This window comes from Streptomyces sp. NPDC014764 (assembly GCF_043082785.1).
Lineage (GTDB): Bacteria > Actinomycetota > Actinomycetes > Streptomycetales > Streptomycetaceae > Streptomyces > Streptomyces althioticus.
On record NZ_JBIBXY010000007.1, the window covers coordinates 1 to 54,798 of the forward strand.

General features: G+C 72.6%; 56 protein-coding genes, 1 rRNA gene, 2 pseudogenes and 1 riboswitch (1 of these 60 only partly in view). Of the genes and pseudogenes, 34 read left to right on the forward strand and 25 right to left on the reverse strand.

Annotated features, from left to right (window positions below; genetic code table 11):
* The 11 genes from rrf to ACF1AG_RS18715 form a co-directional block, all read left to right on the forward strand.
* Positions 1–95: ribosomal RNA gene (gene rrf / locus ACF1AG_RS18665) — 5S ribosomal RNA — on the forward strand; the annotation flags it as partial.
* A 109-nt stretch (positions 96–204) separates the two neighbouring features.
* Complete coding sequence (locus ACF1AG_RS18670) at positions 205–813, forward strand: CDP-alcohol phosphatidyltransferase family protein (RefSeq protein WP_359600777.1); 609 nt, start codon at positions 205–207, stop codon at positions 811–813.
* A gap of 114 nt (positions 814–927) precedes the next feature.
* Positions 928–3,423, forward strand: a complete 2,496-nt coding sequence (locus ACF1AG_RS18675; protein ID WP_359600776.1) for a mannose-1-phosphate guanyltransferase — start codon at positions 928–930, stop codon at positions 3,421–3,423.
* Positions 3,424–3,597: 174 nt separating this feature from the next.
* Positions 3,598–4,500 (forward strand): DUF881 domain-containing protein, encoded by a 903-nt coding sequence (locus ACF1AG_RS18680; protein WP_391810181.1) that lies wholly within the window; start codon positions 3,598–3,600, stop codon positions 4,498–4,500.
* Entirely contained in the window at positions 4,497–4,829 is a 333-nt protein-coding gene (locus ACF1AG_RS18685; protein ID WP_006134295.1) for a small basic family protein, read from the forward strand. Before ACF1AG_RS18680 ends, ACF1AG_RS18685 begins: the two co-directional genes overlap by 4 nt.
* 5 nt (positions 4,830–4,834) lie before the next feature.
* Positions 4,835–5,857 carry a DUF881 domain-containing protein gene (locus ACF1AG_RS18690; RefSeq protein WP_359600774.1) on the forward strand — a complete coding sequence of 341 codons (1,023 nt, stop codon included), beginning with the start codon at positions 4,835–4,837 and terminating at the stop codon, positions 5,855–5,857.
* 61 nt (positions 5,858–5,918) lie between these two features.
* Complete coding sequence (locus tag ACF1AG_RS18695) at positions 5,919–6,845, forward strand: FHA domain-containing protein (RefSeq protein ID WP_359600773.1); 927 nt, start codon at positions 5,919–5,921, stop codon at positions 6,843–6,845.
* 40 nt (positions 6,846–6,885) lie between these two features.
* Positions 6,886–7,626 carry a MerR family transcriptional regulator gene (locus tag ACF1AG_RS18700; protein ID WP_391810061.1) on the forward strand — a complete coding sequence of 247 codons (741 nt, stop codon included), beginning with the start codon at positions 6,886–6,888 and terminating at the stop codon, positions 7,624–7,626.
* Positions 7,627–7,726: 100 nt separating this feature from the next.
* Positions 7,727–8,200, forward strand: a complete 474-nt coding sequence (locus tag ACF1AG_RS18705) for a bifunctional nuclease family protein (protein WP_004934251.1) — start codon at positions 7,727–7,729, stop codon at positions 8,198–8,200.
* 189 nt (positions 8,201–8,389) lie between these two features.
* Complete coding sequence (locus tag ACF1AG_RS18710; protein WP_359600771.1) at positions 8,390–9,073, forward strand: MerR family transcriptional regulator; 684 nt, start codon at positions 8,390–8,392, stop codon at positions 9,071–9,073.
* 65 nt (positions 9,074–9,138) lie between these two features.
* Positions 9,139–10,539 carry a DNA polymerase IV gene (locus ACF1AG_RS18715; RefSeq protein WP_391810062.1) on the forward strand — a complete coding sequence of 467 codons (1,401 nt, stop codon included), beginning with the start codon at positions 9,139–9,141 and terminating at the stop codon, positions 10,537–10,539.
* Positions 10,540–10,890: 351 nt separating this feature from the next.
* Here the strand turns inward: ACF1AG_RS18715 and ACF1AG_RS18720 are convergent, their stop codons facing one another.
* Positions 10,891–11,256 carry a PRC-barrel domain-containing protein gene (locus tag ACF1AG_RS18720; protein ID WP_387797230.1) on the reverse strand — a complete coding sequence of 122 codons (366 nt, stop codon included), beginning with the start codon at positions 11,254–11,256 and terminating at the stop codon, positions 10,891–10,893.
* Positions 11,257–11,369: 113 nt separating this feature from the next.
* Positions 11,370–11,465, forward strand: a riboswitch (glycine riboswitch).
* 174 nt (positions 11,466–11,639) lie between these two features.
* On the opposite strand from ACF1AG_RS18720, the gene gcvP reads away from it, so the two are divergent.
* Positions 11,640–14,525: an aminomethyl-transferring glycine dehydrogenase gene (gcvP, locus tag ACF1AG_RS18725; RefSeq protein WP_387797228.1), complete on the forward strand. Its 2,886-nt coding sequence runs from the start codon at positions 11,640–11,642 to the stop codon at positions 14,523–14,525.
* Positions 14,526–14,593: 68 nt separating this feature from the next.
* On the opposite strand, the gene ACF1AG_RS18730 is transcribed toward gcvP, so the two are convergent.
* The 7 genes and pseudogenes from ACF1AG_RS18730 to ACF1AG_RS18760 all read right to left on the reverse strand — a co-directional run bounded on the left by ACF1AG_RS18730 (position 14,594) and on the right by ACF1AG_RS18760 (position 19,328).
* Positions 14,594–15,652, reverse strand: a complete 1,059-nt coding sequence (locus ACF1AG_RS18730) for an ABC transporter ATP-binding protein (protein WP_359600767.1) — start codon at positions 15,650–15,652, stop codon at positions 14,594–14,596.
* A gap of 3 nt (positions 15,653–15,655) precedes the next feature.
* The gene (gene modB, locus ACF1AG_RS18735; RefSeq protein WP_391810063.1) at positions 15,656–16,489 is read right to left on the reverse strand and encodes a molybdate ABC transporter permease subunit; all 834 of its coding nucleotides are present in this window, start codon (positions 16,487–16,489) and stop codon (positions 15,656–15,658) included.
* Positions 16,486–17,244 carry a molybdate ABC transporter substrate-binding protein gene (modA, locus tag ACF1AG_RS18740; protein ID WP_359600765.1) on the reverse strand — a complete coding sequence of 253 codons (759 nt, stop codon included), beginning with the start codon at positions 17,242–17,244 and terminating at the stop codon, positions 16,486–16,488. Before modA ends, modB begins: the two co-directional genes overlap by 4 nt.
* Positions 17,245–17,405: 161 nt before the next feature.
* Positions 17,406–17,801 carry a helix-turn-helix transcriptional regulator gene (locus ACF1AG_RS18745; protein WP_359600764.1) on the reverse strand — a complete coding sequence of 132 codons (396 nt, stop codon included), beginning with the start codon at positions 17,799–17,801 and terminating at the stop codon, positions 17,406–17,408.
* A gap of 42 nt (positions 17,802–17,843) precedes the next feature.
* A pseudogene (locus ACF1AG_RS18750) lies at positions 17,844–18,059 on the reverse strand (substrate-binding domain-containing protein); the annotation flags it as partial.
* Between the two features lie 154 nt (positions 18,060–18,213).
* Positions 18,214–18,414, reverse strand: a complete 201-nt coding sequence (locus ACF1AG_RS18755; protein ID WP_359600763.1) for a DUF5999 family protein — start codon at positions 18,412–18,414, stop codon at positions 18,214–18,216.
* 329 nt (positions 18,415–18,743) lie between these two features.
* A complete protein-coding gene (locus ACF1AG_RS18760; protein WP_359600762.1) occupies positions 18,744–19,328 on the reverse strand; it encodes a hypothetical protein in 585 nt (194 codons plus the stop codon).
* 565 nt (positions 19,329–19,893) lie between these two features.
* Here ACF1AG_RS18760 and ACF1AG_RS18765 point away from each other — a divergent pair.
* Both ACF1AG_RS18765 and ACF1AG_RS18770 read left to right on the forward strand, forming a co-directional pair.
* Positions 19,894–21,414, forward strand: a complete 1,521-nt coding sequence (locus tag ACF1AG_RS18765; RefSeq protein ID WP_391810064.1) for a glutamate--cysteine ligase — start codon at positions 19,894–19,896, stop codon at positions 21,412–21,414.
* A 99-nt stretch (positions 21,415–21,513) separates the two neighbouring features.
* On the forward strand, positions 21,514–22,317 hold the full coding sequence (locus ACF1AG_RS18770; RefSeq protein ID WP_359600780.1) for a type II CAAX endopeptidase family protein: 804 nt from the start codon (positions 21,514–21,516) through the stop codon (positions 22,315–22,317).
* 53 nt (positions 22,318–22,370) lie between these two features.
* Here the strand turns inward: ACF1AG_RS18770 and ACF1AG_RS18775 are convergent, their stop codons facing one another.
* Positions 22,371–23,180 carry a PhzF family phenazine biosynthesis protein gene (locus ACF1AG_RS18775; RefSeq protein ID WP_359600760.1) on the reverse strand — a complete coding sequence of 270 codons (810 nt, stop codon included), beginning with the start codon at positions 23,178–23,180 and terminating at the stop codon, positions 22,371–22,373.
* 186 nt (positions 23,181–23,366) lie between these two features.
* Here ACF1AG_RS18775 and ACF1AG_RS18780 point away from each other — a divergent pair, with 186 nt between their 5' ends.
* The 4 genes from ACF1AG_RS18780 (at position 23,367) to ACF1AG_RS18795 (ending at position 27,071) form a co-directional block, all read left to right on the forward strand.
* On the forward strand, positions 23,367–24,014 hold the full coding sequence (locus ACF1AG_RS18780) for a PadR family transcriptional regulator (RefSeq protein ID WP_359600759.1): 648 nt from the start codon (positions 23,367–23,369) through the stop codon (positions 24,012–24,014).
* Between the two features lie 187 nt (positions 24,015–24,201).
* Entirely contained in the window at positions 24,202–24,735 is a 534-nt protein-coding gene (locus ACF1AG_RS18785) for a Clp protease N-terminal domain-containing protein (protein WP_359600758.1), read from the forward strand.
* A 165-nt stretch (positions 24,736–24,900) separates the two neighbouring features.
* Entirely contained in the window at positions 24,901–25,884 is a 984-nt protein-coding gene (locus tag ACF1AG_RS18790) for a DMT family transporter (RefSeq protein WP_391810065.1), read from the forward strand.
* 224 nt (positions 25,885–26,108) lie between these two features.
* Positions 26,109–27,071: a DMT family transporter gene (locus ACF1AG_RS18795; RefSeq protein WP_387797220.1), complete on the forward strand. Its 963-nt coding sequence runs from the start codon at positions 26,109–26,111 to the stop codon at positions 27,069–27,071.
* Between the two features lie 249 nt (positions 27,072–27,320).
* Here ACF1AG_RS18795 and ACF1AG_RS18800 read toward each other — a convergent pair whose 3' ends face one another.
* Both ACF1AG_RS18800 and ACF1AG_RS18805 read right to left on the reverse strand, forming a co-directional pair.
* A complete protein-coding gene (locus tag ACF1AG_RS18800; RefSeq protein WP_359600755.1) occupies positions 27,321–27,956 on the reverse strand; it encodes an FMN-binding negative transcriptional regulator in 636 nt (211 codons plus the stop codon).
* The gene (locus ACF1AG_RS18805; RefSeq protein ID WP_359600754.1) at positions 27,956–28,642 is read right to left on the reverse strand and encodes a pyridoxamine 5'-phosphate oxidase family protein; all 687 of its coding nucleotides are present in this window, start codon (positions 28,640–28,642) and stop codon (positions 27,956–27,958) included. The genes ACF1AG_RS18800 and ACF1AG_RS18805 overlap by 1 nt, the downstream gene beginning before the upstream one ends.
* 35 nt (positions 28,643–28,677) lie before the next feature.
* Between ACF1AG_RS18805 and ACF1AG_RS18810 the strand changes: the two genes are divergently transcribed.
* Positions 28,678–30,015 carry an aminotransferase class I/II-fold pyridoxal phosphate-dependent enzyme gene (locus tag ACF1AG_RS18810; protein WP_391810066.1) on the forward strand — a complete coding sequence of 446 codons (1,338 nt, stop codon included), beginning with the start codon at positions 28,678–28,680 and terminating at the stop codon, positions 30,013–30,015.
* 97 nt (positions 30,016–30,112) lie between these two features.
* Here the strand turns inward: ACF1AG_RS18810 and ACF1AG_RS18815 are convergent, their stop codons facing one another.
* The gene (locus ACF1AG_RS18815) at positions 30,113–31,069 is read right to left on the reverse strand and encodes a DMT family transporter (protein WP_359600752.1); all 957 of its coding nucleotides are present in this window, start codon (positions 31,067–31,069) and stop codon (positions 30,113–30,115) included.
* A gap of 75 nt (positions 31,070–31,144) precedes the next feature.
* Between ACF1AG_RS18815 and ACF1AG_RS18820 the strand changes: the two genes are divergently transcribed.
* The gene (locus ACF1AG_RS18820) at positions 31,145–32,119 is read left to right on the forward strand and encodes a LysR family transcriptional regulator (RefSeq protein WP_359600751.1); all 975 of its coding nucleotides are present in this window, start codon (positions 31,145–31,147) and stop codon (positions 32,117–32,119) included.
* On the opposite strand, the gene ACF1AG_RS18825 is transcribed toward ACF1AG_RS18820, so the two are convergent.
* On the reverse strand, positions 32,094–32,564 hold the full coding sequence (locus ACF1AG_RS18825) for a pyridoxamine 5'-phosphate oxidase family protein (protein WP_359600750.1): 471 nt from the start codon (positions 32,562–32,564) through the stop codon (positions 32,094–32,096). The genes ACF1AG_RS18820 and ACF1AG_RS18825 overlap by 26 nt on opposite strands.
* 71 nt (positions 32,565–32,635) lie before the next feature.
* Complete coding sequence (locus ACF1AG_RS18830) at positions 32,636–33,130, reverse strand: Rieske (2Fe-2S) protein (protein ID WP_359600749.1); 495 nt, start codon at positions 33,128–33,130, stop codon at positions 32,636–32,638.
* Between the two features lie 201 nt (positions 33,131–33,331).
* Between ACF1AG_RS18830 and ACF1AG_RS18835 the strand changes: the two genes are divergently transcribed.
* On the forward strand, positions 33,332–34,093 hold the full coding sequence (locus tag ACF1AG_RS18835; protein WP_391810067.1) for a HipA family kinase: 762 nt from the start codon (positions 33,332–33,334) through the stop codon (positions 34,091–34,093).
* Positions 34,090–34,473: a DUF3037 domain-containing protein gene (locus ACF1AG_RS18840; RefSeq protein WP_359752987.1), complete on the forward strand. Its 384-nt coding sequence runs from the start codon at positions 34,090–34,092 to the stop codon at positions 34,471–34,473. The genes ACF1AG_RS18835 and ACF1AG_RS18840 overlap by 4 nt, the downstream gene beginning before the upstream one ends.
* Before the next feature lie 158 nt (positions 34,474–34,631).
* Here ACF1AG_RS18840 and ACF1AG_RS18845 read toward each other — a convergent pair whose 3' ends face one another.
* Positions 34,632–35,186, reverse strand: a complete 555-nt coding sequence (locus ACF1AG_RS18845; protein ID WP_391810068.1) for an excalibur calcium-binding protein — start codon at positions 35,184–35,186, stop codon at positions 34,632–34,634.
* 274 nt (positions 35,187–35,460) lie between these two features.
* On the opposite strand from ACF1AG_RS18845, the gene fabG reads away from it, so the two are divergent.
* From fabG to ACF1AG_RS18870, 5 genes are all read left to right on the forward strand, one after another.
* A complete protein-coding gene (gene fabG, locus ACF1AG_RS18850; RefSeq protein WP_037638458.1) occupies positions 35,461–36,222 on the forward strand; it encodes a 3-oxoacyl-ACP reductase FabG in 762 nt (253 codons plus the stop codon).
* Between the two features lie 11 nt (positions 36,223–36,233).
* Entirely contained in the window at positions 36,234–36,992 is a 759-nt protein-coding gene (locus tag ACF1AG_RS18855; protein WP_359600745.1) for an SDR family oxidoreductase, read from the forward strand.
* Between the two features lie 259 nt (positions 36,993–37,251).
* Entirely contained in the window at positions 37,252–38,838 is a 1,587-nt protein-coding gene (locus ACF1AG_RS18860; protein WP_359600744.1) for an ABC transporter substrate-binding protein, read from the forward strand.
* 91 nt (positions 38,839–38,929) lie between these two features.
* The gene (gene ung, locus ACF1AG_RS18865) at positions 38,930–39,613 is read left to right on the forward strand and encodes a uracil-DNA glycosylase (protein ID WP_359600779.1); all 684 of its coding nucleotides are present in this window, start codon (positions 38,930–38,932) and stop codon (positions 39,611–39,613) included.
* Positions 39,614–39,757: 144 nt separating this feature from the next.
* Positions 39,758–40,267, forward strand: a complete 510-nt coding sequence (locus ACF1AG_RS18870) for a hypothetical protein (RefSeq protein ID WP_391810069.1) — start codon at positions 39,758–39,760, stop codon at positions 40,265–40,267.
* 178 nt (positions 40,268–40,445) lie between these two features.
* Here ACF1AG_RS18870 and ACF1AG_RS18875 read toward each other — a convergent pair whose 3' ends face one another.
* The 4 genes from ACF1AG_RS18875 to ACF1AG_RS18890 all read right to left on the reverse strand — a co-directional run bounded on the left by ACF1AG_RS18875 (position 40,446) and on the right by ACF1AG_RS18890 (position 42,702).
* Positions 40,446–40,916, reverse strand: a complete 471-nt coding sequence (locus ACF1AG_RS18875) for a hypothetical protein (protein WP_387797251.1) — start codon at positions 40,914–40,916, stop codon at positions 40,446–40,448.
* A gap of 146 nt (positions 40,917–41,062) precedes the next feature.
* The gene (locus tag ACF1AG_RS18880) at positions 41,063–41,575 is read right to left on the reverse strand and encodes a DinB family protein (protein WP_359600742.1); all 513 of its coding nucleotides are present in this window, start codon (positions 41,573–41,575) and stop codon (positions 41,063–41,065) included.
* An 88-nt stretch (positions 41,576–41,663) separates the two neighbouring features.
* Positions 41,664–42,032, reverse strand: coding sequence for a VOC family protein (locus ACF1AG_RS18885; RefSeq protein WP_391810070.1), 369 nt, complete (start codon positions 42,030–42,032; stop codon positions 41,664–41,666).
* Positions 42,033–42,096: 64 nt separating this feature from the next.
* Positions 42,097–42,702, reverse strand: a complete 606-nt coding sequence (locus tag ACF1AG_RS18890; protein WP_391810071.1) for a TetR/AcrR family transcriptional regulator — start codon at positions 42,700–42,702, stop codon at positions 42,097–42,099.
* Positions 42,703–42,790: 88 nt separating this feature from the next.
* Between ACF1AG_RS18890 and ACF1AG_RS18895 the strand changes: the two are divergent.
* Both ACF1AG_RS18895 and ACF1AG_RS18900 read left to right on the forward strand, forming a co-directional pair.
* Positions 42,791–44,073, forward strand: a pseudogene (locus ACF1AG_RS18895) (FAD-dependent oxidoreductase).
* Positions 44,070–44,975: a Gfo/Idh/MocA family oxidoreductase gene (locus ACF1AG_RS18900; RefSeq protein ID WP_359600738.1), complete on the forward strand. Its 906-nt coding sequence runs from the start codon at positions 44,070–44,072 to the stop codon at positions 44,973–44,975. The pseudogene ACF1AG_RS18895 and the gene ACF1AG_RS18900 overlap by 4 nt, the downstream one beginning before the upstream one ends.
* On the opposite strand, the gene lnt is transcribed toward ACF1AG_RS18900, so the two are convergent.
* Both lnt and ACF1AG_RS18910 read right to left on the reverse strand, forming a co-directional pair.
* Entirely contained in the window at positions 44,899–46,467 is a 1,569-nt protein-coding gene (gene lnt, locus ACF1AG_RS18905; protein WP_359600737.1) for an apolipoprotein N-acyltransferase, read from the reverse strand. The two genes, ACF1AG_RS18900 and lnt, sit on opposite strands and share 77 nt — an antisense overlap.
* Before the next feature lie 60 nt (positions 46,468–46,527).
* Positions 46,528–47,010, reverse strand: a complete 483-nt coding sequence (locus ACF1AG_RS18910; RefSeq protein ID WP_359600736.1) for a nuclear transport factor 2 family protein — start codon at positions 47,008–47,010, stop codon at positions 46,528–46,530.
* A gap of 141 nt (positions 47,011–47,151) precedes the next feature.
* Here ACF1AG_RS18910 and ACF1AG_RS18915 point away from each other — a divergent pair, with 141 nt between their 5' ends.
* Complete coding sequence (locus ACF1AG_RS18915; protein ID WP_359600735.1) at positions 47,152–47,892, forward strand: SDR family oxidoreductase; 741 nt, start codon at positions 47,152–47,154, stop codon at positions 47,890–47,892.
* A 26-nt stretch (positions 47,893–47,918) separates the two neighbouring features.
* On the opposite strand, the gene ACF1AG_RS18920 is transcribed toward ACF1AG_RS18915, so the two are convergent.
* The 3 genes from ACF1AG_RS18920 to ACF1AG_RS18930 all read right to left on the reverse strand — a co-directional run bounded on the left by ACF1AG_RS18920 (position 47,919) and on the right by ACF1AG_RS18930 (position 49,779).
* On the reverse strand, positions 47,919–48,098 hold the full coding sequence (locus ACF1AG_RS18920) for a hypothetical protein (protein ID WP_063823437.1): 180 nt from the start codon (positions 48,096–48,098) through the stop codon (positions 47,919–47,921).
* Between the two features lie 170 nt (positions 48,099–48,268).
* Positions 48,269–49,144 (reverse strand): undecaprenyl-diphosphate phosphatase, encoded by an 876-nt coding sequence (locus ACF1AG_RS18925; RefSeq protein WP_359600734.1) that lies wholly within the window; start codon positions 49,142–49,144, stop codon positions 48,269–48,271.
* 164 nt (positions 49,145–49,308) lie between these two features.
* The gene (locus ACF1AG_RS18930; RefSeq protein WP_359745046.1) at positions 49,309–49,779 is read right to left on the reverse strand and encodes a helix-turn-helix domain-containing protein; all 471 of its coding nucleotides are present in this window, start codon (positions 49,777–49,779) and stop codon (positions 49,309–49,311) included.
* Positions 49,780–49,920: 141 nt separating this feature from the next.
* Here ACF1AG_RS18930 and ACF1AG_RS18935 point away from each other — a divergent pair, with 141 nt between their 5' ends.
* Positions 49,921–51,090: a thiolase family protein gene (locus ACF1AG_RS18935; RefSeq protein ID WP_391810072.1), complete on the forward strand. Its 1,170-nt coding sequence runs from the start codon at positions 49,921–49,923 to the stop codon at positions 51,088–51,090.
* Positions 51,091–51,106: 16 nt separating this feature from the next.
* On the opposite strand, the gene ACF1AG_RS18940 is transcribed toward ACF1AG_RS18935, so the two are convergent.
* Positions 51,107–51,895 (reverse strand): TVP38/TMEM64 family protein, encoded by a 789-nt coding sequence (locus tag ACF1AG_RS18940; RefSeq protein ID WP_359600731.1) that lies wholly within the window; start codon positions 51,893–51,895, stop codon positions 51,107–51,109.
* Positions 51,896–51,944: 49 nt separating this feature from the next.
* On the opposite strand from ACF1AG_RS18940, the gene ACF1AG_RS18945 reads away from it, so the two are divergent.
* From ACF1AG_RS18945 to ACF1AG_RS18955, 3 genes are all read left to right on the forward strand, one after another.
* A complete protein-coding gene (locus tag ACF1AG_RS18945) occupies positions 51,945–52,673 on the forward strand; it encodes a DNA alkylation repair protein (RefSeq protein ID WP_391810073.1) in 729 nt (242 codons plus the stop codon).
* A 325-nt stretch (positions 52,674–52,998) separates the two neighbouring features.
* Positions 52,999–54,168 carry an elongation factor Tu gene (tuf, locus tag ACF1AG_RS18950; protein ID WP_391810074.1) on the forward strand — a complete coding sequence of 390 codons (1,170 nt, stop codon included), beginning with the start codon at positions 52,999–53,001 and terminating at the stop codon, positions 54,166–54,168.
* A gap of 52 nt (positions 54,169–54,220) precedes the next feature.
* Positions 54,221–54,798 carry the 5' portion of a fused MFS/spermidine synthase gene (locus tag ACF1AG_RS18955; RefSeq protein WP_359600728.1) on the forward strand. 268 nt of this gene lie beyond the right edge of the window, so the window shows 578 of its 846 coding nt (coding positions 1–578); it begins with the start codon at positions 54,221–54,223; its stop codon lies beyond the right edge, outside the window.

The window sequence follows — 54,798 nt, forward strand, 5'->3', positions numbered from 1 at the left end:
AAACGCCCGGTTACATTCCGAACCCGGAAGCTAAGCCTTACAGCGCCGATGGTACTGCAGGGGGGACCCTGTGGGAGAGTAGGACGCCGCCGAACTCCTATTACAGCTCCGGCTCTTGGGCTCCCCGCCCGAGAGCCGGAGCTTTTTCGCGTTGCGGTAGGGTCGGGGAGCATCGTAGAAACGTTTCCCACAGGAGGATCCCGGGTGGAGGTCCAGGAGACACGGGTCCAGACAGACCGTGTCCTCACCATCCCGAACGTGCTCAGCATGGCGCGGCTCGTCGGCGTACCCCTGTTTCTCTGGCTGATCCTGAGGCCGGAGTTCGGCGGGCCGAAGAGCGACGGCTGGGCGCTCCTGGTGCTGGCCTTCAGCGGCGTCAGCGACTACCTGGACGGCAAGCTCGCCCGTCGGTGGAACCAGATCAGCAGCCTCGGCCGGCTGCTCGATCCCGCGGCCGACCGGCTGTACATTCTCTCGACCCTGGTCGGACTCACCTGGCGGGAGATCCTGCCGCTCTGGCTGACCCTCGTCCTGCTGGCCCGGGAACTCGTCCTCCTGCTCATGGTGGGCATTCTGCGGCGCCACGGCTACCCGCCGCCGCAGGTGAACTTCCTGGGGAAGGCTGCGACCTTCAACTTGATGTATGCCTTCCCGTTGCTCCTGCTCAGTGACGGTAGTGGTTGGATCTCGTCACTCGCTGCAATTTTCGGCTGGGCGTTCGCCGGATGGGGTACAACCCTCTATTGGTGGGCAGGAGTGCTCTATGTGGTCCAGGTCCGCCGCTTGATCCGTGCGGACGCCATGGCCGATTGACTCGCTTCCTCACGCGCAACGTGGCGCGCGATGTCCCACGCTGAATATGTGTGCGGCACTCCTGGCGGGTGAAGTCGGCCAGACCGTCGTCTCTTCGAGGAGGACGCTTCCGACATGAAGGCCGTCGTGATGGCCGGGGGCGAAGGCACCCGTCTTCGCCCCATGACCTCAAGCATGCCCAAGCCGCTCCTGCCGGTGGCCAACCGGCCGATCATGGAGCACGTTCTGCGGCTGCTCAAAAGGCACGGACTCAACGAAACCGTTGTGACCGTCCAGTTCCTTGCCTCGCTGGTCAAGAACTACTTCGGTGACGGCGAGGAGCTCGGAATGGAGCTCACGTATGCGAATGAGGAGAAGCCACTCGGTACCGCCGGGAGTGTCAAGAACGCCGAGGAGGCACTGAAGGACGATGCCTTTCTCGTCATCTCCGGCGATGCCCTCACGGACTTCGACCTCACCGAGCTGATCAATTTCCACAAGGAAAAGGGCGCACTGGTCACGGTCTGCCTGACCCGCGTGCCCAACCCGCTGGAATTCGGCATCACCATCGTCGACGACGAGGGGAAGGTCGAGCGCTTCCTCGAGAAGCCGACGTGGGGCCAGGTCTTCTCCGACACGGTGAACACCGGCATCTACGTGATGGAGCCCGAGGTGTTCGACTACGTCGAGCCCGACGTGCCCGTCGACTGGTCCGGTGACGTCTTCCCGCAGCTGATGAAGGAAGGCAAGCCGATCTACGGCTATGTCGCCGAGGGCTACTGGGAGGACGTCGGCACCCACGAGAGCTACGTCAAGGCGCAGGCCGACGTCCTCGAAGGCAAGGTCGACGTCGACATCGACGGGTTCGAGATGGCGCCCGGCGTGTGGGTCGCCGAGGGCGCCGAGGTGCACCCCGACGCCGTGCTCCGCGGACCGCTGTACATCGGCGACTACGCGAAGGTCGAAGCCGGCGCGGAGCTCCGCGAGCACACGGTCGTCGGGTCCAACGTCGTCGTCAAGAGCGGTGCCTTCCTGCACAAGGCCGTCGTGCACGACAACGTGTACATCGGCCAGCACAGCAACCTGCGCGGGTGCGTCGTCGGCAAGAACACCGACATCATGCGTGCCGCGCGCATCGAGGACGGCGCCGTCATCGGCGACGAGTGCCTGATCGGTGAAGAATCGATCGTTCAGGGCAATGTGCGGGTCTACCCGTTCAAGACCATCGAGGCGGGCGCCTTCGTCAACACCTCGGTCATCTGGGAGTCCCGCGGCCAGGCGCACCTCTTCGGCGCGCGCGGCGTCTCCGGCATCCTGAACGTCGAGATCACGCCCGAGCTCGCCGTCCGCCTCGCCGGCGCCTACGCGACGACCCTGAAGAAGGGCTCGACCGTCACCACGGCCCGCGACCACTCCCGAGGGGCCCGAGCCCTCAAGCGCGCGGTCATCTCCGCGCTCCAGGCCAGCGCCATCGACGTACGCGACCTGGAGAACGTGCCCCTGCCCGTGGCACGGCAGCAGACCGCGCGGGGCAGCGCCGGCGGCATCATGATCCGGACCACGCCCGGTGTGCCCGACTCCGTCGACATCATGTTCTTCGACGGGCAGGGCGCCGACCTGTCACAGGGCAGCCAGCGCAAGCTGGACCGTGTGTTCGCGCGGCAGGAGTACCGGCGTGCCTTCCCCGGCGAGATCGGTGACCTGCACTTCCCGGCGAGCGTCTTCGACTCCTACACCGGGTCGCTGCTGCGGAACGTCGACATCACCGGCATCGCCGAGTCCGGTCTGAAGGTCGTCGTCGACGCGTCCAACGGCAGCGCCGGCCTGGTGCTGCCCAGCCTGCTCGGCAAGCTGGGCGTCGACTCGCTGACCATCAACCCCGGTCTGGACGAGTCCCGGCCCACCGAGACGGCCGACATGCGCCGGGCCGGCCTGGTGCGGCTCGGGGAGATCGTGGCGTCCTCCGGCGCCGCCTTCGGCGTCCGCTTCGACCCCGTAGGCGAGCGGCTGTCGCTGGTCGACGAGAAGGGGCGGATCATCGAGGACGACCGGGCGCTGCTCGTCATGCTCGACCTGGTCGCCTCCGAGCGGCGCAGCGGCCGTGTCGCCCTGCCGGTGACCACCACCCGCATCGCCGAGCAGGTGGCGGCGTACCACGGCACGCAGGTCGAGTGGACGACCACCTCGCCCGACGACCTCACCCGCGTCGGCGGTGAGGAAGGGACGATCTTCGGCGGCGACGGCAAGGGCGGCTTCATCGTCCCCGAGTTCAGCAGCGTCTACGACGGCACCGCCGCGTTCGTCCGGCTCATCGGACTGGTCGCGCGCACCCAGCTCACGCTGAGCCAGATCGACGCCCGTATCCCGCGGGCGCACGTCCTCAAGCGGGACCTGGCGACCCCCTGGGCCGTCAAGGGCCTGGTCATGCGCCGGGTCGTCGAGGCGGCCGGGGACCGCTACGTGGACACCACCGACGGCGTGCGCGTGGTGGAGGCCGACGGCCGCTGGGTGATGGTGCTGCCCGACCCGGCCGAGGCCGTCACCCACCTGTGGGCCGAGGGCCCCGACGACGCCTCCGCGCAGGCGCTGCTCGACGAGTGGTCGGCGGTCGTGGACAGCGCCGGCAAGTGACCCTCCCGCAGTAGACACGACGACCGGCGGCGGGGGGGGGGGGGCCCCCCCCCCCCCCCCCCCCCCCCCCCCCCCCCCCCCCCCCCGGGGGGGGGGCCCCCCCCCCCCCCCCCCCGGGCCCCCCCCCCCCCCCCCGCCGGGGTCGTTCGGAGGTCGGGGGTGCGGCGTGGGACTATGTGCGGCATGCCGCAGCAACCCCCCGTTCGGAGCACACCCGCGCGGCCCGCGCGCCCGGACGCGTCCATGTCGTTGATCACCAACGTGATGGACCACAGTCTCGACGACGGCTACGCGGAGGCCGCCGCCCGGAAGCGGAGCGATGGGACCGGCGGCCTGCCGAGGACCCTGCGGGCGAAACTCGGTCTGGCGGCGGGGCTCGTTCTCGCCGCGTGCGTGGTCACCGTCGGCGCGGCCCAGGCCCGGGTCGCCGCTCCGGTCGTCGCCAAGGAGCGCGAGGAGCTCATCGACCGTATCGACGAGGAGACCGCGGCCGCCGACCGGCTCGAGAAGAGCGTCGACGAACTGCGGGAGGAAGTCGGCGCGCGGCAGCGCGAGGCGCTGCGGGACAGCGGCGGCGACCGGTCGACGCTCCTGGGCATCCTCTCGGGCGCGACGCCCGTCCACGGACCGGGCGTACGGCTCGTGGTGAACGACGCCGAGGACACCGCCTCCGGCGGCGACGGCGACGCCCGTTCCTCGTCCGGTTTCGCCGACACCGGCCGGGTCCGCGACCGTGATCTCCAGCGGGTGGTCAACGGGCTGTGGGAGTCCGGCGCGGAGGCCGTCTCGATCAACGGGCGGCGGCTGACCGCCCTGTCGGCGATCAGGGCCGCGGGAGACGCGATACTGGTCGACAACAAGCCGCTGGTGCCGCCGTACACGGTGCTGGCGGTGGGGGACGGCCAAGAACTGGGGGACCGGTTCCAGGACAGCGCCGACGGGGTGTACCTGCACGTCCTGCAGGAGAACTACGGCATCCGGACGGCCCTGTCCGTGGAGGACGACGTCCGGCTGCCCGCCGCACCGAGTGTGACCGTACGAACCGCACAGCCGATAACCGAGAAGGGCACATCGTGATCGCCGTACTGGGCCTCATTGTGGGAGTGGTGGCCGGCCTGTTGGTCCGGCCCGAGGTGCCGGCGGTCGTCGAGCCCTACCTGCCGATCGCCGTCGTCGCCGCTCTGGACGCCGTGTTCGGCGGTCTGCGGGCCATGCTCGACGGGATCTTCGACGACAAGGTCTTCGTGGTGTCGTTCCTGTCGAACGTCGTCGTGGCCGCGCTGATCGTGTTCCTCGGCGACAAGCTCGGCGTGGGGGCGCAGCTGTCCACGGGTGTGGTCGTCGTCCTCGGCATCCGCATCTTCTCCAACGCGGCGGCGATCCGCCGCCATGTGTTCCGGGCGTGAGGCCGATGAGCGAGCGCGAACAGCCCGAGACGACGCGCCCGGCGGTCACTCCGCCACGGTCCGCCCCCGACACGCCCGCATCCACTCCCGACACGCCCGCGCCCGAGGCCGTGCCGCCGCACGGGCTGCGCCGGGAGCTGCCCGCGGAGGTGCCCCCGGCCGCCCCGCAGGCCGCGTCCGAGAAGGCCGGCGCGAGCGAGCCACCCCGCCGGACGCCCACGCCCCCCGCGTCCCGGCAGCCCCGGGCGCCGCAGACGCCGCAGGCCTCAGGGACGTCCGCCGCCGACGAGCCGGGCGAGCCCGAGCTGACCGGACGGAGGCGGCTCGTCAACGGGCTGTGGCCGCCCCGCGTGACCCGCGCGCAACTGATCGTCGCCCTGCTGCTGTTCGGCCTCGGATTCGGCCTCGCCGTCCAGGTCGCCTCCACCAGCGACACCGACAGCGCGCTGCGCGGCGCGCGCCAGGAAGATCTTGTGCGCATCCTCGATGAACTCGACGACCGGACCGAGCGTCTTGAAGACGAGAAGCAGGGTCTCGAGAAGCAGCGGGAGGAGCTGGAGAACAGCTCCGACCAGGCCGAGGAGGCGCGCAGGCAGACGATCGAGAAGGAACGGCAACTCGGCGTCCTCGCGGGCACCGTGGCCGCGCAGGGGCCCGGCATCGAGATGACCATCGAGGACACGAAGGGGACGGTCGAGTCGGACATGCTGCTCGACGCCGTCCAGGAGCTGCGTGCCGCGGGCGCGGAGGCGATCCAGGTGAACGGGGTGCGGGTGGTGGCCGGCACGTATCTGTCGGACGCGGACGGCGGAGTCTCCGTGGACGGGAACAAGATCAAGTCCCCGTATCGTTTCAAGGTCATCGGCAAGCCGCAGGACCTGGAGCCGGCGCTCAACATCCCCGGAGGCGTGGTGCAGACGCTCGAGAAGGAACAGGCCACCGTTACCGTGGAGCGGTCGGACAAGATCGTTGTGGACGCCTTGCGAGCGCCGAAGCGGCCTGACTACGCTCGGTCGTCCTCCCAGTGAACCGGCGGTGCATGGGGGTTGTCCGGCCAGGGCATGAGGTTGCGGGGGGTCGGCGCACCGAATGGGTGGTGCGTGGTGGAAACTGTCTGGCGGAGGCGGACGTTGTGAAGATGTCCGGGTCGGCCAATGTGTTCAGTCAGGGTTCGTCCTGCCCCACGGGCGGGTCTGTTTCGGTCAAGGGGAATCGCCCGTGAAGTTGTTTGGGAAGTTGTTCGGCAAGAGCGCGCGGCGAGAGGACGGCGACAGCGCGACCGCTCGTCACCGCGCACAGCCCGGTGCGGATGATCAGCGTCCGCTGTTCCGGGACGAGACGGGCGGGGCCTCCGTTGACCCTGCGCGGTCGGGCGGCATAGGTTCTGGACAGCCGTCGAGCCCAGGTGCGGGCGGAGGTCACTCCGGTCCGTACGCGTCCCACGCCCCCGGCGGGCAGCCGCGGCAGGAGGATCCGTCCATGTCGGCCCTGGTGTGTTCGAGGTGCGGCAACCGCAACGCGGAGAACAGCCGCTTCTGTTCCAACTGCGGTGCGCCGCTGAAGCCGGGCGTCACCCCGGAGCGCCCCTCCGAGACGACGTCCACGATCTCCATCTCCGGCCTCGAGGCCTACGACTCCGAGGCCACCGGCCAGCACCAGGTGCCGGCGCTCTCGCCGGAGGCGCAGGCCGCCGTCGACGCGCTGCCGCTGGGCTCCGCCCTGCTGGTGGTGCGCCGCGGGCCGAACTCGGGAAGCCGCTTCCTGCTGGACGGCGACCTGACCACGGCCGGGCGTCACCCGCAGAGCGACATCTTCCTCGACGACGTGACGGTCTCCCGGCGCCATGTCGAGTTCCGCCGCAACCCGGACGGCTCGTTCACGGTCGCCGACGTCGGCAGCCTGAACGGCACCTACGTCAACCGCGAGCGGATCGACCAGGTCGCCCTGTCCAACGGCGACGAGGTCCAGATCGGCAAGTACCGACTGGTCTTCTACGCGAGCCAGCAGAACTACTGACGGCCCCCGGCAGCGGTCCCGGGGGCTCCAGGAAGGGGCGATGGTGCACACACCGAGCGGCGGCGCCGGCAGCGGCGCCGCCGTCACGGACACCGGACTGCTGAGCATCGGCGCGGTGCTGAACGTGCTGCGCGAGGAGTTCCCCGAGGTAACCATCTCCAAGATCCGCTTCCTGGAGTCGGAAGGGCTCGTCGAGCCGCGCCGCACCCCGTCGGGGTACCGGAAGTTCAGCGCCGAGGACGTCGACCGCCTCGGGCATGTGCTGCGCATGCAGCGCGACCACTACCTGCCGCTCAAGGTGATCCGGGAGCACCTCGAGACCATGGAGCGGGGCGAGGCCCTGCCCCTGCCGGCGCTGAGCCGTCCGGGTGACGGCGAGGATCCTGCCGACTGCGCGCCGGAGGCGACCACCGCAGCCCGTGTCGGGCGCTGCCAGCTGCTCGCCGCCGCCGGCGTCGACGAGCAGCAGCTCGCCGAGTGGGAGTCGTACGGACTGCTCGTCCCGGTCGGGGACGGGGTGTACGACGCGGAGGCGCTCACCGTCGCCGGGCTCCTCACCGAACTCGGCCGGTTCGGGATCGAGCCCCGCCATCTGCGGGCCATGAAGGCGGCCGCCGAGCGTGAGGCCGGACTGGTGGAACAGGTCGTCGCGCCGCTGCGCCGCCACCGCAACCCGCAGACCAGGGCGCACGCCGAGGACCGCACCAGGGAACTGGCCGGCCTCACCGTGAAGCTGCACGCGGCGCTGGTGCGGTCGGCGCTCGGCGTGCGGCTGCCCTGAGGGCCTCGGAACCTCCGGGGAACAGCACAGCGGGGCCGGATCGGCCACCCGATCCCGGCCCGACTACCCAAACGTCCCGGGCACGGCCTAGGGTTGCTGTGTGAACGAGCTCGATGTCGTAGGTGTCCGGGTCGAAATGCCCTCCAACCAACCGATCGTGCTGTTGCGTGAAGTGGGCGGCGACCGCTACCTCCCCATCTGGATCGGCCCAGGGGAGGCGACGGCCATCGCCTTCGCCCAGCAGGGCATGGCGCCCGCACGGCCGCTGACCCACGACCTGTTCAAGGACGTGCTGGAGGCCGTGGGACAGGAGCTCACGGAAGTGCGCATCACCGACCTGCGGGAAGGCGTGTTCTACGCCGAGCTGGTCTTCGCCAGCGGTGTCGAGGTGAGCGCCCGTCCGTCCGACGCCATAGCACTCGCCCTGCGCACGGGAACGCCGATCTACGGAAGCGACACGGTGCTGGACGACGCCGGCATCGCGATTCCGGACGAGCAGGAGGACGAGGTGGAGAAGTTCCGCGAGTTCCTCGACCAGATCTCGCCCGAGGACTTCGGGACCAGCAACCAGTGAGCCGTTTCCTCCCGGGTCCTGCGTCGCTCGCGGCCCGCGCCGAGGACATTCGGCTAGCCTTTCCCCGCGACGGGGCACGGGAAACCACTCTCAGGGTGATTATCACTCGGCGTGCCGAGTGTGGCGATCGTTGACGCACCCTTGGTGACTGCCTACCGTCGAGGAGGCAGGTCAAGGACGGAGGTCGGCGTGAGAAGCAGCGGCGACGGTACGGCTGGGGGTGCCCCCGGACGCGTTTTCGGGGCGGGCGGGCCGTATCCTCCCCAGGGCTCTCCGGTCCGCTCGGGCGGGGGGCATCCCGCGCGCGGCGGTGCGATCGATCCCGCTCCGCAGCGACCGACGGCTGTGCCGGGCGGTGGAGGGGCGGTGGCCATGGCGTCCGAGGAGATCGGCTACCGGGGGCCCACGGCCTGCGCCGCGGCCGGCATCACCTACCGCCAGCTCGACTACTGGGCGCGCACGGGACTGGTCGAGCCGAGCGTGCGGCCGGCCCACGGATCCGGGACGCAGCGGCTGTACAGCTTCCGCGACGTCGTGGTGCTGAAGATCGTCAAGCGGTTCCTGGACACGGGTGTGTCCCTGCAGAACATCCGCACCGCCGTCCAGCATCTGCGCGAGCGCGGCTTCGACGACCTCGAGCGCATGACGCTGATGAGCGACGGCGCCACGGTCTACGAGTGCACGTCGCCCGACGAGGTCCACGCCCTGCTCCAGGGCGGCCAGGGCGTCTTCGGCATCGCCGTGGGCGTGGTGTGGCGGGACGTCGAGAGCGCCCTGTCGCAGTTGCACGGCGAGCGGGTGGACACGGGGGAGACACTCATCGGCCACAACCCGATGGACGAGCTGGCCCGGCGCAGGAACCGCGCGGTCTGAGCCCGCGCGGTGCGGGTCCCGGCCCGACGAGGACGTTGTCAGTGGCGTAGGGCAGCATCGGAGATGTGAGATCCGCTCCCACGATCCTGCATCTCGACATGGATGCCTTCTACGCCTCGGTGGAGCAGGCGTCCAAGCCGAGTCTGCGCGGCAAGGCCGTGATCGTGGGCGGACTGGGCCCCCGCGGTGTGGTCGCCACCGCCTCCTACGAGGCGCGCGTCCACGGCGTTCACTCCGCGATGCCCATGTCGCAGGCCCGGCGGCTCGCGCCGAACGCCGCGTATCTGGTGCCCCGATTCGCGCTGTACCGCTCGATCAGTGACCAGGTGATGGCGCTGCTGCGCGCCCTGTCGCCCCTGGTGGAGCCGCTCAGCCTCGACGAGGCGTTCGTCGACCTGGAGGCCGGGGACACAGCGTGGGACGAGCGGTCGGCGCGGCTGGTCGGCACGAAGCTGCGCGCGGACATCCGCGCGGTCACCGGACTGACCGGATCCGTGGGGCTCGCCGCCTCCAAGATGCTGGCGAAGATCGCGTCGGAGCAGGCGAAGCCGGACGGGTTGGTCGTCATCGAGCCCGGCACCGAGCGGGAGATGCTCGCACCGATGTCCGTTCGGACCCTCCCGGGTGTCGGGCCCGCCACCGGCGACCATCTGCGGCGGGCGGGCATCCACACGGTCGGCGAGATCGCGGAGGCGGGCGAGGACGAACTGGTGCGGCTGCTGGGCAAGGCCCACGGTCACGCGCTGTACGCGATGGCGCTGGCCCGTGACGACCGGCCCGTCGTCGCCGAGCGCGAGACGAAGTCGGTGTCCGTCGAGGACACGTACGACGTGGACATCCACGACCGGGTGCGGGTCGGCCTGGAGGTGCAGCGGCTCGCCGACCGCTGCGTGCGCCGGCTGCGGGGCGCGGGGCTGTCCGGACGCACGATCGTGCTGAAGGTACGGCGGTACGACTTCACCACGCTGACCCGGTCCGAGACGCTGCGCGGCCCGACCGACGACCCGGCCGTCGTCCGGGAGGCGGCGGCGCGACTGCTGGACTCGGTGGACACCACCGGCGGCGTACGGCTGCTCGGCGTCGGCGTGAGCGGGCTGGCCGACTACACGCAGGAGGATCTCTTCGCCCAGGCGGCGGGCGGTGCGGGGGAGGAGGTCGCCGAGGAGGAGGAGTCCGGGCCCGCGCCCGAGCCGCTCCCGGAGGTCCCGGTGGAGCGACGCTGGTCCGCGGGCCACGACGTCCGGCACACCGAGTACGGGCACGGGTGGGTGCAGGGCAGCGGCCTCGGCCGGGTGACGGTCCGCTTCGAGACACCCGGCTCGGCGCCGGGCCGGGTGAAGACGTTCCGCGTCGACGACCCGGCGTTGGAGGCAGCGGACCCGCTGCCGCTCGTGGAGGCGCCCCCGGACCTGCCCGAACCGATGCGCCCGCCGCAGGCGCCTCCGCCTCGCCCCTTGGAGGCGTGACGGCGCGGGCGGGGCCGGCGCCGGGTACGCGTTGACGCTGCGGGGCGCCGGCGCGTCCCTGTTCACCGCGTGCGGGACGGGCCAGGACGGCGCACCGCAGGCTGCGTCCTGGCGGTCCACCGTGAGACACGGTCGCCTGACGGTGCTGCGCTGCTCCGGCGAAGGGCTGCGGGCCGGTCCTGGGCTTCCGTACGAGCGTCGTGCCCGGGCCGGGCGGTGCAGCCGTGCCCCGGCCGGGCGGTGCAGCCGGGGCTGTGGGGCGGACGACGTCCCCCGGGCCGGGCGGTGCAGCCGGGGCGCGGAGCGGTGGGGCGGAAGGTCGTGACGGACCGCCGTCCTGGGTGGCGTCGGCTACTCCTGGCCCGCCAGCTTGCCGAAGTCGTGGTCCGGGAGTGGGGGAGGGGCGCCCACGTCCAGGCCGTAGTGGTGGTACAGCTGGAGCTCCTGCTCCGGGGAGAGATGGCGGCCGACGCCGAAGTCCGGCGCCTCCTTGATGAGGGACCGTTCGAACGGCACGTGCAGGGCCCCGTCGATCAGCTCGCTGGGTTCCAGGGGCACGAAGGCGTCCCGGCTGAACAGGCCGGTGCGTATCGCCGCCCACTCCGGCACGCCGGTGGCGTCGTCGAGGTAGACCTCGTCGATCGTGCCGATGCGGGTGCCGTTGCGGTCGTACGCCTTGCGGCCGATAAGGTGGCGCGGGTCGATGTCGGTCTGCACGGGCCCTCCACTCGTAGCAAACTCATCCGATAGCACTACAGAAAGGCACAATCGGCGGAACGGCCACTCGAAGGCCGGGGCCCGGACCTCGCTGGTACGCTGGCAACGGCCGCTGACCCCGTGCGGGAGAGTCCTCCAGGCACCACCGGAGGCGCCGAAGGAGCAAATCCTCCCCGGAATCTCTCAGGCACACGTACCGCACGGACGAGGTCACTCTGGAAAGCAGGGCGGGTGTCGACGGCTTCCGCTCTCACCGACGGTGAAAACCGGACCGCCAGCGGCGTCCCGGTGAAACTCTCAGGTTGAGATGACAGAGGGGGAGGCCGTCCGGGCACCTGCGCCGTGGTGCCCCTCGAAGGTCGTCGGACCAGGAGGCCTCCTCAATGACTGCCCCGCGTACCCCGCTCTCCGAGCTCGAACAGGGAATTCCCTTCGAGCAGCGCCACATCGGGCCCGACCACGAGGCGCGGGCGAAGATGCTGGCCCAGGTGGGCTACGGCTCGCTCGACGAGCTGACCGCCGCAGCCGTGCCCGACGTCATCAAGAACGCCGACGCGCTGGAGCTGCCCGGCGCCCGCAGCGAGGCCGAGGTGCTCGCCGAGCTGCGCGGCCTCGCCGACCGCAACCAGGTCCTCGGCTCCATGATCGGCCTGGGCTACTACGGCACGTTCACCCCGCCGGTCATCCTGCGCAACGTCATGGAGAACCCCGCCTGGTACACGGCCTACACGCCGTACCAGCCGGAGATCTCGCAGGGGCGGCTCGAGGCGCTGCTGAACTTCCAGACGATGGTCGCCGAGCTGACCGGCCTGCCGACGTCCGGCGCCTCGCTGCTGGACGAGGGCACCGCCGCCGCCGAGGCGATGGCGCTGTCCCGGCGCATGGGCAAGAACAAGAAGGGCCTGTTCCTGGTCGACGCGGACGCCCTTCCGCAGACCATCGCCGTCATCGAGACCCGCGCCGAGCCGACCGGCGTCGAGGTCGTCGTCGCCGACCTGACGCACGGCATCCCCGCCGAACTCGACGGCCGTGAGATCAACGGCGTCCTGATCCAGTACCCGGGCGCCTCCGGTGCCGTACGGGACGTCAAGCCGGTCATCGACCAGGCGCACGAGCGCGGTGCGCTCGTCACCGTCGCCGCCGATCTGCTGGCCCTCACCCTCCTGAAGTCGCCCGGCGAGCTGGGTGCGGACATCGCGGTGGGCACCACGCAGCGCTTCGGCGTCCCCATGGGCTTCGGGGGACCGCACGCCGGTTACATGGCCGTCCAGGACAAGATGGCACGCAGCCTGCCGGGCCGCCTCGTCGGCGTCTCCGTCGACGCCGACGGCAACAAGGCGTACCGCCTCGCCCTGCAGACCCGTGAGCAGCACATCCGCCGCGAGAAGGCCACCAGCAACATCTGCACCGCGCAGGTGCTGCTCGCCGTCATGGCCGGTATGTACGCCGTCTACCACGGTCCCGAGGGCCTGCGGACCATCGCCCGGCGCACCCACCGCTACGCCGCGATCCTCGCCGAGGGGCTGCGCGCGGGCGGCGCCGAGGTGGTGCACGGCTCCTACTTCGACACGCTCACCGTGCGGGTCGCCGGCCGGGCCGCCGAGGTCGTCGCCGCCGCCCGTGACAACGGCGTCAACCTGCGCCTCGTCGACGCCGACACCGTCTCCGTCGCCTGCGACGAGACCACCACCCGCGACCAGGTCACCGCCGTGTGGCGCGCCTTCGGCGCCGAGGGCGACGTCGAGGCCCTGGACGCCGCCGCGTCCGACGCCCTGCCGGACGCGCTGCTGCGCACCGACGACTACCTCACCCACCCGGTCTTCCACCAGCACCGCTCCGAGACGGCCATGCTGCGCTACCTGCGCCGCCTCGCCGACCGCGACTACGCGCTGGACCGCGGCATGATCCCGCTGGGCTCCTGCACCATGAAGCTCAACGCGACCACCGAGATGGAGCCGGTCACCTGGCCCGAGTTCGGCCAGCTGCACCCGTTCGTCCCGGCCGAGCAGGCCGGGGGCTACCTCACGCTCATCCGCGAGCTGGAGGAACGTCTCGCCGAGGTCACCGGCTACGACAAGGTCTCCCTGCAGCCCAACGCCGGCTCCCAGGGCGAGCTGGCCGGTCTGCTCGCCGTCCGCGGCTACCACCGCGCCAACGGCGACGAGCAGCGCACCGTCTGCCTCATCCCGTCCTCCGCGCACGGCACCAACGCCGCGTCCGCCGTGATGGCCGGCATGAAGGTCGTCGTCGTCAAGACCGCCGAGAACGGCGAGGTCGACGTCGAGGACCTGCGCGCCAAGATCGAGCAGCACCGCGACGAGCTGGCCGTGCTGATGATCACCTACCCGTCGACGCACGGCGTCTTCGAGGAGCACGTCGCCGACATCTGTGCCCAGGTGCACGAGGCCGGCGGCCAGGTGTACGTCGACGGCGCCAACCTCAACGCCCTGGTCGGCCTGGCCAAGCCCGGCCACTTCGGCGGCGACGTCTCGCACCTGAACCTGCACAAGACGTTCTGCATCCCGCACGGCGGCGGCGGCCCCGGCGTCGGCCCGGTCGGCGTCCGCGCCCACCTCGCCCCGTACCTGCCGAACCACCCGCTGCAGCCGGAGGCCGGACCGGAGACGGGCGTCGGACCCATCTCGGCCGCCCCCTGGGGCTCGGCGGGCATCCTGCCCATCTCCTGGGCGTACGTCCGCCTCATGGGCGGCGAGGGCCTGAAGCGCGCCACGCAGGTGGCTGTGCTGAGTGCCAACTACATCGCCAAGCGCCTCGAACCGCACTACCCGGTGCTCTACACCGGCCCCGGCGGGCTGGTCGCGCACGAGTGCATCATCGACCTGCGCCCGCTCACCAAGGCGACCGGCGTGACCGTCGACGACGTGGCCAAGCGCCTCATCGACTACGGCTTCCACGCGCCGACGATGTCCTTCCCGGTGGCCGGCACGCTGATGATCGAGCCCACCGAGTCCGAGGACCTCATCGAGCTCGACCGGTTCTGCGAGGCGATGATCGCCATCCGCGCCGAGATCGAGAAGGTCGGCTCCGGCCAGTGGCCCGCCGACGACAACCCGCTGCGCAACGCCCCGCACACGGCGTCCGTGCTCGGCGGGGAGTGGGAGCACGCCTACACCCGCCAGGAGGCCGTGTTCCCGGGCGAGGTGAACGCCGCCGACAAGTACTGGCCGCCGGTGCGCCGCATCGACCAGGCCTACGGCGACCGCAACCTGGTCTGCTCCTGCCCGCCGCTGGACGCGTACGAGGACTGACCCACGCGGAAGTGAGGGGCCCCGCCCGGGCGATCCGGGCGGGGCCCCTCCGCGTGCCCGGGCGTGCGTCAGGCGGGGTAGGCGTGCGTCTGTGCGGCCTTCGCCGCCGCCCAGACCGGTGCGCCCGGGTGCAGGCCCAGTTCGGCCACGGCGACGGCGGTGAGGTCGGCGGCCAGGGACAGTTCACCGGTCAGCTCCACGCGGATCTGGTCGCCGTGGCTCTCCAGCCCCGCCACCTCGCAGCGCCACAGGTTCCGCGCGCTGGCGCCGGTCGGCCGGTCCCGGTACAGGGTGACCGCGCCGGGCGGGAACGCGACGAACGCGGGCCCCGACAGCTCCTCCGTGGTGCTCACCTCGGGCCCCGCGTCGAGCCGTACGGTGTGGCCGTCCGCCCGGCCGCGGTACAGGTTCAGGCCTACGAGCTGGGCGACGTAGTCGGTGCGCGGGTGGCGGGCGATGTCGGCGGGGGCGCCCTCCTGCACCACGCGGCCGTGCTCCACGACGACCAGCCGGTCGGCCAGCACCATCGCGTCCAGCGGGTCGTGCGTCACCAGGACCGCGACGGCCTCGAAGTCGGCCAGGTGGCGGCGCAGTTGTGCCCGGACCTCGAGGCGGGTGCGGGCGTCGAGGGCGGCGAGGGGCTCGTCCAGGAGCAGCAGGCGCGGGTCGGTGGCCAGGGCGCGGGCGAGCGCCACGCGCTGGGCCTGGCCGCCGGAGAGCCGCTCGGGCTTGACGCCCATGTGCTCGGCCAGCCCCATCCGCTCCAGCCACGCGGCGGCCCGATTACGGGCCTCGCTCTTGCCGGCGCCGCGGCAGCGTGGGCCGAACGCCACGTTGTCGAGGGCGCTGAGGTGCGGGAAGAGCAGGTAGTCCTGGAAGACGACGCCCACCGGACGCGACTCGGGCGGGGTGCGGGCGAGATCCGTGCCGTCGAGGCGCAGACGGCCGTCGGTGAGGGGCGCGAGTCCTGCCAGGGCCCGCAGCGCGGTGGACTTGCCCGCTCCGTTCGGGCCGAGCAGGGCGACCACGTCACCGGGCGCGGCCGTCAGCGCGATGTCGAGGCGGAAGGATCCGCGTTCGACGACGAGGTGGGCGTCCAGGCCCTGGGGTTCCGGATGTCTCGTCATGGGTCAGACGGCCCTCGTCCAGCGGTCGCGCAGTCCCGCCAGCACGGCCACGGACACCGCGAGCAGCACGAGGCTGAGGGCGATCGCGGCGGCCGGGTCGTTCTGCAGGGCGAGGTAGACCGCGAGCGGCATGGTCTGGGTGCGGCCCGGGAAGTTCCCGGCGAAGGTGATCGTCGCGCCGAACTCGCCGAGCGCGCGGGCCCAGGCCAGCACGGCCCCCGCCGCGACGCCCGGGGCGATCAGCGGCAGGGTGACCCGGCGGAACGCGGTGAAGCGGGACGCGCCCAGGGTGGCCGCGGCCTCCTCGAACCGCGGGTCGGCGGCCCGCAGCGTGCCCTCGACGCTGATCACCAGGAACGGCAGCGCGACGAAGGTCTCCGCGAGGACGACACCGGCGGTGGTGAACGGCAGGGTGACGCCGAACCACTCGTCCAGCCAGCGGCCCACGACGCCGTTGCGGCCCAGCGCCAGCAGCAGGGCGACACCTCCGACCACCGGCGGCAGCACCAGCGGCAGGGTCACCAGGGCGCGTATCAGGCTTCGCCCGGGGAAGTCGGTGCGGGCCAGCAGCCAGGCCAGCGGCACCCCGACGACCAGGCTCAGCGCGGTCGCGATGGTCGCGCAGACCAGCGACAGGCGTAGCGCGTCCCACACGGCGGGGCTGGTCAGCTGTTCGGGCAGGTCGCGCCAGGGCGCCCGGACGACGAGGGCCAGCAGCGGCACCAGGAGGAACGCCAGACCGATCAGGGCGGGCGCGAGGAGGGCGAGCGGGACACCACGGCCGACGGCGCGGGGCCGGCGGGCCTTGCGGAGGGTGTTGTGGGCGGTGCTGGTCACGGCGCGAGGAAACCGGCCTTCCCGAGCACCTTCCGGCCTTCCGGTGACGTCACGAACGCGACGAAGGCGTCCGCAGCCGGTGCGTCGGGGGCGTTCTCGAGCCGGGCGATCGGGTAGTCGTTGACGGCCTCAGCGGCCTCCGGGAAGTCCACGCCGTCCACTGTGTCACCGGCCGCCCTCACATCCGTGCGGTACACGACGGCGGCGTCCGCCTCGTCGAGCCGCACCTTGGTCAGGGCGCTCTTCACGTCCTGCTCGAAGGAGGCGGGTGCGACGTCCACCCCGGCCGCCGCGAGGGCCTTGCGGGCGGCTGCGCCGCAGGGCACGGTCTCGTCGCAGAGCACGACCTTCAGGCCGGGGGCGGTCAGGTCCTTCAGGGAGCCGATGCCGTGCGGGTTGCCGGGAGCGGTGGCGATGACGAGACGGTTGCGCGCGAAGGTGACCGGCGCGTCCGACGTGAGCTTCTCATCCGTCACGCGCGCCATCGTGGAGGGGCTGGCGGCGGCGAAGACGTCGGCGGGGGCGCCGCCCACGATGCCGGCGGCCAGTGAGTCGCTGCCGTTGAAGTTGAAGGTCACCTCGGTGCCCGGGTGCTTCTCCTCGAAGCGCTCGCCCAGCTCCGTGAAGCTCTCCTTCAGCGAGGCGGCGGCGAACACGGTCACGGAGCCGCTGTCGCCGCTGCCCGGCGAGGAACAGGCACCGAGTCCCAGGGAGGCGAGGATTACGAGGGCGGCCATGCGGGCGGAACGGATCATCCGGTGCACTCCCTCGCGGCGGCGGGCATCCGCGGGGGGACTCTCACCCCGCGCGTTGCTCCATCATGACGCATCTGCGAGGCAAAGGGCACCTGTCGCTTCGTATGAGCGGTGGTGTGATGCCTTGTAGGCCTGCATGTGCGGTTCGATGAAGGATGCGCTCAGGTGCGGTCGATATGGACGTTTGTCGACTTCACCCGGGCCGTGGCCTCCACTCCGACCTCCAGGCCCAGTTCCTCGACCGCCTCCCGCGTGAGCAGCGAGACCAGACGGTGGGGGCCTGCCTGGATCTCCACCTGGGCGGCGACGTCGCCGAGCTTGATCGCCGTGACGATGCCGGGGAACGCGTTGCGGGCCGAGGTGTACGGGGTGTCCTCCTCGGGCGTGGCCGACCTGGCCAGCTCGACGGAGAACGCCGCCAGGTCACGGCCGTCGACCACCCGGCGTCCGGCGTCGTCGCGGCGGGTGGTGAGGCGTCCCGCGTCCGCCCAGCGGCGTGCGGTGTCCGGGCTGACGCCGAGCAGCCGCGCTGCCTGGCCGATCGTGTAGGACTGCATGCCGGTCACGATAGGGCGCGACGCCCGCCGTGGACGTAGCGGCTACGACGCGTGCGGTGCGGTGCTCGCCCGCACGGCCAGACCGGTGCCGGTCGAGGCGGGGCGAGTCCGGCTGTTCCCCGCGGTCGAGCCGGAGCACCGTACGGACGGCGGAGGCTCCCCTGTCGGCGAGGGCAGACGGGCCGTGGTGAGCGGCGGGGTCGACCGGCGCACCTTCGGGAGGTCGTCGAAGCCGATGACGCCCATGTCCTGCGGCGCCGCGGGCCTCGCGCGGCGGCCGTCTTCGTGCCCTTGCGCCGGGCCGCGGTGGGCGAGGAGCCGTGCAGGCGTGTGCGGGCCGGGGCGCGGAGGCGTCGTCCCGCGGTCCGGTCCCTTGTGATTCCCCGGGCGGCGCCGTCCCGCCCGGCTGTGCTCAGGCGGACGTCAGTGTGACGTCCCGGGACCGCTGCGGGGCGACGACGCTGCCGTCGGGCAGGAGTTCACCGGTGTCCTCGAAGAGCACGACACCGTTGCACAGCAGGCTCCAGCCCTGCTCCGGGTGGTGCGCCACGAGACGGGCGGATTCCCGGTCGGTGGAGTCGGCTGAGGGGCACGGTGGCTGGTGCTGGCACATGGGTGGGTTCTCTCGCTCTGTGATGACCTGTGTGTGGACTGTCGTGTCAGTTGCGCGGCGTGAATCGTCGTTCATGGCCGCCCCCGTGGTGATGAGTCGGTCGGGATCCAGTGTTGCCCCGCGGACGAGGATCCGCAGGCATTTCGCGGCACCGTTCCTCACAGGTTCATGACGCGTCACCCACGCGGACGGTTCATCCCAACTGCACTGTCCTTTCGGGTGGTTCGCAGTGGCCGGACGGGACTAGTCCGCACATGAGTACGCCCTGTCACCCGGCACACACGCACCCCGCCGCCCGGGTGGGGCGACGGGGTGCGGAAGCGGGCGGGTCAGGCGGGTGAGCCGAGCAGCCGGGTGGGCGTGACGCGGTGGGTGAGCACCGGGAGCAGTTCGGTGACCTGGTGCGGCCGGTGGGCGGCGATCCCGGGCGGGGCGGGCGCGAGCGGCACCAGCAGGTCGGTGGCTGCCGGGCCGCCGGCTGCGCCGTCCGCCTCGGTGTCGCCGTGCAGCCAGAGCGCCAGCATGTACAGGCCGGGCACGGACAGCAGGCGGGGCTGGTAGGGCTGCGTCATCGTCTCCGCCTGGCGCAGGGCCAGCTCGGTGGACGCGATGTACGGGCCCTCGAAGAAGCGGGAGAAGGCCCAGCCGTCGGCGGTGAGCACCGTGTCGGCGGCCGCCACGGCGCGGTCGCCGGTGCGGATCAGGAAGCGCCATCCGGCGAGCGTCGTCGAGGTGTCGCCGTCGGCGGTGACCCGGTCGAGGACGTGCACGGGCAGCGGGAGTTCGGCCGAGGCGGGCCCTTGTGCGCGGAGCAGGGAGGGAGTTCGGGCGTCGCGCACGGCGGTCGGAGACGAGAGCGCGGTCAGGACGGAACGCAGTGCGGGCGCGGGAGCCGGGGGTACGTGCAGCGGCATGGTGGGTCGCCTCTCATTCGAAGGCACAGTGGCGCGAGGGCGGGGCGTGGCGGTGCGGACGGCGCTGTCAGCTCGCGAAGGTCAGAGAGGCAGGGGCCCGGAGGGTCTGAGCGGGAGACGGGGGTGAGGAGAGCCGCACGCCGTCTCACGGCTGGATCACTCGACCGTGGGCGCCAACCTGGTTCTGCCTTGTGAAGGGAGTTTATACGACACGGGTTGAGACTATGTTTCGTCTAGCTCTCCCCGGCGGCCCCGGCAAGGGTATTTCCGGTCGGCGATATGCGAAAAAGATGACGATTCCCCAAAGGGCTCACCGCACTGACCTCGGGCAATGACTGCCGAGCGGTCGGCCCATTCCGGTCGGCGCTTTTCACGGGTTCGCAACGGCGCCGTGATACGCGTTCCCGCGTATTGCCCCGTGAATGTGCCACTGGACACCTCGACCAGAGTAGCGGGCGCCACACGGATCCGGGACGTTATCGATCGCATCCGCGGGGCATCCTCCCTTGTGGACCGGGACCCCGGCGGCCGATCTTCGGTACGCCATCCGAGGAGGGACGCTTCGATGGGGGAAAAGGTCGTGGCAGGTCAGTTCGACCTGTCCGATCGCCAGCGCTACCGCGAGAAGCTCCGCAGGTGCCTGACAGGCCTGGAGCGACTCCTGGCGGAGAAGCGGTTCGACCGCCCCAGGAACCTGATGGGGCTGGAGATCGAGCTGAATCTCGCGGGCGCCGACGGCATGCCGAAAATGTTGAATGCGCAAGTCCTCGAACGCATCGCGAGCCGGGACTTCCAAACGGAACTCGCGATGTTCAATCTGGAAGTGAACATCGCCCCCCACCGGCTGGGCGGGAGGGTTTTCGACCGGCTAGACGAGGAACTGCGCACCTCGCTCTCCTACGCCGACCGCAAGGCCCAGGAGGTGGACGCGGGGATCGTGATGATCGGCATCCTGCCGACCCTCGACCGCGACGACCTCGTCTCCTCCAACCTCTCCGCCGTCGACCGCTACGCGCTGCTCAACGATCAGATCGTCGCCGCGCGCGGCGAGGACTTCACCCTGGACATCGACGGCGTGGAGCACCTCAGGTGCACCTCGAAGTCGATCGCCCCGGAGGCGGCGTGCACCTCGGTGCAGCTGCACCTCCAGGTCACGCCGGAACGCTTCCCCGACGTGTGGAACGCCGCCCAGGCGGTCGCCGCCGCGCAGATCGCGGTCGGCGCCAACTCGCCGTTCCTGTTCGGCCGCGAGCTGTGGCGCGAGTCCCGGCCGCCGCTGTTCCAGCAGTCCACCGACACCCGCCCGCCCGAGCTGCAGGCACAGGGCGTGCGGCCGCGCACCTGGTTCGGGGAGCGCTGGGTGACCTCGGCGTTCGACCTCTTCGAGGAGAACCTGCGCTACTTCCCGGCCCTGCTGCCCATCTGCGACGAGGAGGACCCGCTCGAGGTGCTGGACCGCGGGGGCGTCCCCGCGCTCTCCGAACTCGTCCTGCACAACGGCACCGTCTACCGCTGGAACCGCCCCGTCTACGACATCGCCGACGGCGTGCCCCACCTGCGGGTGGAGAACCGGGTGCTGCCCGCCGGGCCCACGGTGACCGACGTGATCGCGAACGCGGCCTTCTACTACGGACTCGTCCGCGCCCTCGCCGAGGACAGCCGCCCGGTGTGGAGCCGGCTGCCGTTCGAGGCCGCCGCCGCCAACTTCGACGCCGCCTGCAAGGACGGCATCGACGCCCGCTTCACCTGGCCCCGGCGCGGACGCCTCGGCGGCTTGGGCGAGGTGGACGCGGTCACCCTCGTACGGGAGGAGCTGCTGCCGCTCGCCGGGGCCGGGCTGGACGCCTGGGGGATCGCGCCCGCCGACCGGGACCGGTACCTCGGGGTGATCGAGGAGCGCTGCCGGCGCCGGGTGAACGGCGCGTCCTGGCAGGCCGCGACCTTCCACCGGGCGCTGGACGCCGGACTGGGCCGGGAGGAGGCACTGGCGGCCACCACCCGCCGCTACCGCGAGCTGACCAAGCGGGGCGAGCCCGTGCACACCTGGCCGGTCGGGCTGCCGGAGCCGGTGCCGACGACGGCCTGACCGGACCCGGCAGGGACTGACCGGCGCCCCGGGCCCGCGGCCCGCCGCACAGGTACTGCATTCATACTGATCGGACCGATCGGTGATGTGGAGGCAGGTGTGCAGGCGGAGGCGGCGGGCCCGGGGGCCGAGGCGTATCCGGAGCGGACCCTCTCGCGGAGGACGCTGCGCGACGAGACACTGCTCGTTCTCGCGCTGTCGCTCGGCGCGAGCGGAGTGTCCGCGCTGATCAGCTTCATCGGCTCGGTCACCAGGCCGGGCGGACTGAAGGACCAGGCGGCCACCCTCAACGCCTCGGCCGCGCCGGGCCGCCCCTGGCTGGACCTGGCCTGGCAGCTGTTCGGCATCACCACCGCCCTGGTGCCGGTGGCCCTGGTCGCGCACCTGCTGCTGCGCGAGGGCGCCGGACTGCGCACCCTCGGCTTCGACCGCGCCCGGCCCTGGTCCGACCTCGGCCGCGGCGCCGCGATCGCGGCGGTCATCGGCAGCAGCGGCATCGCCTTCTACCTCGCCGTGCGCGCGCTCGGCTTCAACCTCACCGTGGTGCCGGAGGCACTGCCCGAGGTGTGGTGGAAGTACCCCGTGCTGATCCTGTCGGCCGCACAGAACTCGATCCTCGAAGAGGTCGTCGTCGTCGGCTACCTGCTGCGCCGGCTCGACCAGCTCGGCTGGTCGCCCACCGCCTCGATGGCGGGCAGCGCGGTGCTGCGCGGGTCGTACCACCTGTACCAGGGCATCGGCGGCTTCATCGGCAACATGGTCATGGGCGTGGTCTTCGTGTACCTGTACCGCCGCTGGGGGCGCGTCGGACCGCTGGTGGCCGCGCACACGCTGCTCGACATCGGCGCGTTCGTCGGGTACGCGCTGCTGGCGGGCAAGGTCGGCTGGCTGCCGACGGCGTGAGACGAAAGGGGGGTGTCCGGTGATCCGTACGCCCCCCTTCGGTGTGGCGGGGTTCAGACCAGCAGCTCGCCCTCGACGACCGTCACCGCGCGGCCGCCCAGCAGGGTGCGGGCGCCGCGCACCTCGGTGCGGACGAGCCCGGAGCGGGGCGAGGCCTGGAGGCCGGTGAGGGTGGCGCCGCCGAGGCGCTGCGACCAGTGCGGCGCCAGCGCGGTGTGAGCGCTGCCGGTGACGGCGTCCTCGTCGATGCCGACGTTCGGGAAGAAGCACCGTGAGACGAAGTCGTACCCGTCCGCCGGATCCTCCGCGCGGGCGGTGGCGATGATGCCGCGCTCCGAGTGCGTCGTCAGGGCCTTGTGGTCGGGGCGCAGGGAGCGCACGGTCCGCTCGTCGGCCAGCTCGACCAGCAGGTCGCCGACGTGGGGGCCGGTGTCGAACGCCGCCAGGACGGGTGCGCCGAGCGCCTCCGAGACTCCCTCGGGCACGTCGACGGCGGTGAGCGGGGCCGTGGGGAAGTCCAGGGTGACGGTGCCGTCCTCCGCGGTTTCCGCGACCAGCACGCCGCTGCGGGTGGCGAACCGCACCGGGCCCTTGTGGGCGCCGGTGGTGTGCAGGACGTGCGCGGTGGCGAGCGTGGCGTGGCCGCACATGGCCACCTCGGTGACGGGTGTGAACCAGCGCAGCGCCCAGTCGGCCTCGCCGCCCTCGGGCAGCGGGTGGGCGAAGGCCGTCTCGGCGTGGTTGATCTCCAGGGCGACGTTCTGCAGCCAGGAGTCCTCCGGGAAGGCATCGAGCAGCATCACTCCGGCGGGGTTGCCGGTGAAGGGACGGTCGGTGAAGGCGTCGACGATTCGGATCCGCATGCCCCGACGGTAGAGGGCGGGCAACCGCGAGGGCTCGGGCCACTTCGAAGGAGGCGGCCTCGTCCCGGTGGCGGTCGGCCGTGCCGTCGAGGATGCGGACGTCCGGGGGAGGGTCTTGTCGTGCGATCGGTTCCGATATATCGTTGAAGCATCGCAATAGATCAACGATGGAATGGAGTGGTTGCCATGGGTGGCTACGGTCATGAGCACGGACACGGTCATGGGCACGGGTACGGCGGTCCGCGGGGCGGCGGACGGGGCGACTTCGAGCGCCTGCGTGCCGCCTTCGGCCCTTTCGGCCCCGGTGGTCCGGGAGGACCCGGCGGTCCCTGGGGTCCCGGCTTCGGTCACGGCGGCCCCTGGGGCGGCCGAGGGCGCGGCGGACCCAGGGGGAGGGCGCGGCGTGGTGACGTCCGCGCGTCGATCCTGGCCCTGCTGAAGGACCGCCCGATGCACGGCTACGAGATGATCCAGGAGATCGCCGAACGCAGCGGCGGGGCGTGGAAGCCCAGCCCCGGCTCGGTCTACCCCACCCTCCAACTGCTGGAGGACGAGGGCCTGATCGTCAGCGAGTCCGAGGGCGGCAAGAAGCTGTTCTCCCTCACCGAGGCCGGCCGCACGGCCGCCGAGGACGGACCCGAGGCCCCTTGGGAGGAGGCCTCGCGCGGGGTCGACTGGGAGGCGCTGACCGAGATCCGGCAGGCCGGGTTCGGCCTGATGGAGGCCTTCGGGCAGGTCTGGAAGACGGGGAGCAAGGAGCAGCGGGAGAAGGCCCTCGCGGTCATCAACGAAGCCCGTAAGAAGCTGTATCTCATCCTCGCGGACGAGCACTGAGCCGGCCGCCGGCGGTCGGTGGGGGACTGAGGGGCGTGCGCCGTGTGGCGTGCGCCCCTTGGGCGTGTGCGCCCTGATCTCGTCCCCAAGGAGGAGATTTCGCCACGCGATCTCCACTCTCCGCGGGACGCCGAGATGCGTCCCGCCGCCGATGTGCCGGGCCGCCCGGACTGATGGGGTGGGCGATGTGCGATCCCGTATCCCCCGGCAGCAGGCCCAGTGGCCCCGGGCGCAGGCCGCCCGTGGCGCGGACGACGACGCCGGGCTGGGCGCGGAACTGGCCGAGGTCGTGACCGGCGCCCGGCGCAGGGTGCTCCGGGGCGGCGACCGGCACATCGACACCGCCCATCTGCTGCACTCCCTGCTCGAGTCCGACCCCGAGGTGCGGGCCGCGTTCGGCGAGGGGGCCACGGTGGCGCGGCTGCTCGGGTATCTGGTGCAGCGGAGCATCGGGTACGGGCTGAGGTGGCAGGGGAGCGTCGAGGACTCGGGCGGGCCGCCGGTCGTGGAGGGGGCGACCGGGTTCTCGCCGCTGGCGGCGGTGTGCGTGGAGCGGGCTCGGGAGCGGGCTGCTCGGCGGGGGGACGGGATGGTTCGGGGGACGGATCTGCTGGCGGCGCTGGTCGCGGAGCCGCGGGCCCGGGCTGTCGAGGTGGTGCGGCGGGCCGGGGTGGAGCCGGGGGAGGTAGTGCGGGGGGTGGATGCGAGGGCCGGGGGGTGAGCGGGGTGCGGCGGCAGGGTCTTCTTCGCTTCCTCCGCCCCTCCCCTTCCCGTCCCTCGTGGGCTTCGCCCCCGGACCCCCTTCCGCACAGTTCCCCGCGCACCTCTGGGGCGTTTTCCGTCAGGTGTCTTGAGGGGTGACGGTGCTGTCACGGGATGGCATCATGTGGCGGTGTTCAAGACTCACCCCAGGGGCATCGGGCTCACCCTCGCTCTGGTGTCCGCCGTGGCCTTCGGCGGGTCCGGTGTGGCGGCCAAGCCGTTGATCGAGGCCGGGCTCGACCCGCTGCACGTCGTGTGGCTGCGGGTGGCGGGCGCCGCGCTCGTCATGCTGCCGCTCGCCGTACGCCACCGCGCGCTGCTCAGACGGCGGCCCGCACTGCTCGCCGGGTTCGGGCTCTTCGCCGTGGCCGGCGTGCAGGCCTGCTATTTCGCCGCCATCTCGCGCATCCCCGTCGGCGTCGCCCTGCTCGTCGAGTACCTGGCGCCCGCCCTCGTCCTCGGCTATGTGCGGTTCGTGCAGCGGCGGCCGGTGACGCGTGCCGCCGCCGTCGGAGTGGTGCTCGCCGTGGGCGGTCTCGCCTGCGTCGTCGAGGTGTGGGCGGGGCTCGGCTTCGACGCCCTGGGGCTCGCCCTCGCGCTCGGCGCCGCCTGCTGCCAGGTCGGCTACTTCGTCCTGTCCGACCAGGGCAGCGACAGCGAGGAGTCCCCCGACCCGCTCGGCGTCATCGCGTACGGGCTGTTGATCGGCGCCGCGGTGCTCACCGTGGTCGCGCGGCCCTGGTCCATGGACTGGTCCGTGCTCACCGGCACCGCCGCGATGGACGGCACGCCCGTCGCCGCTTTCCTGCTCCTGGGGTGGATCGTCCTCGTCGCCACGGTCGCCGCGTACGTCACCGGCGTGCTGTCGGTGCGCCGGCTCTCCCCGCAGGTGGCGGGTGTCGTCGCCTGCCTGGAGGCGGTCATCGCCACCGTCCTCGCCTGGGTGCTGCTCGGCGAGCATCTGTCGGCGCCGCAGGTCGTCGGCGGCGTGATCGTCCTCGCCGGGGCCCTCATCGCCCAGTCCTCCGCCCCGGCGAAGACACCCGGGGGACCCGTCGCGAGCGGCGGCCCCGAACGGGAGTTGTCCACCCCCGGGACCACCGGATAGGCTACTGATCATGCATACGCGCGCACGTGTTCTTCCGCCGCCGGCCGCCTGAGGCGGGCCCTACGGCGCATACGCCCGGCAGCGTGCCGGGCGCCGCGGTGCTGCCCGCAGACGAAGTCCGTGGACCCCGGTCCCTCGGCCCGATCAGGGCCTGAGCCGGGCTCCCTTCCGAACTTCCGCGCCCACGCCCACGCGTGGTGCGCGCCTCTGCGGAGAGAGAACACGTGTCGAACAACGTCTCCGGCCTGCCCGTAGGGCGTGGCCTGATCTACCTCGTCGTCGCCGGTGCCGCCTGGGGCACCGCGGGCGCCGCGGCCTCGCTGGTGTACCGCACCAGTGACATGGGGCCGGTCGCCCTGTCCTTCTGGCGGTGCGCCGCCGGACTGGCCGTCCTGTACGCGGCGCGCCTGCTGTTCGGGCGCTCCCGCGCCTCCGCCGCACCGGCACCGCTGCGCCGCCGGGTCGCGCGGGCGACGGCCACCGGCGTCGGACTCGCGGTGTTCCAGACGGCCTACTTCGCCGCCGTGTCGGCGACCGGCCTGGCCGTGGCCACCGTCGTCACCCTGGGCGCCGGTCCCGTACTGATCGCCGTCGGGGCACGGCTCACCATGGGCGAGCGACTGGGACGCGGCGGGCTCGCGTCCGTCGCGGGCGCGCTCACCGGGCTCCTGGTGCTCGTTCTCGGCGGCGGGAACGCGACGGTCGACCCGGTGGGCGTCCTGCTCGCCCTGGTGTCCGCCGCCGGTTACTCGGCGATGACCCTGCTCACCCGGTGGTGGGGGCGCGACGGCGGCGCCGACTCCTCCGGCGCGACCGTCGGGGCGTTCGCCGTCACCAGCCTGGTGCTCCTGCCGTTCGCCGCGGTGGAAGGGCTGATGCCGCACACCGACGCGCCCGGCACTCTGCTGCTCCTGCTCGCCTACGTCGCCACCGTGCCGACCGCGCTGGCCTACGGCCTCTACTTCGCTGGAGCCGCGGTCGTACGGTCGGCGACCGTGTCCGTGATCATGCTGCTCGAACCGGTCAGCGCGGCGGTGCTGGCCGTCGCCCTGCTCGGTGAACGCCTCACGGCGGCCACGCTGGTCGGCACCCTGCTGATGCTGGGCTCGGTGGCGGGCCTGGCGGCGGGAGAGGCCCGGGACGCGCGGGCCGCCCGCAGGGCGCGGGAGGAGGCCGTTCCGGCGTGAGGTGAGGGAGTTCTCCGCCGGTTGGCGGGGTATCCCTGGGCACCGGCCGGGCCGGTGCCCAGGGGCCGCCGGGTGGAGCCTGGACGGGACTGCGCACGGTCTCCGTGGTCCGGGCGGTGGCGGCCGGTTGTGAGGAAGCCTTCACGACCGGGCGTGGCCCGGACCGTGGCGGCCGGTTGCGAGAAGCCGTGCTGAAGCACCCGCGCCGCACCCCCGCCTCCGTCCGGACGTAACGCCTCCGCACCCCTCTCAACCGGCCGTCGGACCCACCCTCAGGACGTGTCCCCGGGCGGCCGTGTCCCGCGCCTGGCCTCGGTCCTCCAGACCGGCCGCGATGCGGTCGCGGACCGCCTGGGATCGTTTGCCCGCGTACTTGAACTTGGCCCGGACCTCGGTCACTTCCAGGCGCAGGCCGCGGATGCCGGACAGCAGCCTGCCGTACGGGGCCTCGCCGGCCGCGGCCCGTGCGGAGCCGCCCTCCGGCTGGAAGTGGCCGACCTGGCGGTTCAGCAGGGCCGCCTTCTCGGCCGGGTCGTCCACGAGGTGGGCGCGGCAGCGGAGCTGGACCGCCGCGTACAGGCTCGTCGGGACGCCGTGTTCGGGTGGGGTGCCCGGCTCCGCCTGCCAGGGCCCGGGGACGAACGCGTAGTCGTCGACCACGCTCAGCAGGACGTCCGGGGCGGACTCGATCGCGGGCCAGAGCGGGTTGGGGCGGGCCAGGTGGGCGACCGCCTCGCCGCGTTCGGGGTCGTGGACGAAGTGAAGGGGCTGGACGAACGGCGGTTCGCCTGGACGGCCGTTGACCGCGAGCTGGCCGAAGTCGTGGGTGGCCAGCCACTGCTGCCATGTGTCGTCGCGGGGTGCGTCCCACGGGTGGATCAGCATCAGAGCACCGTCAGGTAGCCGGGAACCTCCGTGCCGGGGGCCAGGTCCGGGGACGGTTCGGGGGTCCCGTAGGCGGTGCGGACCGGGAGCACGCCCGCCCAGTGCGGCAGGGACAAGTCCTCGGGCTCGTCGTTGACACCGCCCGTGCGCGCCTTGGCGGAGACCTCGTCCAGGCGGATGCGGAGTACGGCCGTGGCGGCCAGTTCCTTCTTGTCGGCCGGGCGGGAGTCGGCGGAGCGGCCCGGCACGACGTGGTCGACGAGGGCGTCGAGCGCCTGCCGCTTCTCCTCCGGGTCGGTCACGTCGTGCGCCGTGCCGTGCACCACCACGGAGCGGTAGTTGATCGAGTGGTGGAAGGCGGAGCGGGCCAGCACCAGGCCGTCGACGTGGGTGACCGTGAGGCACACCGGGAGCCCCTGGTCGGACCGTCCGGCCGTGCGCAGCGGACGGGAGCCGGTGGAGCCGTGGACGTAGAGGACCTCGCCGACGCGGCCGTAGAGCGTGGGCAGGACGACCGGGGCGCCGTCCCGGACGAAGCCGAGGTGGCAGACGTAGCCCTCGTCGAGTATCGCGTGCACCAGATCCTTGTCGTACGACGCGCGCTGGGGGGCGCGGGTGGGGACGGTGCGCTCGGTGGGCGTGTAGGCGGTGTCGGGTCGCTGCTGCGGTCGCTGGGGCCCCTGCATGGCCAACTCCATTGCACTAGTGCATAATGTGGTTTGTGCTAGGAGAGTATCGGATCAGTGGGCGGCGCGCAGCGGAGATTTCCGCGAGCATCGAGCGGGCGGTGGGGGAAGGCGCCCTGCAGCCGGGCGAACTTCTGCCTCCCATGCGGGAGTTGGCCGAGCAGCTCGGAGTGAATCCGAACACCGTGGCCGCCGCGTACCGGACCCTGCGCGAGCGCGGGGTCATCGAGACGGCGGGTCGGCGGGGCAGCCGGGTGCGGCCCAAGCCGGCCACCACCGCGCGCGAGATGATCCGCGTGGAGGTCCCGCCGGGCGTGCGCGACCTGTCCGACGGCAACCCGGACCCCACGCTGCTGCCCCCGCTGGCCGGGGCGTTCGCCGCGGCCACGGCCCAGGGCGACAAGGAGCCGGTGCTGTACGGGCACGCGCCGGTGGATCCCGGGCTTGAGCGGCTCGCACGGGCCGGACTCCATGCCGACGGGGTGCCCGAGGGGCCGGTCGCCGTCACCTCGGGAGCCCTCGACGCGGTGGAGCGGGTGCTCGCCGCCCATCTGCGTCCGGGGGACGCGGTGGCGGTGGAGGATCCGGGCTGGGGGAGTCTGCTGGACCTGGTGCCGGCGCTCGGTCTGCGGACCGTGCCGGTGGCCCTCGACGACGAAGGGCCCCTCCCCGACGACGTGCGCAGGGCGCTGGAGGGCGGGGCGCGGGCACTGATCGTCACCGACCGCGCCCAGAACCCGACCGGCGCCGCGCTGACCGCCGGGCGGGCGGAGGCGCTGCGGGCGGTGCTCGCCGACCACCCCGAGACGCTCGTGATCGAGGACGACCACGGTCACCACATCGTCGACCTGCCGCTGCACCCCCTCGCGGGAGTCACCCACCGCTGGGCCTTCTCCCGCTCGGCGGCCAAGGCGTACGGGCCCGACCTGCGTCTCGCGATCCTCACCGGGGACGCCCTCACGCTCGACCGGGTGCGCGGGCGCCAGCGGCTCGGGCCCGGCTGGGTCAGCCTGACCCTCCAGCGCGCGGTGGCGCGGCTGTGGGCCGACGACGCGGTGGACCCGGCGGGCGTGGCGGCGCGGTACGGGGAACGCCGGGACGCGCTGGCCGCGGCGCTGCGCCGACGCGGGATCGTGGCGCGGGGGCGCAGCGGCATGAACCTGTGGGTGCCGGTCCCCGACGAGACCGGGGCGGTCGCCCGGCTGTTGCACGCCGGCTGGGCCGTGGCCCCCGGAGCACGCTTCCGGCTGAACACGCCCCCGGGTATCCGCGTCACCGTCTCCACCCTCACGGACGCGGAGATCGGACCACTGTCCGAGGCGATCGCGGCAGCGGTGCGGCCGGGGGAGGGGGACCGCCGGACGTACGCGTGAGGGGCGCTGCGCGTGCGGGGCGCGTGCGGTGTCACGGCGAAGGGGGGGGCGTGCGGGGCGCGTGCGGTGTCAGGGCGAAGGGGGGCGCGTACCGGTGTCACCCCGTCCGCTTCGGCTTCACCTGTGTCAGTGCCGCCCCCGCCAGCACCACAGCCGCCCCGACCGGCGTCGACCACGTCAGTGTTTCGCCCAGCAGCAGGATGCCCGCCGCGGCGGCGATCACCGGGACGAAGTAGGTGACCATCTGGCCGGTCGTCGGCCCGACCTCGGCGACGATGCCGTACTGGACGAGGACCGCCAGGCCCGTGCCCAGCGTGCCCAGCGCGGCGATCGCGAGCAGCGGGCCGACCGCCAGACTCGACGGCACCGAGGTGAACAGCGGGGTCACCACCGCCAGTTGCACCGTCGCGAGCAGCAACTGCCCGCCCGTCAGGGACAGGTGCGACGCGCTGCTGCCGGCGAGAGTGCGGCGGACGTAGATCCAGCCGACGGGGTAGCTCAGCGAGGCGAGCAGGGCCAGGGCCGTACCGCGCGCATCCAGGCCGTTGAAGCCCTGCCATGCCCCCAGCACGGTCAGCACGCCGAGGAAGCCGAGGCCCAGGCCTGCCACCCGCACCCGGGTCGGCCGGTCCTCGCGGAGCGCCACCAGGGACAGCGCCATGCCCCACAGCGGCGAGGTGGCGTTGCAGATGCCGGCCAGGGTGGACGGGATGGTCAGCTCCGCGAAGGCGAACAGCGAGAACGGCAGCGCGTTGAGCAGGAAACCGGCGACCGCCAGGTGCATCCAGGTGCGGGCGCCGCGCGGCAGCCCTTCCCGCCGTACCGCCATGGCCACCGCCAGCACGGCCGTGCCGAACGCCAATCGGCCTAGGGTGACCTGGAAGGGGGCGTAGCCCTGGGTGCCGACCTTGATGAGGAGGAAGCTGAAGCCCCAGATCAGGGAGAGGGCGGCGAAGCGCAGCCGCCAGTCGAGGCGCGGTCGGGCGGGCGCGGGGGCGGAGCCTTCGGGGCCGGGCGCGGTGACGGGGGCGGTGGACGCGGTGACGCTGGTCATGCCGGTAACGATGGAGCAGACTCACCTTGTAGCACAATCGAGAAATCGCACGTGGTATCTCGTAGCATCGCTTACATGTTGAATCTGGAGCGCCTGCGGACCCTCGACGCCCTCGCCCGGCACGGCTCGGTCAGCGGTGCGGCGGAAGGGCTGCACATCACCACCTCGGCCGTCTCGCAGCAGATGGCCAAGCTGGAGCGCGAGGTGGGGCAGCGGCTCCTCGCCAAGCACGGGCGCGGGGTGCGGCTCACGGACGCCGGCCGGCTGCTCGCCGAGCACGCCGCGCGCATCCTGTCCCAGGTGGAGCTGGCCCAGGCCGACCTGGAGGCGCAGCGCGGGCAGGTCGCCGGTGAGCTGCGGATCTCCGCGTTCCCGACAGCCGCGCGCGGACTGTTCCCGGCCGCGCTCGCCGGCCTGAGGGAACGCCATCCGGCACTGCGGGTGCGGTCGAGGGAGATGGAGCCCGAGAACGGCATCCGGGGCGTGGTGCGCGGCGACCTCGACCTCGCGGTGGTGCTCGACTGGTACAACAAGCCGATGCCGCTGCCCGACGGGCTGGTCAAGGCGCTGCTGCTGGACGACCCGGCCGACGTGGCCCTGCCTGCCTTCCATCCGCTCGCCGGGCGCGAGGAGATCGACCTCGAGGAGCTGGCCGAGGACGAGTGGATCACCTGGGGCGAGGGCGAGTTCTGCCACGAGTGGCTGATGTTCACCCTGCGGTCCAAGGGTGTCGAGCCGATCGTCGCTCACCGCGCGGCCGAGAGTCACACCCAGCTCAACCTGGTCGCCGCGGGGCTCGGGGTGTGCGTCGCGCCGCTGCTGGGACGCGACCCGCTGCCCCGCGGTGTGGTGACCGTGCCGCTGCGGCAGCGCGTCCGGCGGCACGTGTTCGTCGTCTGGCGGGCCGACGCGGACCGCCGCCCGTCGATCCGGGCGGCGGTACGGGCGCTGCGGGCGGCGGGGGAGCGGGTCGGGGGCGCACCGACGGGCGACGCTCCCGAGCCCGGGGTTCCCGCTGAGGGCGTCAGGACAGCTGCGCCAGCTTCCTGAAGTCCCACGACACGACCTTCTCCGGGGTCAGCCGCAGCCACGCGTGCCGTCCGTCGTGCGGCATCTCGTCCAGGCCGAAGTTCTTCCGGGCGAACAGCGTCTCCGGTACGTCCAGTTCCGCCCGCAGCTCGCCGGTGCGGGGGATCTCACCCACGAACTCCGCCCGCCCGGACAGCTCCGCGCCGCGCAACTCGTCGTACTCCTCGCCCGTGTCGACCACGATCGCCACCCGGGGGTCGCGCCGCAGGTCCGCGAAGCGCCTGCTGCGCACCACCGAGTACAGCCACATGGAGACGCCGTCCCACACGAACCACAGGGTGCTCACGTGCGGCATGCCGTCGGCGGACACCGTGGCGACCCGGCAGGTCCGCTGTTCGGCGAGGAAGTCGTCCAGCTCCCCGGGCGTCATCATGATCTTGCGACCCCGGCGCTGCGTGGCGGTCATACGGCCCCTTCTGCTGTCGTGCTGTGCGTGTGCGGTGCACGGATCACCCCATCGTGCACGGGTCCGGCTGTTCAGGCGAGGGTGATGGAGTCACCGTCGACGGTGATCTGCACCTCGGGCAGCGGCTTGGTCGCCGGGCCGCTGTTCACACTGCCGTCGGTGACGGAGAAGTTGCTGTTGTGGCAGGGGCAGTTGATGAGCCCGTCGGAGACGCTCTTCACCGCGCAGCCCTGGTGGGTGCAGGTGGCGGAGTACGCCTTGAACTCGCCCGCCGACGGCTGCACGACCACCACCTTCTGGTCGGCGAACACCTTGCCGCCGCCCTCGGGGATGTCGGAGGTCGAGGCGAACGGCGTGCCGCCGGCGGCGTCGCCTCCCGAACTGCCGTCCGAGCCGCCGCCGTTCGCGGTGTCGTCCGCCGCGCCGCCGGACTCGGCCGGAGCGGCCGGCGCGTCGTCGTCGGAGCCTCCGCACGCGGTCAGCGCCACCGCGAGGCCGGCCGCCCCCGCGGCCGCCACCACCGTGCGGCGGGCGGGTCCCGATGCGGGCTGGAACGATACGGTCATGCCGGTGTGTCCCTTCCGGGGATGAAGCGTGATCTGGAAACAGGTACGGTCGGCGGGCCCACGCCGTTCATGCAGTGCCGAGAGCTTGGCCTGCGCGCGGTCGGAGGGGCGTAAGCCACAGCTGTCGGTAGCCTGTCGCCGACCGGCGGCGCGCCACCGGGCCGCCTCCGACGTGCGGCGACACGCCAGTAGCCTGGGGCGATGCTCAAGGAAGTCATCGCGACCCGATTCATCGCGCCGCTGCGCGAGGGCGGCTCGCTCCCCGGACTGATCGAGGCGGACGACCTCGGCACCTACGTGCTGAAGTTCACCGGCGCCGGACAGGGCCGCAAGACGCTCGTCGCCGAGGTCGTCTGCGGGGAACTGGCCCGCCGGCTGGGACTGCGGGTGCCGCGCCTGGTCACCGTCGAGCTCGACCCGGTGCTCGGGCTCGGCGAACCCGACCCGGAGGTGCAGCAGTTGCTGAAGTCCAGCGGCGGCACCAACCTCGGGACGGACTTCCTCTCCGGCGCGCTCGGCTTCGACCCGCTCGCCTTCGAGGTGAGCTCCGAGGAGGCCGGGCGGATCGTCTGGTTCGACGCGCTGGTCAACAACGTGGACCGCTCCTGGCGCAATCCCAACATGCTGCGCCGCCGCGACGAGCTGTGGCTCATCGACCACGGCGCGACCATGATCTGGCACCACAACTGGCCCGGCGCCGAGGCCTCCGCCGCCCGCCCCTACGACGCGTCCGACCACGCGCTGCGAGGCGCCGCGCCGGACGTCGCCGCGGCGGCGGACCTCGCCCCGCGCATCACCGAGGAGCTGCTGGCCGAGGTCACCGCCCAGATCCCGGACGTGTGGCTGGCCGGCGAACCCGGCTTCGACAGCCCCGACGACCTCCGGCGCGCCTACGCCCGCCCGCTGCTCGCCCGCGCCGCCGGCATCCACGACCGCATCGAGGGACTCGAGGGGGACCGGTGAGCGACCTGCACGTCTACGAGTACGCGCTGCTGCACGTCGTGCCGCGCATCGAACGCGGCGAACGCATCAACGCGGGGGTGCTGGTGTACTGCCGGCCCCTCTCCTACGTCGGGGCCCGCACCCACCTCGACGAGGCCCGGCTGCTCGCCCTCGACCCTGCCGCCGACCTCCCCGGCGTACGGGCCGCGCTGCGGGCCGTCGAGGGCGTCTGCGCCGGCGGCGAGGCGGCGGGCCAGGCGGCCCACGACGACCCCGGCCGTCGCTTCCGCTGGCTGATCGCCCCCCGCTCGACGATCGTCCAGCCGGGCCCGGTCCACACCGGTCTGACGACGGACCCGGGGGCGGAAACGGAACGTTTGCTGGACCTGCTGGTCCGGTAGGCCGGTGATCCGGCGGCGTGAGACGGGCATGGGGCCGTGGCGGAGCCTGTGGGCCGGCCCACGGTGACCGGGGGCGCGAGGCCCGGTCGGCTTCGCGCCGCGTTTCTTGCTCTGCCCGGGGAGCCGAGTTGTCGTCGGTGGTGACGTCCGGGTGCGCGTCAGGGGCGGCGGCGGTGGAGGACGTACCCCGTGGCCAGCAGCGCGCCGCCGACGAACGTCGCGCCGATGCCGAGGTCCCAGTTCGTCGGGCCGTCGGGCGAGGTGCCGCCCAGCCCGCCCTGGACGCCGCGGGTCGGGGCGGGGGCTGCGGAGGTGCGTGTCGGGGACACCGTCGCGGTGGGCGTGGGCGTGGGCGTGGGCGTCGCGGTCCGGGTCGGGGTGGCCGTCCGCGTCGGGGTGGGCGTGGGCTGGGTGGGGGACGCCGTGGGCGTGCGGCTCGGGGCCGGCGTCGGCGGGCGGGAGGTCGGGGCCGGGCGGAACGTGGAGGAGGTCAGGCCGCGGCGGGGGAGCGCCTCGCAGGCGATGCCGTCGTCCGGGCCGGGGTCCTCGTCGAGCCGGTGCGGGTCACTGCGGTCCATCTCGAAGAAGGTCTGCGCGTCCTCCTGGTAGGTGAAGTCGCTGCAGTCCAGGTCCTGGGCGTGGGCGATGTCGGCCATCGGCACGATCGCGGCGAGCGCGATCAGTGTGCCTATGGCACCGGTGCGACGGCGCATCGGGCGCCTCCTTTACGGACGCGGGAGCTCGCGCTTCGACGCTAGGTTCCGCCCGCGCCGACGGCGCGCAGCGCTGGGCCGATCGGGTGCCGGGGAAGGGGACGGGACGCCGGAAGGGCCTGCCCGGCCACGGGGAATGGATCACACACGCGCGGTGCGCCGTTGACACCGGGTGCCAGGGCTTCTAGCGTCACGTCTGCTGAAGGTACTAAGCGGTCGCTCACCGATTCGAGACGGCCGCAGGAACCGCATCCAAGGGCGAGGAGAAGCAGCAATGTCCACCACTGAGCAGCGGGTCGCGGTCGTCACCGGCGCCGCGCGCGGCATCGGCGCCGCCACCGCCGTACGACTGGCCGCCGAGGGTCGCGCGGTCGCCGTGCTGGACCTCGACGAGGCCGCCTGCAAGGACACCGTCGAGAAGATCACCGCCGCCGGTGGCAAGGCGATCGCGGTCGGCTGCGACGTCTCCGACGAGGCGCAGGTCGAAGCGGCCGTCGCCCGTGTCGCCGAGGAGCTCGGCGCGCCGACGATCCTGGTCAACAACGCGGGCGTCCTGCGTGACAACCTGCTGTTCAAGATGAGCGTCTCCGACTGGGACACCGTCATGAACGTGCACCTGCGCGGCGCCTTCCTGATGTCGAAGGCCTGCCAGAAGCACATGGTGGACGCCGGCTTCGGCCGCATCGTCAACCTGTCGTCCTCCTCCGCGCTCGGCAACCGCGGCCAGGTCAACTACTCGGCAGCCAAGGCCGGTCTGCAGGGCTTCACCAAGACCCTGGCCAAGGAGCTCGGCAAGTTCGGCGTCACCGCCAACGCCGTCGCCCCCGGCTTCATCGCCACCGAGATGACGAAGGCCACGGCCGACCGCGTCGGCATGGGCTTCGAGGACTTCAAGGCGGCCGCCGCCACCCAGATCCCCGTCGCCCGCGTCGGCGAGCCCGAGGACATCGCCAACGCCATCGCCTTCTTCACCGCTGACGCGGCAGGCTTCGTCTCCGGCCAGGTGCTGTACGTGGCCGGCGGACCGCTCGACTAAAGGACCCGGACATGACGACAGTGGAACCCACCGGCAAGGTCGCCCTGATCACGGGCGCCAGCCGCGGCATCGGCTACGGCGTCGCGGAGGCGCTGGTCGCGCGCGGTGACCGGGTCTGCATCACCGGACGCAACGAGGACGCCCTCAAGGCGGCCGTGGAGCAGCTCGGCGCCGACCGGGCCGTCTACGTGGCCGGCAAGGCGCACGACGAGGCCCACCAGGCGCTCGCCGTCGAGCGCGTGATGGAGGCCTTCGGCCGGGTCGACCACCTGGTCAACAACGCGGGCACCAACCCGGTGTTCGGGCCGATCGCCGACCTCGACCTGAACGTGGCGCGCAAGGTCTTCGAGACCAACGTGATCTCGGCGCTGGGCTTCGCGCAGAAGACCTGGCACGCCTGGCAGAAGGACAACGGCGGCGCGATCGTGAACATCGCCTCCGTCGCCGGCATCGCGCCCTCGCCCTTCATCGCCGCGTACGGCGTCAGCAAGGCCGCACTGATCAACCTCACCCAGCAGCTGGCCCACGAGTTCGCGCCCAAGGTGCGGGTCAACGCCATCGCCCCGGCGGTGGTGAAGACCAAGTTCGCGCAGGCGCTCTACGAGGGTCGCGAGGAGGAGGCCGCCGCGTCCTACCCGCTGGGCCGGCTCGGCGTGCCGTCCGACATCGGCGGCGCGGCCGCGTTCCTCACCTCGGACCAGTCCGAGTGGGTCACCGGCCAGACCCTCGTCGTCGACGGCGGCATCTTCCTCAACGCCGGCGTCGGCTGATCCGTACAACCGGATCCGCGGGCCCGGATCCGCGGGCCCGGATCCACGCACCACGCGTGCCCACCTGTCACCACCGCCCCGTCCGACACGGACGCCGTTGACGAAAACGGCGTCCGTGTCGGCGATTTGGGCACGAAACGCGCGTGACAACGTAGTCATCCGCCAGTTGATCTCAAGGGTCCTTCCGAGGAGGGTCAGCCGGTGTGTCACTGCGGTATCGTTCGCCGACCCTTGGTATGGCAGATCGAGGAGCGTGCGCGTGTTCAACCGGAATCGATGCCTGCGGCGGGTGGCGGCCATCGCGTCCATATCGTCCCTGGTGACCGGATGTGGCGTCCTGGCGTCCGACAGCCCGGAGGACGAGGGCCCCATCGTCGTGGGAACCACCAGCTCGCCGAGCACGCTGGATCCTGCCGCGTCCTGGGACAGCTCCTGGGAGCTGTTCCGCAACATCTACCAGACGCTGCTGAGTTACCCGATCGGCGCGACGACCCCCCAGCCGGACGCGGCGGAGAAGTGCGAGTTCTCCGACACCTCGAACCAGGTGTTCCGCTGCGAGCTGCGCGAGGGACTCACCTTCTCCGACGGCGGAAAACTGGACGCGAAGGCGGTCAAGCACTCGATCGACCGCGTCCGCCAGATCAACGTCAACGGCGGTCCGGCCGGTCTGCTGGGCAGCCTCGAGCGGGTCCAGGCGCCGAACGAGCGCGAGGTGGTCTTCTACCTCAACAAGCCCGACGCCACGTTCCCGTTCGTGCTCGCGACCCCCGCGATGTCGATCGTCGCCCCCGACTCCTACCCCGCGGGCGGGCTCCGCGAGGAGAAGAGCGTCGTGGGATCGGGCCCGTACACCCTCGAGGCGTACGAGGAGGGCAAGGAAGCCCGGCTGGTCCGCAACGAGAACTACAAGGGGTACGCCGAGCGGAAGAACAACGCGGTCACCATCCGCTACTACCAGGACTCCGGTGAGATGGTCGGGGCGCTGCGCGACAAGCGCATCGACCTCACCTACCGCGGTCTGGCCGCGGGCGACATCGTCGAGCTTCAGGGCAGGACCTCCAAGGAGGAGGAGATCCAGCTCATCGACGGCACCGGCACCGACATCAACTATCTGGTCTTCAACCCGAAGGATCCGTGGGCCGGAAAGAAGGCCGTGCGCCAGGCCATCGCGCAGCTCGTCGACCGCGCCGCGATCGCGCACAAGGTCTACAAGGACACCGTCGACCCGCTGTACTCGATGGTCCCGAAGGGCCTGACCGGCCACACCACCGGCTTCTTCGACGACTTCGGCGAGCCCGACGCCGGCAAGGCCCGCGAGATCCTCCGCGACGCCGGCATCACCGAGCGGGTGCCGCTCACCCTCTGGTACACCTCGGACCGCTACGGCTCCGAGACCGCCCTGGAGTTCAAGGAGCTGGAGCGGCAGCTGGAGGCCTCCGAGCTGTTCGACGTCACACTGAAGAGCCGCCCCTGGAAGACCTACGTCGAGGGCTACCAGAAGGGCGAGTACCCGGTGTTCGGCCGTGGCTGGTTCCCGGACTTCCCGGACGCGGACAACTTCATCGCCCCGTTCGTCGGCGAGCAGAACGCGCTCGGCACGCCGTACGAGGCCAAGAAGATCGTCAACGATCTGCTGCCCAGCTCCCGTCGCGAGAGCGACCGGGGCAACGTGGTGAAGCAGTTCGAGGAGGCCCAGCAGATTCTCGTGAACGACGCGCGGCTGCTCCCGCTGTGGCAGGGCCGGCAGTACGTCGCGGCGAGCCGGGAGATCTCGGGCGCCGAGCGCGCCCTCGACCCCTCCACGATCATGATGATGTGGCAGCTCTCCCGGAAGACCAGCTGGTAGAACGCCCCGGCAGCCGGCCGCGAGGCCGGCTGTCAGTGGTCGCCGGTAGGTTCGGAGAACCGGAAACGACCACGTGAGCAAGGGAATCGACGTGACCGACATCGCCATGCTGCCCGAGTCCTGGCGCGGGGTTCTGGGCGACGAGCTGCAGCAGCCCTACTTCAAGGAGCTGACCGAGTTCGTCGAGGAGGAGCGGGCGCGCGGTCCCGTCTACCCGCCCCGCGAGGAGGTCTTCGCGGCCCTGGAGGCCACGCCGTACGACGAGGTGAAGGTCCTGGTGCTCGGCCAGGACCCGTACCACGGGGAGGGCCAGGGGCACGGGCTGTGCTTCTCGGTCCGGCCCGGTGTGAAGACCCCGCCGTCCCTGCGGAACATCTACAAGGAGCTGCACGCCGACCTGGGCACGCCCGTCCCGGACAACGGCTATCTGATGCCGTGGGCCCGGCAGGGCGTGCTGCTGCTCAACGCGGTGCTCACGGTCCGCGCGGGCGAGGCCAACTCGCACAAGGGGCGCGGCTGGGAGCTGTTCACGGACGCGGTGATCCGCGCGGTGGCCGACCGGCCCGACCCGGCGGTCTTCGTGCTGTGGGGCAACTACGCGCAGAAGAAGCTGCCGCTGATCGACGAGAGCCGGCACGTGGTGGTGAAGGGGGCGCACCCCTCGCCGCTGTCCGCGAAGAAGTTCTTCGGCTCCCGGCCGTTCTCGCAGATCAACGACGCGGTGGCGGCGCAGGGGCACCAGCCGATCGACTGGACCATCCCCGACCTGGGCTGATCCGTCCGCGTCCCCGCCCGGCCGGGTGCGGCAGGCGCCGCGCGCCGCCGTCGCCCCCGGCACGTCGCAGTGCGGCCTGTCCGGAATCGTCCCCGTCTGCGGCTAGCGTCGGGAGCGACAGCGGGCGACGGTGCGGAGGACGCGGTGACGGAGCGACAGGAGCAGGCGGCGCCGGACGCCCTGCTCACCCGGATCGGCCAGGTCGTGATGCTGCACCACGCGGGGGACCGGGAGGAGGCCCGGCACCGCTTCCTCGGCCTGTGGGCGGAGATCGGAGAGGACGGCGACCCGCTGCACCGATGCACGCTCGCCCACTACCTTGCCGACACCCAGGACGATCCCGAGGACGAACTGGCCTGGGACCTGCGGGCGTTGACGGCGGCCGAGGAGGCCGGCGGGAGCCCGGCGCACGGCGGCGCCCCGGCGGTGCGCGCCCTGTACCCGTCGCTGCAGCTGAATCTGGCCGCCGACTACGTCCGTCTCGGCCGCCCCGACGCGGCCCGCGCCCATCTGGACCGGGCGCGGGGCGCCTCCCGCGCCCTCGCCGACGACCGCTACGGCGAGGGCGTACGGGCCGCCATCCGCCGGCTGGAGGCACGGCTGGGGGAGGAAGGGACGCCGCCCGGAGGGCAGGGGCCTCCCCGGCAGAGGTGAGAGCGGGGTCTGCTCAGCGGCCGTGGGTGTCCTGGCAGAGGTGAGAGCGGGGTCCGCTCAACGGTCGTGGGTGTCCCCGGAAGCCCCGGGCAGCGGCCGTGGGTATCCCCGGCGGAGGTGAGACCTGGGCCCGGGCAGCGGACGTGGGTCCTCCGGCAGAGGTGAGACCTGGGCCTGCTCAGCGGCCGTAGGTGTCCCGGCAGATGCGTGCCTGTGGGCTGTCCGCCGGCCAGCCGCCGTACTCCCTGCCCAGCGCGCAGACGTCCGAGCCGCCGGAGGTGCCCCCGGGCAGGGACCCGCCGCCGCCCGGGAGCTGGGCGGGCGGGCGTGGGGCAGGGGTGCGCCGGGTGGGCTGCGGCCGTTCGGGGCGGGGCCGCTGAGTGCGCGGCGCCTGTCCGTTGCGCGCGTCGGGGGGCACGTCCTTCTTCGGGGGCTGGGCCTTCGGGTTGGCCCGGCCGGACGGGGACGCCTCGGGGGAGTCGGCCGGAACCCGCCGCAGGGCCTCGCGCGCGGGCGCCTGCACGACCGGCGACGCGTCGCGCCCCGCCGCGTCGTGCCCGGCCCCCGGCGGCGGCGCGGTCGCCGGGCCCGGTGCGAGGGGACGCTGGACCGTCACACAGCCCGAGAGGGCGGCGACCGCCACGGTCACCAGAAGCGTTGCTGTGGTCGTCGTTCGCTGCACCCCCGCCACTTTGCTGGCTGCGCCCGCCGGGCGGTGGTGGGACAGGCACGGCAGTCCCCCGCGTGGGTGATGTCCACCCACCTTCGAGGGCCCCGTCGGCGTGGCGGGTGACGTCACTCGCCGGTGGCGCCGTCGATCGCCTCCCGGATCAGGTCCGCGTGACCGTTGTGCCGGGCGTACTCCTCGATCATGTGCGTGTAGATCCAGCGCAGGGAGCACGGCTCGGAGTGCGAGTGATGGCGGCCCTGCGAGCGCTCGTCGAGGGAGTGGCCGGACGCGTTGCGCCGGGCGGCCTCGATCTCCGCCTGCCAGGTCTCGTAGGCGTCCTTCCAGGTGTCCGCCTCGCCCAGGTGGAACTCCCCGTCCGGGTCGGCCTCCCCGAAGTAGATCGGCCCGGCGTCCTCACCGGCGAACACCCGCCGGAACCACGACCGCTCCACCTCCGCCATGTGCCGCACCAGCCCCATCAGCGACAACTCCGACGGCGCCACGGACGCGGTCCGCAACTGCCCGTCGGTCAGCCCTTCGCACTTCCGAGCGAGCGTCGCCCGGTGGTACTCGAGCCACCCTTCGAGCATGGTCCGTTCGTCGGCGTTCTGGCCGGGTTCACTGCGCTGGGTCGTCATTCCGGCATCCTTTCCCGCCAACGGGGGGTCACACCAGGGGTTTTCAGGCGTCGGCGGGCCGGAGGGCGGTGCGGCTCCGGCGTCACGGTCAGGTGTCGCCGTCGGTGCGCACGAAGAGGCAGAACGGGTGGCCCACCGGGTCGTACAGGACCCGCACGTCGTCCTGGGGCTGGAAGTCCGCCTCGGTCGCCCCCAGCGCGACGGCGCGCTCGACCGCCGAGGTCAGATCGTCGACCTCGATGTCCAGGTGCATCATCATCTGCTGCTGGGACGGAGTGGACGGCCATCGCGGAGGCGAGAAGAGCGGTTCCGTCTGGAACGACAGTCCCGCACCGCCGTCGGACGGGGCGAGCTCGACCCACTCCGGCGCGTCACTCCGCCTCGGCCACCCGAGCAGGCTCTCGTAGAAGTCCGCCAGTTGTCGGGCGTCCGGCGCGTCGAGCGTGCAGGCGGCCAACGTGAATCGCGGTGAGGGCTTCATAGGGGGCTGGTGCCCGGTTCCGCCGCCCTGAGACCGGCCTTCACTCCGCCGGCCGCGCCCCCAGCATCCCCTCGATGATCTCCCGCAGGTCCGCCCGGATGTCCGGGACCGTCGGGATCTCGGCGTGGTACGAGCCCGCCACGCAGGAGAAGAGGAGGCCGTCGGCCCAGGCGATCAGGGCGAGGGCGTGGCGGTCGGGGGACGGGGAGCCCAGAGCGGTGACCAGGGCCGTGAGGAGGGTGCGGAAGCGGGCGCCGGCCGCGTCGAAGTGGGCGCGGAGTTCGGGGCGGCGGGTGGCCTCCAGGGCGAGTTCGTAGCGCGCCAGGGTGAGGTCGCGGTTCCGGGTCAGGGCGCGGTGGGTCGTCAGGGCCAGGGCGTCCAGGAGGGCGTCGGTGCCCTCGCGCGGGTCGGGAAGATCCTGGAGGGCGAGGACCCGCTCCTCGCGGTCGGCGAGGCGGCGTACCGCCAGTTCCAGCAAGGCCTGCCTCGTGCGCGCCACGTTGGACGTGGAGCCCTGGGGGAGCCCGGCCCTCTCGTCCACCGCCCGGTGTGTCAGACCCCGCATGCCCCGCTCGGCGAGCAGGGCGAGTGCGGTGTCGGCGACGAGGTCGGCGCGGGCGGCGGTGGTGACGGGGCGAGCGGACATGCGGCCAACCTACTCGGTTCACTACGGCTGTAGTACGGTGGAGGGGACTGGCACTACAGATGTAGTTGCCCAACCTCGGGAGGAAGCCATGGCAGCGGCCGAGCGGGCGATCGTGATCGGCGGGGGCATCGGCGGGCTGGCGGCGGCGGCCGCCCTGCACCTGCGCGGGGCGCGGGTCACGGTGCTGGAGCGCGCCCCGTCACTGGAGCCGGTGGGCGCGGCCATCTCGCTGTCCCCCAACGCCCTCCGCGCCTGGACGTCATCGGCCTGGGCGACGACGTCCGCGCCCTGTCCGCCTGGCAGGGCGACGGCGGGCTGCGGACGCCGAGCGGCCGGTGGCTGGCCCGTACCGAGGCGGCCGCCGCGGCCGAACGCTTCGGCGGCCCGCTCGTCCTGCTGCACCGCGCCACCCTCGTCGACCACCTGGCAGGACGGCTACCGTCCGGCGTCGTCCGCACCGGAACCCCCGCCCGCCTGACCGACCCCGGCGTCCCGGGCGACCCCCGCAGGCCGGCCCGTGTGGAGACGTCCGACGGGGAACTGGAGGCCGACCTGGTGGTGGCCGCCGACGGCATCCGCTCCGCCGTACGCGGCACCCTCTTCCCCGGCCGTCCCGGCACCGTCTACAGCGGTTTCACCACCTGGCGCGTGGTCACAGCGCTGCCCGGCCCCGCGTTCCCCTCGCACGAGACCTGGGGCCGGGGCGCCATCTGGGGCACCCATCCGCTCAAGGACGGCCGGGTGTACGCCTACGCCGCCGCCGTCGCACCCGCGGGGGAGAAGGCCCCCGACGACGAACGGGCCGAACTGCTGCGCCGCTACGGCGACTGGCACAGCCCGATCCCCGAGGTGTTGGCCGCCGTCCGCCCCGAGGACGTCCTGCGGCACGACGTCCACCACATCGCCGAGCCGCTTCCCGCCTTCCACAAGGGCCGCGTGGCCCTCGTCGGCGACGCCGCGCACGCCATGCCGCCCACCCTCGGCCAGGGCGGCAACCAGGCGGTCGAGGACGCGATCACCCTCGCCTTCCCCCGCCCGGGCATGCCCTCCTCCGCCGCCGAGCCCGTCGCCGACACCCTCCCCGGCTACACCGCCGTCCGCCTCCCGCGCACCACGGCCGTCACGCGTCGCGCGGTGCGGGCGGCGCGCCTCAACGTGCTGACGACCGGCCGCGCCGGCATCGCCGTACGGAACTCCGCGCTGGCCGCGCTGTCCAAGGCGGCCCCGTCGCTCCTCCTGCGCGGGTTCGACGGGGTGGCGGACTGGCGCCCGCCGGGAGGGCCGTCCGGTGCGGAGGGGGACGGCTCCGGGGCACCCCGTATGCTCGCAGCGGACCACGGCAGGCGAGGACCAGAGGAGAACACACCGTGAAGGTCGGCTGCATCGGGCTCGGCGACATCGCGCAGAAGGCCTACCTTCCGGTGCTCGCCGTCCAGCCCGGGGTGGAGCTCCATCTGCAGACCCGCACCCCGGCCACTCTGGAGCGCGTCGGCGACTCCCTCCGCCTCCCGGCCGCGCAGCGGCACGCCGACCTCGACGCGCTGATCGCCGCCGGCCTCGACGCGGCCTTCGTGCACGCCCCGACCGACGTCCACCCGCAGATCGTCACCCGGCTCCTCGAGGCGGGCGTGCCGACCTGTGTCGACAAGCCGCTCGCGTACGAACTCGCCGACTCCGAGCGGCTGGTGGCGCTCGCCGAGGAGCGCGGCGTCAGCCTCGCCGTCGGCTTCAACCGTCGCTACGCCCCCGGCTACGCGCAGTGCGCGGACCACCCGCGCGAGCTGATCCTCATGCAGAAGAACCGGGTCGGGCTGCCCGAGGAGCCGCGCCGGATGATCCTCGACGACTTCATCCACGTCGTGGACACCCTGCGTTTCCTGGTGCCCGGCCAGGTCGACGACGTCACCGTCCGCGTCCGCGCCGAGGACGGACTGCTGCACCACGTGGTGCTCCAGCTCGCCGGCGACGGCTTTACCGCCCTCGGTGTGATGAACCGGCTCAGCGGTTCGTCGGAGGAGATCCTCGAGGTGTCGGGCCAGGACACCAAGCGGCAGGTGGTCAACCTCGCCGAGGTGATCGACCACAAGGGCCAGCCGACCGTGCGGCGGCGCGGCGACTGGGTGCCGGTGTCCCGGCAGCGCGGCATCGAGCAGATGACGCTCGCCTTCCTGGACGCGGTGCGCGCCGGGAAGACGCTCAGCGCCCGTGACGCACTGGCGACCCATGAGCTGTGCGAACGGGTGGTACGAGCGGTCGACGAGCGCCTCGCCTAGACCGCACGAGACCCACCGCGCCGTAGACCGCGAGGACGACGAGCGCCGCCTGCGGGGGCCAGTCGCCGAAGCGGACGTACAGCGTGGTCCCCCGGGCGAGCGGCACCTCGTAGACGTGCGCGGCGGAGGCGTCCGTACCGAGCCACGGGCCGATCCGTCCGCCGTCCGCGCCGTACACGGCGGACACCCCGGTCAGCGTCGCGTGCACCATAGGGCGGCCGGTCTCGGCGGCGCGCAGCGCGGCGAGCGAGGCGTGCTGCTCGGGCGCCCAGCTCCGCTGGAACGTCGACGTGGACGACTGCGCGAGCAGCACGCCCGCGCCGTCCTGCACGAGGTGGCGGCTCATGTCGGGGAACGCCGTCTCGAAACACACCATCGGGCCGATCCGCAGACCGTCTCCCACGTCCATGACGATCTGCTCGGATCCCCGCCGCCGGTCCTCCCCGGCCGCCTTGCCGACGGACGTCGCCCAGCCCAGCAGGGAGCGGGCCGGGACGTACTCCCCGAACGGCACCAGCCGCATCTTGTCGTACCGGTCGCCGGTGGGGCCGTCCGGGCCGATCAGCACCGAGCTCTTGTAGATACCGGGCTTGTCAGAGCGCCGTGCGTCCACGTTGACCAGGATCTCCGCGTCCGTCTCGCGGGACAGCGCGGCAAGCCGCCGGGCGAGGTCGGGGCGGTCGTCGAGGTCGAAGCCGACGCTGCTCTCGCCCCAGACGACCAGGTCGACGTCCTGCCCGGCCAGCTCACGGGTCAGCCGCTCCTCGCGGTCGAAGCGGCGGTCGGCGCTGTCCGGGCCGGCTATGACTCCCGGCTGGACGAGCGCGATCCGTGTCCGCTCCCCGGTCTGCTCGGGGCGGGGCGCCCCTGCCCAGGCGGCCGATCCCACGGCGGCCACGGCGACCAGCCCCGCCACGGCCGGCACCCGGGCCCGGCGCACCGCGACGAGCACGGCCACCGCGACGTTCAGCGCCACCACGAGGAAGCTCGGCAGCCACACGCCGCCCACCGACGCCAGCCGCAGCGCCGCCTCCACCCGCCACTGGCTCGCGCCCAGCACGCCCCACGGCCCGCCGAGCCCCTGCCAGGAGCGGATCAGCTCGATCGTCAGCCAGCCCGACGGCACCACAAGCAGCGCGACCGCCACCCGGGGGCCGGACGGTGAGCCGCCCAACGTCCGGCGCACCAGCCACCCCCACGGCGCCCACAGCGCGCCCAGCAGCGCGGCGAGGACGAACGTGAACACGTGCAGGCTGGGCAGCAGCCAGTGGTGCATGACCAGCATGAACCCGAACCCGCCCCACCAGCCGTCGAACGCGGCCCGGCGGCCGGTCGGCGCGGTCCGGATCAGCAGCAGCCAGGGGGTCAGGGCGACATAGGCGACCCACCACAGGTTGGGGGCGGGGAAGGCCAGGACGGGCAGCGCGCCCGCGACCGCGGCGGCAGCCGAGCGGCGCCACGGGGAGGCGAGGTGGTGGCCGAGATTGCTCATGGGCGCCTCCCTACCCCGTGATGCCTCCAGTGTGCGTCCCGCACCCGGCCGGACGCGGGTTCAGTCGATCACACCGTCCGGCCGTCCGCCGGTCGGGCGCCGCCATGTCTCGCGTACGACGACCCGGCTCAGCCGCCAGCCGTCGGGGGTGCGCACCGCCGTGAACGCGCACCGCCCGCCGCTCAGCAGATCGAGCACGGCGGTTCCGTCCCCGCCGCCCCGGCAGGCGGGGCTGACGTAGTCGGTCCGCACCTCGGCCGTGTCCCCGGTGTCCCGCTCCCACGTGCCGAGCCGCACCTGTCGGTTGGCGAACAGATACTGCCGCACGGGGAACTCGGAGAGCCGCTCCGCCAGCCAGGCGGCCACCGCCCCGGCGTCCCCCTCGACACCGCCCGCGCCGCGGTAGTCCGCCCGCCCGTCCGGGGTGAAAAGCCGTCGGTACGCCGCCCAGTCACCGTCGGCGGCGGCCACCGCGTAGTCGGTGACGAGGCCGTCCAGGTCCAGCCGGTCCCGTACGGTCGCGAGCTCCACACGCTGCGTCATCGGCTCAGTGTTGACCATGCGGGGGGCCCAGCCAAGGGGCGTGCGCGGACATTCCCCGGCCCGCGGGCCCGGGTGCGACGCGGGCGGGGGGCGTCTGCGAGTCTGGGATCTTCGTTCCGCGTTCTGCGCCTGGAGGTACTCATGAAGCGTCTGGTCACGGTGGTCACCGGGGGGAGCCGGGGCATCGGCGCCGCGACCTGCCGCCGGCTGGCGGCGGAGGGGCACGACGTGGCGGTGAACTACGTGCGGGACGCCGACGCCGCCGAAAAGGTGGCCGAGGATGTGCGGGCCGCGGGGGCGCGGGCGGTGACCGTGCGGGCGGACACGTCCGTCGAGGCCGACGTGGAGCGGCTGTTCGAGGTGACGGAGCGCGAACTCGGGCCGCTGACGGGGCTGGTGAACAACGCGGCGGTGACCGGGCCGCTCGGGCCGTTCACCGAGGTGGGTACGGACACCCTGCGGCGGGTCGTCGACGTGAACGTCGTCGGGACGCTGCTGTGCTCGCGTCGGGCCGCCCAGCTGATGACGCCGCGCGGCGAGGGCGTGATCGTGAACATCTCGTCGGGCGCCGCGACCCTGGGCAGCCCCGGCGAGTACGTGCACTACGCGGCGACCAAGGCGGCCGTGGACGCGCTGACCGTCGGGCTGTCGAAGGAACTGGGCCCCGCCGGGGTGCGGGTCAACGGTGTCGCCCCGGGGCTGATCGACACGGAGATGCACGCGGCGATGGGGGCGCCGGACCGGGTCCGGGAGATGGCCGGGACCATTCCGCTCCGGCGGGCGGGAGAGGCGGAGGAAATCGCGGCGGCGGTCGCCTGGCTGATGTCGCCGGACGCCTCGTACACCACGGGGACGGTGCTGAGGGTCGCGGGCGGACGCTGAGAAGGGGGACGCGGAGCGGGCGGGCGTCAGGCCGCCTCGACGACCCGTCCGCGGATCGCCGCCGCCCACTCGACGACCAGCATCTCGTACTCCTCACGCTCCTGGGCGGACAGGGAGCCGCCCGCCCGCAGCCACAGGGCGCGGATCTGCTCGTTCACCTCGGCGGCGGACCGCACAGAACCAGGGGGCGTTAAATCGGGGGACATGCGGACAAGCCTAGGGCCATGGACTGACGGTGCGCTACCGGACGGCTACGGGACCCGTATGGGTTCGGTCACGTGCCGCGGACACGGGCCGGGCGTACGTTCCACGGCAGAACCGTTTCCGCATCGCCCGGCGCGCGTCACTCCGTTCCAGTCGCGCCCCGGGCCCGCGTTCAGCCCGCCGACTCCGCCGCGTGCGGACTGAGGACCCCGGCGGCGACCAGGGCGATGATCACCACGCCGAGCGCGATCCGGTACCAGACGAACGGCATGAAGCTCTTGGTCGAGATGAACTTCATGAACCACGCGATCACCGCGTACCCGGTGACGAACGCGATCACCGTGGCGAAGAGCGTCGGCCCCCAGGAGACGTGCCCTCCGTCCGCCGCGTCCTTCAGCTCGAACAGGCCCGAGGCCAGCACGGCGGGGATGGCGAGCAGGAACGAGTAACGGGCCGCGGCCTCGCGCCGGTAGCCCATGAACAGGCCGCCGCTGATGGTGGCCCCGGAGCGGGAGACGCCCGGGATCAGGGCCAGCGCCTGGCACGCGCCGTAGATCAGGCCGTCACGGACCGTCAGTTCGTTCAGCTCCTTGCGGGGCGCCGTCACCCGGTGCCGGCCGCCGCTCTCCGCGCGCGCCGCGAGCCGGTCGGCGACGCCCAGGACGATACCCATGCCGATCAGCATCGCCGCAGTCAGCCGCAGATCGCGGAACGGGCCCTCGATCTGGTCCTTGAGCGTCACACCGAGCACGCCGATCGGGATCGACCCGACGATGACCAGCCAGCCCATGCGGGCGTCCTGGTCCCGGCGCATCTCCTTGTCCGTCAGCGAGCGTGTCCACGCGGACAGAATGCGCCCGATGTCCTTGCGGAAGTAGATCAGCACCGCGGTCTCCGTGCCGATCTGCGTGATCGCGGTGAAGGCGGCGCCGGGGTCCTCCCAGCCGGAGAAGGCCGCTGTCAGCCGCAGATGCGCGCTGGAGGAGACGGGCAGGAACTCGGTCAGACCCTGGACGAGGCCGAGGATCAGGGATTCGAACCAAGACATGGGGCAGCGGGATCCAAGTGCCGATCGCGGAAAGGTCGAAGGACACGCCCCCACCGCCGGCTGCGGTGCTGTCGATCATCGGGCGCGCCGATGGCGAACTGTAGCGCCCGGAGATGAAGCCTCGGCGAAGGTCGGGTGGCCCGCCGCGTCCTTACGGGTGACGCTCAGGCGGCGGCCGGGCCCCGTACCGTCCAGCCGGGGGCCTGGGGGTGCGCGGTGAGGTCCTGGTGGCGCGCCTCCTCGCCGCAGGCGCGGCACGTGACGACCGGCACGAACTCGTCGCCGCAGTGGTGTTCGAGCTTCATCGGCGTGCCGCTGTCGGCCCGCAGGTGCCGGTCGCCCCACTCCTTCAGCGTCCACAGCACGGGCTCCAGTTCGAGACCGGCCTGGGTGGGCCGGTACTCGAAGCGCTGCGGGCGCTCGCTGTACGGGCGCTTGGTGAGGATCCCGGCGTCGATCAGGCGGCGCAGCCGCGTGGCCAGGATGTCGCGCGGCGCGCCGATGTTGCGCACGAGCTGGTCGAAGCGGCCGTTGCCGAGGCACACCTCGCGCAGCACGAGCAGGGAGTACTTCTCGCCCACCAGCGCGAGCGCGTCGGCGACGGAGCAGGGGCGCGGGTCTTTGGAGGCGGCCATGGAGTCAGTTTACGGCCACCGACGAAGAGGGTTTGATTTCCAAACCCGCCGCGCTAAAGTGAGTTGGGATTTCCTACTCACCGGTAGCAGTGCCCCGGTGACATCCCGTCCTGAACCGGTCCGGCCAAGGAGGCCCGCACCATGCGTGACGCAGTCATCGTGGAAGCCGTACGCACCCCCGTGGGGAAGGGCAAGCCCAACGGCGCCCTCGCCCACGTCCACCCCGTCGAACTGCTCGCCCACACCCTGCGCACCCTCGTCGAACGCTCCGGCGTGGACCCCGAGCTGATCGACGACGTCATCGGCGGCACCGTCGACCAGGTCGGCGAGCAGGCCATGAACACCACCCGCTACGCCGCCCTCTCCGCCGGACTGCCCGAGTCCGTTCCCGCCACCACCGTCGACCGCCAGTGCGGCTCCTCCCAGCAGGCCGTGCACTTCGCCGCCCAGGGCGTCATCTCCGGCGCGTACGACATCGCCGTCGCCTGCGGCGTGGAGTCGATGAGCCGGGTGCCGATGTGGTCCAACGTGCCCGAGGGCAAGGATCCGTTCGGCCCCGGGATCGCCGCCCGCTACCCGGACGGGCTCGTCCCGCAGGGCATCAGCGCCGAACTCATCGCCGCCAAGTGGTCGATCACCCGCGAGCAGATGGACTCCTTCGCCGTGACCTCGCACCGCCGGGCGGCCGCGGCCTGGGACGCGGGGCTGTTCGACGCCGAGGTCGCCCCCCTGGAGGGCGTCACCCGCGACGAGTGCGTACGGCCGGACACCAGCACCGAGGTCCTCGCCGGACTCCGGCCCGCCTACCACGACCCGCACTTCGCCGAGCGCTTCCCGCAGATCGAGTGGAACGTCACCGCCGGCAACGCCAGCCCCGTCAACGACGGCGCGTCCGCCGTCCTCGTCGTGGCCGCGGAGACGGCCGCGAAGCTCGGACTGCGCCCGCTCGCACGGCTGCACAGCTTCGCCGTCACCGGCTCCGACCCCCTGCTGATGCTCACCGGCGTCGTCCCGGCCACCGAGAAGGTGCTGCGCCGGGCCGGACTCTCCCTCGACGACATCGACCTGTTCGAGGTCAACGAGGCGTTCTCCGCCGTGGTCCTCGCCTGGCAGCAGGAGACCGGCGCCGACCTCGGCAAGGTCAACGTCCACGGCGGCGCCGTCGCCATCGGGCACCCGCTCGGCGCGAGCGGCACCCGGCTGACGACCACCCTGGTCCACGCCATGAGGGAGCGCGGCGCTCGCTACGCCCTGCAGACCATGTGCGAGGCCGGCGGGCTCGCCAACGCGATGATCCTGGAGCGCATCTGACGGATCGCCCGCGCCGCTACCCGGCGCGCAGCCGGTGCCGCTTGCGCCACGCCACGACCGCGCCCGCGAGACCCGGCACGGCGATGCAGGCCAGCGCGATCAGGAAGGCCGGGGACGTCGGGGTGGAGGCGCGGGCGCCCGCCACCACGTAGGCGGCGGTGTTCGGGATCGAGCCGAGCGCCGTCGCCAGCAGGAACGGCAGCAGACCCATCCGGGAGACCGAGGCGCAGTAGTTGGCGGCGGCGAACGGGATCCCGGGGAACAGCCGCGCCGCCAGCATCGACCGGAAACCGTGCCGGCTCAGCTGGTGGTCCGCGGCCTTCAGCCAGCGCCCGCGCAGCAGCGGACGCAGCGCCTCCTGGCCGAGCACCCGGCCCAGGCAGAACGCGAGGCCGGCGCCCAGCACCGTTCCGCCCAGCGCCGCCACCAGACCGAACTGGGAGCCGAACAGCGCCCCCGCGGCCAGATTCAGCAGCGGGCGCGGCACGAACGCCACCGTGCACGCCCCGTACGCCACCGCGTAGGCGACGACGCCCACGGCACCGCCCAGCCGGGCCGGGAGGCCGTCGGTCAGCAGCTGCTGCGGCTCCAGCACCACCATGACCGCCGCCGCCGAGGCGAGCAGCACGACCAGCAGGGACAGCCGCGACCACGGCGACAGCAGGACTCTCGCGCACCGCCCGGCGAAACCGGGAGCGGGCGCGAGAACGGGAGCGGCCGTGGGGACGGCGACCGCGAGGTCGGACGAGCCGGCCCGGGGACGGGCCGTGGCGGTGCCCCCAGAGCGGTTGGTGGCATCGAGCATCCGGTGACACTAACCGACATACGTGCGAGATCGCCGTAGTGTTCGTCTCATGCGCGTCACAGAAGACGGTCCGGCGCCGCCACGGGTGCCGGACAGCACACTGGCCGACACGGTGCTGGAGCGGCTCGTCGCCGCGTACGCGTCCGCCGCCGACCCCGCCGCGGCCGACGCCATGCGGGCGTACATGAAGGACGTCGCGCCCTTCCTGGGACTGAGGACCCCGGCGCGCCGCGCCCTGTCCCGCACCGTCGAAGCCGGCCTGCCCCGCCCGTCCGAGGACGACTGCACCGCGATCGCGCTGCGCTGCTGGGAACTGCCCGAGCGGGAGTACCACTACTTCGCCGTCGACCACCTGCGCCGGCACGTACGGCAATGCTCCTCCGGCTTCCTGCCCGTGACCCGGCACCTCGTCACCACCGTGCCCTGGTGGGACACCGTCGACCTGCTCGCCGCGCACGTCGTCGGGGCACTCGTCGCCGCCGACCCCGCGCTCACCGCCGAGATGGACCGGTGGAGCGCCGACGACGACAAGTGGCTCGTACGCGCCGCCCTGCTGCACCAGCTCCGCTACAAGGAACGCACCGACACCGGGCGGCTCTTCGGCTACTGCCTGCGCCGGTCCGGCCATCCCGACTTCTTCGTCCGCAAGGCCATCGGCTGGGCCCTGCGCGAGTACGCCAAGACCGACCCGGACGCGGTACGCGACTTCGTCGCGCGCGAGGGCGACCGGTTCGCGCCGCTGTCGGTGCGGGAGGCGCTGAAGAACATCGGCGCGTGAGCGGTGCGAGCGGCTGAGGCGTAGGGCGGACTTCCGCTTCGCGGAAAATGAGTCGACGCGGGGCGCGCCGTCGGCCAGGATCGACGTCATGTTCCGGTACGCCTTCCTCCTCGCAGCATCCGCCGTCGCGGATGCCCCGAAGGCTGCCGTCACCGTTCTCGTCGCCGCAGTCGACGGCGCCCGAAGCTGACCCTCCCCGGATTGCCCGGCGGACCCCGCAGGGGGAGGGTCGGGCAGGTTCCCGGGGTCCCCGTCCCGGCCGCGCGCCGATCTGCCGCGCCCGGGGCCTGACGCGTCATCACCTGAGAGGTTCCCAGGTACCGCCATGTCCAAGACGGCGTACATCCGCACCAAACCGCACCTCAACATCGGCACGATGGGCCACGTCGACCACGGCAAGACCACCCTGACCGCCGCCATCACCAAGGTCCTCGCCGAGCGGGGCGCCGGCACCTTCGTGCCGTTCGACCGCATCGACCGGGCCCCGGAGGAGGCCGCCCGCGGCATCACCATCAACATCGCGCACGTCGAGTACGAGACCGGCACCCGGCACTACGCGCACATCGACATGCCCGGCCACGCCGACTACGTGAAGAACATGGTCACCGGCGCCGCCCAGCTCGACGGGGCGATCCTCGTCGTGTCCGCGCTGGACGGGATCATGCCGCAGACCGCCGAGCACGTGCTGCTCGCCCGTCAGGTCGGCGTCGACCACATCGTCGTCGCCCTCAACAAGGCCGACGCGGGCGACGAGGAGCTGACCGACCTGGTCGAGCTGGAGGTCCGCGAGCTGCTCACCGCGCACGGCTACGGCGGTGACGCGACGCCCGTCGTCCGGGTGTCCGGACTCAAGGCGCTGGAGGGCGACCCGCGGTGGACCGCCTCGATCGAGGCGCTGCTCGACGCGGTCGACACCTATGTGCCCGTGCCGGAGCGGTATCTGGACGCGCCGTTCCTGCTGCCGGTGGAGAACGTGCTCACCATCACCGGGCGCGGCACCGTCGTCACCGGCGCGGTGGAGCGCGGCACGGTCCGGGCCGGCGACAAGGTGCAGGTCCTCGGCGCTGACACCGAGACCGTCGTGACCGGCCTGGAAACCTTCGGCAAGCCCATGGAGGAGGCGCAGGCCGGGGACAACGTGGCGCTGCTGCTGCGCGGGGTGCCGCGCGACGCGGTGCGGCGCGGACACGTGGTGGCCGCGCCGGGCAGCGTGACGCCCAGCCGGCGGTTCACGGCGCGGCTGTACGTGCTGTCCGCCCGCGAGGGCGGCCGGACGACACCCCTGTCGACCGGCTACCGGCCACAGTTCTACATCCGCACCGCGGACGTCGTCGGGAACGTCGACCTCGGCGAGGCGGCGGTGGCGCGGCCCGGGGACACGGTGACCGTCACCGTGGAGCTCGGGCGCGACGTGCCCCTCGAGCCGGGGCTCGGCTTCGCCGTCCGCGAGGGCGGGCGCACGGTCGGGGCCGGGACGGTGACGGAGGTCGAGTGAGCCTCTGACACGGTCCGGCGGTGGCGCGGCGGCGCGGCGGCACAATGGGACGGTGAACGAGCCGATCCCCGTGTCCCGCGCCGTCGACCACGGCACCGCCAAGCTGATGCCCGACGTCGACCGGGAACGGGCCTGGCTGCTGACGGTCGACGGCGCCCCGCAGTCCTACGTCGACCTGGACGAGCCGACGCACCTGGAGTTCGAGTACGCGCGGCGGCTGGGACACGTGCTCGACGTGGCCGGCGAGGCCGGGGCTCCGCTGGACGCGGTGCATCTCGGGGGCGGGGCGATGACGTTGCCCAGGTACCTGGCCGCCACCCGGCCGGGGTCGCGTCAGGACGTGGTCGAGGCCGACGCGGGGCTGGCGGCGCTGGTCGCCGAGCACCTTCCGTTGTCGGCGGAGGCTGGTGTCGCCGTGCACACGGTCGACGCGCGTGCGTGGCTGGAGGCCGCCTCCGACGACAGCGCGGACGTTCTTGTCGCGGACGTCTTCGGGGGGTCGCAGGTGCCGGCGCACCTGACCACCGTCGGGTACGTCGACGAGGTGGCGCGGGTGCTGCGGGGCGGCGGGGTGTACCTCGCCAATCTCGCGGACGCGGCGCCGTTCGCGTTCCTGCGGTCGCAGGTGGC

Excerpts from the sequence above, each read along its gene's own strand:
- ACF1AG_RS18675 (WP_359600776.1), top strand. The coding sequence starts at position 928 with ATGAAGGCCGTCGTGATGGCCGGGGGCGAAGGCACCCGTCTTCGCCCC.
- ACF1AG_RS18680 (WP_391810181.1), top strand. The coding sequence starts at position 3,598 with ATGTGCGGCATGCCGCAGCAACCCCCCGTTCGGAGCACACCCGCGCGG.
- ACF1AG_RS18690 (WP_359600774.1), top strand. The coding sequence starts at position 4,835 with ATGAGCGAGCGCGAACAGCCCGAGACGACGCGCCCGGCGGTCACTCCG.
- ACF1AG_RS18695 (WP_359600773.1), top strand. The coding sequence starts at position 5,919 with ATGGGTGGTGCGTGGTGGAAACTGTCTGGCGGAGGCGGACGTTGTGAA.
- ACF1AG_RS18700 (WP_391810061.1), top strand. The coding sequence starts at position 6,886 with ATGGTGCACACACCGAGCGGCGGCGCCGGCAGCGGCGCCGCCGTCACG.
- gcvP (WP_387797228.1), top strand. The coding sequence starts at position 11,640 with ATGACTGCCCCGCGTACCCCGCTCTCCGAGCTCGAACAGGGAATTCCC.
- ACF1AG_RS18730 (WP_359600767.1), bottom strand. The coding sequence starts at position 15,652 with ATGACGAGACATCCGGAACCCCAGGGCCTGGACGCCCACCTCGTCGTC.
- modA (WP_359600765.1), bottom strand. The coding sequence starts at position 17,244 with ATGATCCGTTCCGCCCGCATGGCCGCCCTCGTAATCCTCGCCTCCCTG.
- ACF1AG_RS18745 (WP_359600764.1), bottom strand. The coding sequence starts at position 17,801 with ATGCAGTCCTACACGATCGGCCAGGCAGCGCGGCTGCTCGGCGTCAGC.
- ACF1AG_RS18755 (WP_359600763.1), bottom strand. The coding sequence starts at position 18,414 with ATGTGCCAGCACCAGCCACCGTGCCCCTCAGCCGACTCCACCGACCGG.
- ACF1AG_RS18760 (WP_359600762.1), bottom strand. The coding sequence starts at position 19,328 with ATGCCGCTGCACGTACCCCCGGCTCCCGCGCCCGCACTGCGTTCCGTC.
- ACF1AG_RS18765 (WP_391810064.1), top strand. The coding sequence starts at position 19,894 with ATGGGGGAAAAGGTCGTGGCAGGTCAGTTCGACCTGTCCGATCGCCAG.
- ACF1AG_RS18775 (WP_359600760.1), bottom strand. The coding sequence starts at position 23,180 with ATGCGGATCCGAATCGTCGACGCCTTCACCGACCGTCCCTTCACCGGC.
- ACF1AG_RS18780 (WP_359600759.1), top strand. The coding sequence starts at position 23,367 with ATGGGTGGCTACGGTCATGAGCACGGACACGGTCATGGGCACGGGTAC.
- ACF1AG_RS18800 (WP_359600755.1), bottom strand. The coding sequence starts at position 27,956 with ATGCTGATCCACCCGTGGGACGCACCCCGCGACGACACATGGCAGCAG.
- ACF1AG_RS18805 (WP_359600754.1), bottom strand. The coding sequence starts at position 28,642 with ATGCAGGGGCCCCAGCGACCGCAGCAGCGACCCGACACCGCCTACACG.
- ACF1AG_RS18815 (WP_359600752.1), bottom strand. The coding sequence starts at position 31,069 with ATGACCAGCGTCACCGCGTCCACCGCCCCCGTCACCGCGCCCGGCCCC.
- ACF1AG_RS18820 (WP_359600751.1), top strand. The coding sequence starts at position 31,145 with ATGTTGAATCTGGAGCGCCTGCGGACCCTCGACGCCCTCGCCCGGCAC.
- ACF1AG_RS18825 (WP_359600750.1), bottom strand. The coding sequence starts at position 32,564 with ATGACCGCCACGCAGCGCCGGGGTCGCAAGATCATGATGACGCCCGGG.
- ACF1AG_RS18830 (WP_359600749.1), bottom strand. The coding sequence starts at position 33,130 with ATGACCGTATCGTTCCAGCCCGCATCGGGACCCGCCCGCCGCACGGTG.
- ACF1AG_RS18835 (WP_391810067.1), top strand. The coding sequence starts at position 33,332 with ATGCTCAAGGAAGTCATCGCGACCCGATTCATCGCGCCGCTGCGCGAG.
- ACF1AG_RS18845 (WP_391810068.1), bottom strand. The coding sequence starts at position 35,186 with ATGCGCCGTCGCACCGGTGCCATAGGCACACTGATCGCGCTCGCCGCG.
- fabG (WP_037638458.1), top strand. The coding sequence starts at position 35,461 with ATGTCCACCACTGAGCAGCGGGTCGCGGTCGTCACCGGCGCCGCGCGC.
- ACF1AG_RS18855 (WP_359600745.1), top strand. The coding sequence starts at position 36,234 with ATGACGACAGTGGAACCCACCGGCAAGGTCGCCCTGATCACGGGCGCC.
- ACF1AG_RS18880 (WP_359600742.1), bottom strand. The coding sequence starts at position 41,575 with ATGACGACCCAGCGCAGTGAACCCGGCCAGAACGCCGACGAACGGACC.
- ACF1AG_RS18890 (WP_391810071.1), bottom strand. The coding sequence starts at position 42,702 with ATGTCCGCTCGCCCCGTCACCACCGCCGCCCGCGCCGACCTCGTCGCC.
- lnt (WP_359600737.1), bottom strand. The coding sequence starts at position 46,467 with ATGAGCAATCTCGGCCACCACCTCGCCTCCCCGTGGCGCCGCTCGGCT.
- ACF1AG_RS18910 (WP_359600736.1), bottom strand. The coding sequence starts at position 47,010 with ATGACGCAGCGTGTGGAGCTCGCGACCGTACGGGACCGGCTGGACCTG.
- ACF1AG_RS18915 (WP_359600735.1), top strand. The coding sequence starts at position 47,152 with ATGAAGCGTCTGGTCACGGTGGTCACCGGGGGGAGCCGGGGCATCGGC.
- ACF1AG_RS18920 (WP_063823437.1), bottom strand. The coding sequence starts at position 48,098 with ATGTCCCCCGATTTAACGCCCCCTGGTTCTGTGCGGTCCGCCGCCGAG.
- ACF1AG_RS18925 (WP_359600734.1), bottom strand. The coding sequence starts at position 49,144 with ATGTCTTGGTTCGAATCCCTGATCCTCGGCCTCGTCCAGGGTCTGACC.
- ACF1AG_RS18930 (WP_359745046.1), bottom strand. The coding sequence starts at position 49,779 with ATGGCCGCCTCCAAAGACCCGCGCCCCTGCTCCGTCGCCGACGCGCTC.
- ACF1AG_RS18935 (WP_391810072.1), top strand. The coding sequence starts at position 49,921 with ATGCGTGACGCAGTCATCGTGGAAGCCGTACGCACCCCCGTGGGGAAG.
- ACF1AG_RS18940 (WP_359600731.1), bottom strand. The coding sequence starts at position 51,895 with ATGCTCGATGCCACCAACCGCTCTGGGGGCACCGCCACGGCCCGTCCC.
- ACF1AG_RS18945 (WP_391810073.1), top strand. The coding sequence starts at position 51,945 with ATGCGCGTCACAGAAGACGGTCCGGCGCCGCCACGGGTGCCGGACAGC.
- tuf (WP_391810074.1), top strand. The coding sequence starts at position 52,999 with ATGTCCAAGACGGCGTACATCCGCACCAAACCGCACCTCAACATCGGC.